Origin of the sequence: Pseudomonas sp. AN-B15 (assembly GCF_019056475.1) — a bacterium.
Lineage (GTDB): Bacteria > Pseudomonadota > Gammaproteobacteria > Pseudomonadales > Pseudomonadaceae > Aquipseudomonas > Aquipseudomonas parakoreensis.
Genome location: NZ_CP049737.1, coordinates 4,304,215 through 4,360,410, shown reverse-complemented (window position 1 = coordinate 4,360,410; position 56,196 = coordinate 4,304,215). Strand labels below are relative to the sequence as shown.

Here is a 56,196-nt window from a genome sequence, read left to right as displayed (position 1 = left end):
CAACTCCAGTGCCGAGCGTAAAGCGGCGATGACCGCATACGGTGCCGAGCTGATTCTGGTCAGCCAGGAAGAAGGCATGGAAGGCGCGCGCGATCTCGCCCAGCGGATGGAAGCCGAAGGCCGTGGCAAGGTGCTCGATCAGTTCGCCAACGGCGACAATCCTGAAGCGCACTACACCACCACTGGCCCGGAAATCTGGCGTCAGACCCATGGCACCATCACCCATTTCGTCAGCTCGATGGGCACCACCGGCACCATCATGGGCGTCTCGCGCTACTTGAAAGAGCAGAGCGACAGCGTGCAGATCATCGGGCTGCAGCCGATGGAAGGCTCGGCCATTCCCGGCATCCGCCGCTGGCCGCAGGAATACCTGCCGAAGATCTATCAGGCCGACCGCGTCGACCGCATTGTCGACATGGCGCAAAGCGAAGCCGAGGACGTCACCCGGCGTCTGGCCCGCGAAGAAGGCATCTTCTGTGGCGTGTCATCGGGCGGTGCGGTGGCAGCGATGCTGCGCCTGTCCAAAGAAGTTGAAAACGCGGTGATCGTCGCGATCATCTGCGACCGTGGCGACCGTTATCTGTCGACCGGCATTTTCGACGCGGCCAACTGATGGCCAGGCATGAGAGAGGCTTGCGCTTCCAGCCCACCGGCGGCAGCAAGGCCGCGCAAATCCCGACCGGCAAAAAGCAGCGCCTGAGCATCGAGCGCCTGGCCAATGACGGTCGCGGCATCGCGTTTTTCGAAGGCAAAACCTGGTTCGTCCTCGGCGCCCTCGCCGGTGAAGAAGTCGAGGCGCGGGTGCTCGGTACCCACGGCAAAGTGGTCGAAGCGCGCACCGAGCGCGTGTTCAAGGCCAGTGAACTGCGTCGCCCGGCTGCCTGTCAGCACGCCGGCCGTTGCGGTGGCTGCAGCGTGCAACACTTGCCCCATGCCGAACAGCTTGCCCTGAAACAGCGCATGCTCGCCGAGCAGCTGTCGAAGGTTGCCGGGGTCGCGCCTGACGAATGGGCGGCGCCGCTGACCGGAGCGGAATTCGGCTATCGCCGCCGCGCGCGGATCGCCGTGCGTTGGGACATGAAAGCCAAGCAGCTCGAAGTCGGTTTTCGCGCCGCCGGCAGTCAGGACATCGTCGGTATCAACGAATGCCCGGTGCTGGTACAGCCCTTGCAGCCGATCATGACCCGTTTGCCGGAGATGCTCCGTCGTTTGAGCAAACCGCAAGCGCTGGGGCACGTCGAGTTGTTCAGTGGTTCTTCGCTGGCGGTGTTGTTGCGACACATGGCGCCGTTGTCTGAAGCCGACCTGACGATCCTCAAGGAATTCTGCCAGTTCCATGACGCGCAACTGTGGCTGCATGGCGACGGCGAGCCGCAACCGGTGGATGCCACGCAGTCGCTGGGTTATCGCCTGGAACAGTGGGATCTGGATCTGGCCTGGCGGCCGGGGGATTTCATCCAGGTCAGCGCCGGGGTCAACGAGGCGATGGTGGCGCAGGCACTGGACTGGCTGAAGCCGACCGGTGACGAGCGCGTGCTTGACCTGTTCTGCGGCCTGGGCAACTTCGCCTTGCCATTGGCCAAAAGCGTGCGCGAAGTGGTGGCGGTGGAGGGCGTGCAGGCCATGGTCGACCGTGCCGCTGCGAATGCCGCTAGCAACAATTTGCATAACACAAAGTTTTTTCAAGCCGATTTATCCCAGCCTTTGACCGATGTCGAATGGATCGGAAACGGCTTTTCTGCGGTACTCTTGGACCCACCGCGTGACGGTGCTTTCGAGGTGGTGCGCAAGCTCGCGACCCTGGGTGCCGAGCGGTTGGTTTATGTGTCGTGCAACCCTGCAACTCTGGCGCGCGATACGGTCGAATTGATCAAGCAGGGCTACCGGTTAAAACGTGCCGGGATTCTCGATATGTTTCCTCAGACGGCGCATGTCGAGGCCATGGCGTTATTTGAAGCGAGCCAGGATGGCTCGTCTGAATCCGTCTGATCTGTCCGCGCAGCGCTCGCTTCAGCCCCGCGAGCGCAAACGGGCATTAGGGATCAGCGATTTGACGCATTGAATCTGCGTCGTAGGGAAGGTAAAGCAGCATGGTACAGGTGAGAGCACACCAGCCGATCAACACCGACGGCAGTATCAATCTCGAGGCTTGGCTCGATCACGCGGTCAGTGTCGACATGGCACTGGATCGCGAAGCCTTGAAAGAAGCCTGCGAGTTCGCTCGCGAGGCCGAACAGCAGTCCAATGCCAAGAAGAACCTGTGGGCCGAGGGCAGCGGCAGTTTCAGTACGGGCCTGGAGATCGCCGAGATTCTCGCCGACCTCAAGCTCGACCAGGATTCGCTGGTCGCGGCGGTGCTGTACCGCGGCGTGCGTGAAGGCCAGATTGAACTCGCGGCCGTCAGCCAGCGTTTCGGTCCGGTGGTGGCCAAGCTGATCGACGGCGTGCAGCGCATGGCGGCGATCAGTGCCAGCCTCAGCCCGCGCCAGTCAATGGTAATGGGCACTCAGGGCCAGGTGGAAAACCTGCGCAAGATGCTGGTGGCGATGGTCGACGACGTCCGCGTCGCGCTGATCAAACTGGCCGAACGTACCTGCGCGATCCGTGCGGTAAAAACCGCCGACGACGAGAAGCGTAACCGTGTCGCCCGGGAAGTCTTCGACATCTATGCGCCGCTCGCGCACCGACTCGGCATCGGCCATATCAAGTGGGAACTGGAGGACTTGTCCTTCCGTTACCTCGAACCCGATCAATACAAACAGATCGCCAAGCTGCTCCACGAGCGGCGGCTGGATCGTGAGCGCTTCATCAGCGATGTGATGACCCAGCTCAAGGATGAATTGCAGGCCACCGGCGTCGACGCCGACATCAGCGGCCGGGCCAAGCACATCTATTCGATCTGGCGCAAAATGCAGCGCAAGGGTCTGGAGTTCAGCCAGATCTACGACGTGCGCGCGGTGCGCGTGCTGGTGCCGGAAATGCGCGACTGCTACACCGCGCTCGGCATCGTCCACACCCTGTGGCGGCACATCCCGAAAGAGTTCGACGACTACATCGCCAACCCGAAAGAGAACGGCTACCGCTCGCTGCACACGGCGGTGATCGGTCCGGAGGGCAAGGTGCTTGAGGTGCAGATTCGCACCCACGCCATGCACGAGGAGGCCGAGCTGGGCGTGTGTGCGCACTGGCGCTACAAGGGCACCGACGTCAAATCCGGCTCCAATCACTACGAAGAGAAAATCTCCTGGCTGCGTCAGGTCCTCGAGTGGCATGAAGAGCTGGGTGATATCGGTGGTCTGGCCGAACAGCTGCGGGTCGATATCGAACCGGATCGGGTCTACATCTTCACCCCGGACGGCCACGCCATCGACTTGCCGAAAGGCGCGACGCCGCTGGACTTCGCCTACCGCGTGCACACCGAGATCGGTCACAACTGCCGTGGCGCGAAGATCAATGGTCGCATCGTGCCACTCAACTACAGCCTGCAGACCGGTGAACAGGTCGAGATCATCACCAGCAAGCACGGTACGCCAAGCCGCGACTGGCTGAACCCGAACCTGGGCTATGTCACCACCTCCCGGGCGCGGGCGAAGATCGTTCACTGGTTCAAGTTGCAGGCCCGTGACCAGAACGTCGCGGCGGGTAAAACCCTGATCGAGCGCGAACTCAATCGCCTCGGTCTGCCGGCGGTGGATTTCGACAAGCTGGCCGAAAAGGCCAACATGAAAACCGCCGAAGACATGTTCGCCGCCCTCGGTGCCGGCGACCTGCGTCTGGCGCAACTGGTCAACCTGGCGCAGCAACTGGTCGAGCCGGAACGCGGTAACGAACAGCTGGAGCTGATTCCGCGCAAGGCGACCGGTTACAAGCCGGGCAAGCGCGGCGACATCCAGATTCAGGGCGTCGGCAACCTGATGACGCAGATGGCCGGCTGCTGCCAGCCGCTGCCGGGCGACGCGATTGTCGGTTACATCACCCAGGGCCGCGGCGTGAGCATCCACCGTCAGGACTGCGCCTCGGTGCTGCAACTGGCCGGGCGCGAGCCGGAGCGGATCATCCAGGTCAGCTGGGGTCCGGTGCCGGTGCTCACCTATCCGGTGGACATCGTCATCCGCGCCTACGACCGTTCCGGTCTGCTGCGTGACGTCTCGCAGGTGCTGCTCAACGAGCGGATCAACGTGCTGGCGGTCAACACCCGTTCGAACAAGGAAGACAACACGGCGCTGATGTCGCTGACCATCGAGATTCCGGGGCTGGATGCGCTGGGGCGTTTGCTGGGGCGGATTTCGCAGTTGCCGAACATCATCGAAACGCGGCGTAACCGTACCCCATAACGCGGTCCCCTGTAGGAGCTGCCGAAGGCTGCGATCTTTTGATCTTGAAAATCAAAATCAAAAGATCGCAGCCTTCGGCAGCTCCTACACGGTTGAGTGAGATTTTGTATGTACAGCCTTGAAGACCTGCTCCACCTGATGAACCGTCTGCGCGACCCGCAGTACGGTTGCCCGTGGGACATCAAGCAAACCTACGCAACCATCGTTCCGCACACCCTCGAAGAAGCCTACGAAGTGGCTGACGCCATCGAGCGCGGTGACTTCGACCATTTGCAGGGCGAGCTGGGCGATCTATTGTTTCAGGTGGTCTATTACAGCCAGCTGGCCCGGGAAGAAGGGCGCTTCGAATTCGCCGGGGTGGTCGACAGCATCACCCGCAAGCTGATCCGCCGTCATCCACACGTCTTCCCCACCGGCGATCTGTATGCGCCGCTGGATGTGCCGCGCCTGAGCGAAGAACAGGTCAAGCAGCGCTGGGAAGAGATCAAGGCCGAAGAACGTGCCGAGAAATCTGCCGCGCCCGAGCAGCTGTCACTGCTCGATGACGTGCCCGCTGCATTACCGGCGCTGTCGCGCTCGGCCAAATTGCAAAAGCGTGCCGGACAGGTCGGGTTCGACTGGCCGGATGCCTTGCCGGTACTGGACAAAGTGCGCGAAGAACTCGATGAAGTGCTCGAGGCCATGTCCGAAAATGATCCCCAGGCGGTGGCCGACGAGATCGGCGATCTGCTGTTTTCCGTGGTCAATCTGGCCCGGCATCTGAAGGTCGATCCGGAAACTGCGCTGCGTGGCGCCAACGCCAAGTTCGAACGACGTTTCCGTTTTATCGAACAGGCATTGCGCGACACCCGTCGTCCCATGGAAGATTGCACCCTCGAAGAGTTGGACGCCCTGTGGGGTGAAGCCAAACGCCAGGAAAAGAATCTGCCCAGCTGCGGCTGAGCCGTTGCCCAAGTGAGTAAGCATTAATGAGCCTTTCCCTTCGCGACCAGTTGCTCAAAGCAGGCCTGGTCAACCAAAAGCAGGCCAAGCAGGTCAGCAAAGACAAGCAGAAGCAACAGCGCCTGGCCCACAAAGGTCAGGCCGAACTGGATGATTCGCAGCAGCGCGCCGCTCAGGAAGCCATGGCCGAGAAGGTCAAGCGCGACCAGGAGCTGAACCGTCAGCAGCAGGAGAAGGCCGAGGCCAAGGCCCGTGCCGCGCAGGTCAAGCAGTTGATCGAAGTCTCGCGTCTGCCCAAGCTGACCACCGAGGACTACTACAACTTCGTTGACGACAAGAAGGTCAAGCGCATCTCGGTCAACACGCTGATGCGCAACAAACTCAGCAGCGGTTCGCTGGCGATCGTGCACCATGCCGGCGGTTACGAAGTGATCCCCCGTGAAGCGGCCCTGAAGATCCAGGAGCGCGACCCGCAGCGTATCGTGCAGCTCAACGTGCAGACCGAAGAGGTCAATGCCGAGGACGATCCGTATGCGGCCTATCAGATCCCTGATGACCTGATGTGGTAAACCGATAAAGCTGTAATAACGACAAACTGTGGCGAGGGAGCTTGCTCCCGCCGGGGCGCGGAGCGGCCCTTGTTTTAAAGCAGGGCCTGCTGCGCAGTCCAGCGGGAGCAAGCTCCCTCGCCACAGGTTCAATATCGCCTAAGCGGATTTCAGATCCCGCTGCTGTTCCTGCAGTTCAAGTTCGGCCTTGTAGTTGTGGGCATCGATCTCGTTGTGGAACATGCCGACCAGCAAGTCTTGTTGATGCACATCCCAGATCCGTACACCGGCGGCTACGCCTTCATGGGACATGTGTGAATCGTCGCGTTCAGTTACTTTTACAGTCATCTGCTAGCTCCAATCTCTGTTATCTGCAGCAAGGCGTGTGCAGGCCTCTTTTATAGAATTTGTTAGCCTGCTAAGTAAACGCTTGATTTGCGCAAGGTGTTGTTGCGGTTTTTGCAACAGTGCTGCAGCCCGCTAAATCCGCGACATTCGGTCGCAGGGCGGGAAGTTGCATGACAGAAGTTTCATCTTGGAGGCTACTGATGTCCTCTGTAGGAGCTGCCGCAGGCTGCGATCTTTTGACTTTGATTTTTAAAAGACAAAATCAAAAGATCGCAGCCTTCGGCAGCTCCTACAGGGCTTATGCATTACTCAGTCATTTCTGCAGGCCAAAAAAAACGCCCCGAACCAGTCGGGGCGTTTTTATGTGCGGCTCAGCAGAAGGAAATTACTTGCCTTCCCAGCGCTTCAGCACGAGGGTGGCGTTGGTGCCACCGAAGCCGAAGCTGTTGCTCATCACGGTGTTGATGGTGGCGTTCTCGCGGGTCTTGGTCAGCACCGGCAGATCGGCCACTTCAGGGTCCAGCTCGTCGATGTTGGCGGAGCCGGCGATGAAGTTGCCTTCCATCATCAGCATGCAGTAGATCGCTTCGTGAACGCCAGCGGCGCCCAGGGAGTGACCGGACAGGCTCTTGGTCGAGCTGATCGCAGGCGCCTTGTCGCCGAACACTTCGCGCACACCTTTCATTTCCGCGACGTCGCCGACCGGAGTCGAAGTGCCGTGGGTGTTCAGGTAGTCGATCGGGGTGTCGACGGTGGACATTGCCATCTGCATGCAGCGGATCGCGCCTTCGCCGCTTGGGGCAACCATGTCGTAGCCGTCGGACGTTGCGCCGTAGCCAACGATTTCGGCGTAGATCTTGGCGCCACGGGCCAGCGCATGTTCCAGCTCTTCAACCACGACCATACCGCCACCGCCAGCGATGACGAAACCGTCACGGTCGGCGTCGTAGGCGCGGGAAGCTTGTTCCGGGGTGTCGTTGCGCTTGCTGGACAGGGCGCCCATCGCGTCGAACAGGAACGACTGGCTCCAGTGCTCTTCTTCACCACCACCGGCGAAGACGATGTCCTGCTTGCCCATCTGGATCTGTTCCATGGCGGTACCGATGCAGTGAGCACTGGTGGCGCAGGCAGACGCGATGGAGTAGTTCAGGCCCTTGATCTTGAACGGCGTGGCCAGGCATGCGGAAACGGTGCTGCTCATGGTCCGCGTTACACGGTATGGGCCAACGCGTTTCACGCCTTTCTCGCGCAGGATGTCCAGCGCTTCCATCTGGTTCAGGGTCGACGCGCCGCCGGAACCGGCGATCAGGCCGGTACGCGGGTTGGACACTTGCTCTTCGGTCAGGCCGGAGTCAGCAATGGCGTCTTTCATGGCCAGGTAGGCGTAAGCCGCTGCGTGGCCGACGAAACGATAGATCTTGCGATCGATCAGTTCTTCAAGGTTGAGGTCGATGGAGCCGGAAACCTGGCTACGCAGACCCATTTCAGCATATTCCGGGTTGAACCGGATGCCAGGGCGGCTTGCACGCAGGTTAGCGGAGACGGTCTCTTTGTCATTGCCCAGGCACGAAACAATGCCCAGACCAGTGATAACGACGCGGCGCATGCGAATAACCCTTAGAAGTTGTCAGTGGAGGTGAACACGCCGACGCGAAGGCCTTCGGCGGTATAGATTTCGCGACCGTCGACAGTCACCGAACCGTCGGCGATGGCCAGGTTCAGCTTGCCCTTGAGGACGCGTTTGATATGAATGTTGTAGGTGACTTTCTTGGCGGTCGGCAGGACCTGGCCGAAGAATTTCACTTCGCCCGAACCCAGCGCACGGCCACGGCCCGGCAGGCCTTGCCAGCCCAGGAAGAAGCCGACCAGTTGCCACATGGCGTCCAGACCGAGGCAGCCCGGCATCACCGGATCGCCTTCGAAGTGGCACGCGAAGAACCACAGGTCAGGGTTGATATCCAGCTCGGCGACCAATTCACCTTTGCCGTACTTGCCGCCTTCTTCGCTGATCAGGGTGATGCGATCCACCATCAGCATGTTCGGGGCGGGCAGTTGCGCGTTACCTGGGCCGAACAGCTCACCGCGACTGCAGCGCAGCAGGTCTTCCCGAGTAAAGGCGTTTTGTTTGGTCATGCGAGCTCCTCAATAATCCCATGCGGCAGGTGGGGCAAATCTTCCCGGCCGATCGACGCGTTCATGCCTCGTACCGGCAGCCTACTCATAGACTATTGCGTTGTGGTGAAAGTCACAGCACCAAGGACATGAATGTACACTTGTGCACTGAAATTTTTATTCAAGCCTCTTTTGAGGCTCGTTCGGGTGCCTAAGACTGCCGCACTTTCGCTTTTCACGCCAGTCGCAGATGGTCGAAAAACCGTCACTACTGCACCCAGCGCTGCAGAATCTGTTGTAGGTCATTGCGTTTGAACGGCTTCGCCAGGTAATCGTTCATGCCCGCCGACAGGCAGGTTTCGCGGTCGCCCTGCAGCGCGTTGGCGGTCAGAGCGATGATCGGCACCTCGCCGCGACCGGGCAGTTGGCGGATCTGCCGGGTTGCCTCATAGCCGTCGATGATCGGTAGCCGGCAGTCCATCAGAATCACTTCGAACTCATTGCCCTCAGCGCTGCGTACCGCCTGCGCGCCATCGGTGGCGACGCTGACGGTGAAGCCAAGGCTGCGCAGCATCGCCTCGATCACGGTCTGGTTGACCGGATTGTCCTCCACCAGTAACACATGGCGCCCCTCGCCATGCCCGTTGCCATTGGCCGCGCGCGGTGCCGCCAGCGGCGGCAATGTCTGCTTATATAAGGCCAGCGGGATTTCCAGGGTGAACACCGAGCCCAGGCCTTCTTCACTTTGCGCGCGCAACGTCCCGCCCATGCGTTCGGCCAGGGTGCGTGCGATCGGCAGGCCGAGGCCGGTGCCGCCATAGCGCCGGGAAATCGAACTGTCAGCCTGCTGGAAGGCGTTGAACATCAACTCCAGACTTTCCGAGGAGATGCCGATGCCGCTGTCACGCACCGAACAGGTGAACCACAGCAGTTCGTGATCCAGCGACTGCCATTGCGCTTCGATACTGACCCGGCCACGCTCGGTGAACTTCAAGGCATTGCCCACCAGGTTAACCAGAATCTGCCGGATCCGCGTCGGATCACCTTGTACCTGCAAGTCGCGCATGTCCTCGGGGATCCGCAGGTTCAGGGCCAGGCCGCGCTGCACCGCGCTGTGCTGGAACGACTGGGCGCAAGCGCCGATCAGGTCGGCCAGGTTGAATGGAATGTGCTCAAGCTCCAGCTCCGAACGTTCGATCCGCGAGAAGTCGAGGATGTCGTTGATGACTTTCAGCAGATGTTCGGTCGACTCCGAAGCGAGCGCCGCGTACTCGATCTGCTCCTCGGTCATGTCCGTGGTTTCCAGCAACTGCAACATGCCCAGCACACCATTCATGGGCGTACGCAGTTCGTGGCTCATCATCGCCAGGAAATCGGATTTGGCGTTGTTGGCCTTTTCCGCTTCCTCGCGGGTCTGGATCAGTTGCGCCATCGCCTGATGCTGTTCGCGACTGGCCTGTTCCAGTGCCTGGGCGAGGTTGTTGATGTGCTGCGACAGGGCGCCCAGTTCCGTGTCATCGACAATCGGCAGCGGAGTCTTGTAGTCGCCTTGCTGAATCGCCTTGACCGCGTTGCCGATATCGCGGATCGGCGCCGACAGGCTGCCGGCCAGACGCCGCGCCAGCACAAACGTGAAGAGCAGGGCGAACAACGCCAGAATCCCGGCCTTGAACAGAATTTCCTGCTGACGCTGACTGAAGGCATCGTTGGACAGGCCGACGATCACCCGACCCAGATAGTCCTCGCTGGTCACGTTATTGCTGGCTTTGGCGTCGTGGAAAAAATCACTGTTGAGGGCGATCCGTTGCAGGCGCACCGGGGCCTGGAACACCTCGACCTGATGCGGGCGGTTGTGCGCGTCGGCGGCCTGTTCTACGTAGGCCAGGATCCGGTTGGCGCTGTCCTGTACTTCCAGAAAACGCACGTTTGGTGTCGCCAGGGTCGCTTTGAGCAGGCTTTCCAGCACTTCGTTGTTGCCGGAAATCACCCCGTACTCGGTGGCGGGCGCCAGTTGGTTGGCGATCAGTTGCCCGGTGTGATTGAGCTCCTGCCGCAAATCCTGAATCCGCACGAAGGTAAAGAAACTGATCAGCAGCAGCGTAAGCAGCAGGGCCGGGCCGAGGCTGATCAATTGCGTGCGGGTGTTGATGTCCCAGCGGCGACGCAGATTCATGGGTGGCTTTCTCCTTCAGCCAACTGGCGGGCGACAGACGCTTCATCGATTGGCTCGATACCCAGGGAACGAGCGACCTGCGCATTACTTGAGACCTTGAAGCGATCGGGGTAGAGCGCGCGCGGCCATGTTGCCGGGGGACGGTCCAGCAACCCGTCAAGGATCGCCAGCCAGTCGGGCTGATCGCTGTAAGTGCTGGCGAGGCTGCCGGCACGCACGAACGCAACGTTCGGCCCGATCAGTGCCACTTGCCGGGAGTAACTGCTGAGCAACAGGTTTTTCACGGTTTTCGGGTTGTACAGGTCGGGGTCGTCGAGGCCCAGCAGCACCTCGCTGTTTCTCAGCACGCTTTGCAACGGGCGACTGTCCTGGGTGTTGTCCCAGCGCTGGCTGACGATTTGCAGATTCAGCGGCGCTGCGGCCTGATGCAGCTCCTTGAGCAGGAATTCGCTGTGCTGGTCGAACAGCACGCCGACCCGCCGCACCTGCGGCAGAATCCGCCGGATCAGTTGCAGCTGCCGCCCCAGCGGCGGATCGCTCCACAGCAGACTCAAGTGCGGCGGTTGTGCGCCACCCAGGCGTTGCCGCGCTTGCAAACGGCTGATGCGCAACACCAGCGTCGGCGGCCCCTGGGACTCCTGCAGGCGCCAGTCGAGGCTGGGCAGATCGAGCAGAATCATCCGCAAATTGCCCGGCAACTTGCCCGGCGCCGGCAGGCTGGCCAGCGGCTGAAACCGTACGTTGTCAGTGGGGCGCAGCTCGCTCAGGGCCTGGACGAAGGCTTGCACCCCGGGGCTTTCTTCGGCGCCGGTCAACAGGATATCGGCGGCTTGCACCGCCACGCCGTGCAGCCACGCGGTCAAGAACAGACAGGCACCCGCCAGCCAGTGGCCAAGGGTGGGCGTCTTGTTTGCCGTGGCGTAGCGCACCCTAGAACTCCAGCTCGGCGCTGAAATACAGCACCCGGCGCTCGTCGTACTGGTTGTCGACGAAAGTGGTCGGTTCGTTGTCGAGCCGCTGCTGCAGCACGCCGGCCAGTTGCAGTTGGGCTTTGCCCAGCGGGATGCGCTTGGCGATGCGCGTGTCGACCCGCTCGAAACGATAGCCGTTAAGCGCGTTGTCGCCGTAATAGAAGAGGGCGCTGTTCCAGCCATGGCCCCAATCGCGCAGCCAGCCGGCAGAGCCGCTGTTGCGTGAGGTGAATTGCTGATCCAGCGGATTGCTCGCTTCGGCATCGACGTAGGCATAAGTGAAGCGCAGGCGGTCGATCAGGCTCAGGCGCCAGTCGAGCTGGGTTTCAGTGCCGCGAAAGCGCGAGCTGTTGGCGTTGCTGGCGATGTACTGGTTGTTACGCAGCGGCTCGCTGATCATTCCGGTGATTTCGTCGTAGAACAGCTTCACGTCCACGGCCAGCCCCCACTCGGCGAAATAGCCGTTGTAGCCCAACTCGCGCGAACGCATGTGTTCCTGATCGAGATTGCCCGGGCCACGGGTCTTGACGAAGTAGCGCGCCGAAGACTGGCCATAGGCGGACGGCCGCAGGTTGCTCACCTGATAGCTCCAGTTGACGTTGTTCTCGAACATGTCCGGCGAGCGGATCGCCTCCGAGTACACCGCGCGCAGGCCATGGCGTGGGTTGATCAGGTAGTTGACGGCGAACCGGGGCGTCAGCGAACTGCCGATCAGTTGGGTGTTTTCAAACATGGCGCCGCCCTGCAACAGCCAGTGTTCACTGGCACGCCACTCCAATTGGCCGAACGCACGCCAAGTGGTGTCGTCCAGCGTGCCGTTGAAGTAGGTCTCGGAGTCGGCCCGGTCGTAACGATAGTTCATGCCGCTGACCAGCCGCAGCGTGTCGGACAGGCTGAGAGTGTCCTGCAATTCCAGATCGTAGCGCGACTCGCGGGCGCTTTGGTCGATGTCGCCACACAAGGTCTGGCTGGCACCGTTGCGCCATTGATCCAGCACTTGATTGGCCAGAGCCATTTCCTGTGGCGTTCAGGCTTCCGGACCGGGGCCGGTGAAGCGGGTGATGTTGCGCGCCAGGCGTTCGGTGTAGTTCGGGTTGAGCTGCCACAGCTGTGTCAGTTGCGGGCTGAACGACACTTCGGCATCACAGGCGCGCCATACTTGCTGGCGATCCCAGTGCTGCGCCGAGCCTTGTATATAAAGGCTGTGTTGCGGATTGATGTCGAGACTCCAGCGCACCGAGCCGGCGTAATCCTTGGCGACCACGTCGGAATTGTTCCCGGCAGCGGTAATCCCCGAGAACACCGGGCGGTAGGTATAAGGGCGCTGGTTGGTACCGTCCTTGGCATTGACCTGCCAGTCGAGGCTCTGGTTGTCGCTCAGGGTCTGGCTGACGGCGAGGCTGAAGCGGTTCAAACGGCGGCTGTCGCGGTAATCGGCGCCGGTGCGGTCGCTGTCGAAGCCATCGTCTTCCTGGCCGGACAGCGACAGGCGCAAGTCGCCGCCGTTCCAGCCCGTACCCTGGCTGGCATAGAAATCGTTAATGCCGCGCTGGCCGCGGGTGTACTTCAGGCGTGTGCCGTGGCTGTCTGCCGGGTTGCGGGTGATGATGTTGACCACCGCCATCAGCGCGTTGGCGCCGTAGCTGACCGTGTTCGGCCCACGGAAAACCTCGATCCGCTCGATGTCTTCCATGGCCACCGGAATATCACTCCAGTCCACCGTGGCCAGGCCCGCGCGGTACACCGAGCGGCCATCGATCAGCACCTGCATGCGTCGCGCTTCGCTGGCATTGGTCCCGTGATAGTTGACCGCCGCCTGATTGCCGCTGATGTTGCCGACCATCATTCCCGGCACCAGCCGCAGCAACTCACTGATGTCGCGGGCGCCACTGGCGTTGATCAGTTCACTGTCGAGTACGGTCATGCTCCCCGGCACTTCCGCCGGTGTCTGTTTCAGGCGTGTGGCCGTCAGCACCTGCGGCAGCGTTTCGCTGTCGACAAACAGGTCGTCCGCCTGCAACATCGGGCTGAACAGCAGCGCCAGCAACAGGGATGAACGTGAAGGGGGAGAGCCAAAAGACACGACACAGCCTTGATCACAAAGAATTGGCGCGCATGTTAACCGAGGACAGTGACTTTTCCAGTCACGATGCTGGCATTTTCCTAGGTTTTATTGGTCTTCTTCCTACAAGTGCCGGTAATTGACGCAGGGGCTGGCCGCGCTCCGGTCGCCCCGTATAATGCCGGCATCGCCACTGGTATGGATTAACGGATTGCATATGACTGAACAGCGCCCGATTGCGGTCCTGGGAGGCGGAAGTTTTGGTACCGCCGTGGCCAATCTTTTGGCCGAGAACGGCCATCAAGTCCTGCAGTGGATGCGCGACCCCGAGCAGGCCGAGGCCATTCGGGTCAATCGCGAGAATCCGCGTTACCTCAAAGGCATCAAGATCCTGCCGGGGGTGACGGCGGTCACCGACCTGCAGGCCACCCTCGACGCCTGCGAGTTGTGCTTCGTCGCGCTGCCGTCGAGCGCCCTGCGCACGGTGCTGGCTGCTCATGCCGAGCGCCTGAGCGGCAAGATGCTGGTCAGCCTGACCAAGGGCATCGAAGCCCACACCTTCAAACTGATGAGCCAGATCCTCGAAGAGATCGCCCCACAGGCGCGCATCGGCGTGCTGTCCGGGCCGAACCTGGCGCGGGAGATCGCCGAGCACGCGCTGACCGCCACGGTGGTCGCCAGCGAAGACGAAGAACTCTGCAAAGCGGTACAGGCTGCGTTGCATGGTCGCACCTTCCGCGTTTACGCCAGTGCTGACCGTTTCGGTGTCGAACTGGGCGGCGCGTTGAAAAACGTCTACGCGATCATTGCCGGCATGGCGGTAGCGCTGGAGATGGGCGAGAACACCAAGAGCATGCTGATCACTCGCGCCCTGGCCGAGATGACCCGGTTCGCGGTGAACCAGGGCGCCAATCCGATGACTTTCCTCGGTCTGGCCGGGGTCGGTGACTTGATCGTGACCTGCTCGTCACCCAAGAGCCGCAACTATCAGGTCGGGTTTGCCCTCGGTCAGGGCTTGAGCCTTGATGAAGCCGTGTCGCGCCTGGGCGAAGTCGCTGAGGGGGTCAACACCCTGAAGGTGCTCAAGGCCAAGTCCCAGGAGGTTGGCGTGTACATGCCGCTGGTCGCCGGGCTGCATGCGATCCTGTTTGAAGGACGCACGCTGGAGCAGGTGATCGGTCTACTGATGCGGGCCGAGCCGAAAACCGACGTCGACTTTATTTCCACCAGCGGTTTCAACTGATTCAACAGGAAGCGAGCCATGAACGATCCGAAAACCGAAGCCAAGTACGAATCCATCCTCCTGCGGGTGCTGTGGATGATCGTCTACGTGCTGGTCTGGCAAGTGGCGCAGTTCATCCTCGGCGCGGTGGTGCTGGTGCAACTGATCTATCGTTTGATTTACGGCGCGCCGAGCGCCAGCCTGATGAATTTCGGCGACAGCCTGAGCCAGTTCCTTGCGCAGATCGGCCGCTTCGGCAGCTTTCACAGCGACCAGAAACCCTGGCCGTTCGCCGACTGGCCGACCCCGCGTGCCCCGGAAGGCGAGACGCCGCACGCCGTGCCGCCAGCCCCGCATCCGGCCCGCGATGAGGAACCCAAGCTATGAAACTCTGGGTATTGCGTCACGGTGAGGCCGTGCCTTATGGCTCGTGCCCCGACTCCGAACGGGAACTGACCGCGCACGGTCGCCAAGAGGCCTTGAGCAGCGCAGCCCGATTGATCGGTCAGCCGCTGACGGCGATTTACGCCAGCCCTTATCTGCGCGCACAACAGACTGCGCAGATCGTTCGCGAGGCTCTGGGTTTCGAGCCGGAGATCCGCACCGTCGATTGGCTGACGCCGGAAACCGATCCGGACAAGGTCACCGATCAACTGGTGTCGGTGAGCAATGTGCTGCTGGTCAGCCATAACCCGCTGGTGGGCAATCTGCTCAGCTATCTGCAGCACGGCGCCGGTTATCCGCCGGAGAAGGTCAGCACCGCTGGCCTGGCCGAATTGGAAAGTCCTGAGTTGTTGATTGGCTCGATGACCCTCAACAGCCTCAAACACCCTTAACAGCAAAAGATCGCAGCCTGCGGCAGCTCCTACATTGATCCGTGTAGGCGCTGCCGCAGGCTGCGATCTTTTGATCTTGTTTCTTTTGGTAAAAAATCCAACCAAGCACTTGCTTGGTTGACTACGCTTGCTCCAGACCCAAAAAACAGGAGCGAGTCGCATGTCTGCCGCCTTCCGTTTGCCGCTGGACGTGTTCTACGAGCGTGAGGCCCGGCACCCGCGCCAGCGTTTTCTGGTGCAGCCCATCGGTGGCGGGCAGGTCGAGACGCTCACCTGGGCCGATGTCGGCCATCAGGCCCGTTGCGCCGCGCACTGGCTGCGCGCACGGGAACTGCCGCAAGGCAGCCACATTGCACTGATCTCGAAAAACTGCGCGCACTGGATCATTGCCGATCTGGCGATCTGGATGGCCGGACACGTCTCGGTGCCGCTGTATCCCAACCTCACGGCGGACTCGGTGAATCAGGTCCTGACACATTCGGAAAGCGTGCTGGCGTTCATCGGCAAGCTCGATGACTGGCCGGGCATGTCGGTCGGTGTGCCGGCGGATTTGCCAACCATCAGTCTGCCGCTGCATCCGCCCGGCGAGTTTGATTTCAGTTGGGATGACCTGCTAAAGAGCTCGCCGATCCAGGACGATCCGCGCCCGGCGGCCGAACAACTGGCGACCATCATCTACACCTCCGGCACCACCGGGTTGCCCAAAGGCGTGATGCACAGTTTTGCCAATCTGGGGTTTGCCACGACTCGCGGCACGCAACTGTTCGGGCTCAACGAGCAAGACCGCCTGCTGTCGTACCTGCCGCTGTGCCATGTCGCCGAACGAATGTTCGTTGAACTGGCGGCGATTTATACCGGGCAAACCGTGTTCTTTGCCGAAAGCCTCGACACCTTCATCACCGATCTGCAGCGGGCGCGGCCCACGGCGATGTTCGGGGTGCCGCGCATCTGGACCAAATTCCAGATGGGCGTGTACGGCAAGATCCCGGCCAAGCGCCTGGATTTCCTGCTTGGCCTGCCATTCATTGGCAAGCGGGTCGGGCACAAGGTGTTGGCCGGGTTAGGCCTTGATGCCTTGCGCGTTGCCCTGTCCGGTGCGGCACCGGTGCCGCAGACCCTGCTCGGCTGGTATCAGAAACTCGGCCTCGATGTGCTGGAGGTGTATGGCATGACCGAGAGTTGCGGCTATTCGCACATCTGCCTGCCGGGTCAGTACAAGCAAGGCTGGATCGGCAAGCCGTGCCCGGAGGTCGAGGTGCGGATCGACGAGTCCGGTGAGGTGCAGGTGCGCAGTCAGGCGAACATGCTCGGCTATTTCAAGGAACCGCAGAAAACCGCCGAGATCCTCACAGAGGACGGCTTCCTGCGTACTGGTGACAAGGGCGAACAGGATGCCGAGGGGCGCTTGCGCCTGACCGGCCGACTCAAGGAAATCTTCAAGACCAGCAAGGGCAAATACGTGGCCCCGGCGCCGATTGAAAACCGGCTGGCGGTGCATTCGCGGATCGAACAGGTCTGTGTCGTCGGTGATGGCCTGAGTGCCCCGCTGGGCTTGTGCGTGCTGTCGAACGTCAATCAGGAGGAGGCGCGGGCGAGTCTGCATTCGAGCCTGGAGAAGCTGCTCGAAGAGGTCAACGCCGTGCTCGACAAGCACGAACGCCTGCGCCGGCTGGTGGTGGTCAAGGACAGCTGGGCGGTGGAAAACGGCTTTCTCACGCCGACCTTGAAGATCAAGCGCAACGTCATCGAAGACACCTATGGCGCGCGGTTTGAAGAATGGAGCGCGCGCAGCGAGGCGGTGCTGTGGCAGGATTGAGTGACGATCAAAACAACAAAGGAAGCCTGCGATGACCTTGTGGCGCACCACTCCGAACATCGAGCAGTTGAACGCAATCCAGAAAAACACCATCGGCGAAGTGCTGGATATCCGCTTTGAGTCCTTCGACGAAGCGTCGTTGACGGCGAGCATGGTCATCGATCACCGCACCCATCAACCTTATGGTCTGCTGCACGGCGGCGCTTCGGTGGTGCTGGCGGAAACCGTCGGTTCCATGGCCAGTTACCTGTGCATCGATGCCAGCAAATTCTATTGCGTGGGGCTGGAGATCAATGCCAACCATCTGCGCGGTTTGCGCAGCGGGCGGGTGACCGCAGTGGCCTCGCCAATTCACATCGGTCGCACCACGCATGTCTGGGACATTCGCCTGACCAGCGATGAAGGTAAGGCCAGTTGCGTTTCGCGTTTGACCATGGCGGTGGTGCCGTTGGGCGAGCAGCCACCGGTGCGTTGAAGTCCGATGCGCCACTGCCATGACCGGACTGTCATCATTCCTGGCAGTTACGGTCATTGCTCAGCGCCGCGCTCTTGCGGACAATCAGCGGCATGTTTCTGCTCATGGATAAACCTGCATGTCGCAACCGATCTTTTTCGCCCACGCCAACGGGTTTCCCTCGGGCACCTATGGCAAGTTGTTCGCGGCGCTGGCGCCCGAGTACCGGGTTGCGCATCTGGAGCAGCATGCCCATGACCCGCGTTTCCCGGCGGACGACAACTGGTACAACCTGGTCGACGAACTGATCCACCATTTGCAGCAGCAGGATCAACCGGTGTGGGGCGTCGGCCATTCCTTTGGCGGCGTGTTGCACCTGCACGCCGCATTGCGCTGCCCAGAGCTGTATCGCGGCGTGGTCATGCTCGACTCGCCGGTGCTGACCCGCACTGACCAATGGGTGATCCGCGCGGCCAAGCGCTTCGGCTTCATCGACAGACTGACCCCGGCCGGACGTACGCTGGGGCGACGCGAGGAGTTCGCCGACCTCGACACGGCGCGCAGCTACTTTGCCGGCAAAACCCTGTTTCGCGGTTTCGATCCGGAATGCTTCGATGCCTACCTGCAACACGGGTTGCAGACGGTCGGCGACAAGTTGCGTCTGCGCTTCGACCCGGCCACCGAAATCAGCATCTATCGCGGCGTGCCGCACACCAGCCCGGGCCGTACGCGCCAATTGCAGGTGCCGCTGGCCGTGGTGCGTGGTCACAAGAGTCGCGTGGTCATGCGTCATCACACGCGGTTCGTCGGGCGCCTGCCCCAGGGCGAAGCCCTGAGCATGCCCGGCGGACACATGTTCCCGCTCGAACGTCCGCAGGACACCGCGCGCCTGCTCAAAGAGCTGTTTACGCGTTGGGAGCGCCGCGAACAGAAGGACTGCGCATGAGCCCGACCTTCGAAGAAGTGCGCCTGAGCCTGCCGCATATCGAACTGGCGGCGCACTTGTTCGGCCCCGAGGACGGTCTGCCGGTGATCGCCCTGCATGGCTGGCTCGACAACGCCAACAGCTTCGCGCGCCTGGCGCCGAGGCTCAAAGGCCTGCGCATCATTGCCCTGGACATGGCCGGGCATGGGCATTCCGGGCATCGCCCGAACGGCGCCGGTTATGCGCTGTGGGACTACGCCCATGATGTGCTGCAGGTCGCCGAGCAATTGGGCTGGAAACGCTTCGGCCTGCTCGGGCATTCGATGGGCGCCATCGTTTCGCTGGTGCTGGCCGGTTCGTTGCCGGAGCGCATCAGCCATCTGGCGCTGATCGATGGAGTGATTCCGCCTACAGACAAAGGTGAAAACGCTGCCGAGCGCATGGGCATGGCCCTGCAGGCGCAGCTGGACCTGCGTGACAAGCGCAAACCGGTCTACAACACCCTCGATCGTGCCATCGAAGCGCGGATGAAAGGGCTGGTGGCGGTCAGTCGCGAAGCCGCCGAACTGCTGGCGCAACGCGGTTTGATGCCGGTGCCCGGCGGTTATACCTGGCGCACTGATAATCGGCTGACTCTGCCATCGCCGTTGCGCCTGACTCAGGAACAGGCGATGGCGTTCGTCCAGCGCATCGCCTGTCCGGCGCAACTGGTGGTCGCCGCCGACGGCATGCTGGCCAGACATCCGGAGTTGCTGGAGCGTCTACCCTTTAGCCAGGAACAGCTGGCGGGCGGGCATCATTTGCACCTGAACGATGAGTCCGGTGCCGACCTTGTCGCAGACTGTTTCAATCGCTTCTTCGCCATTCCTTGACTTGCACCGGGCAACTGTCGAGGCTGGGCGGGTTGAAATGGGAGACAAACACGATGGATTTCTATACCGCTGCGACCCCGACCCGCCAAGCCATGCCGATCCGATGAGCCTGACTATGCGGTCACTCAGTCTGTTGGCGCTGTGCTGTTTCAGTCCCGTTCTCTTCGCTGCCGATGTGCCAGGCAGCCAGGATCTGCAGATCGTGCCGCGCCTGGCCGATGCGCAGATTGTCGACTATCGCCCTCCGGTGGAGCTCGAGCGGATCTATCCGCTGGGCTCGATTCGCAAGATCAGCGGCCAGTTGCGCTTCGACGGCCAGGTCACCGCGCGCGGCCAGACCACTTCGGTCACCTATGAATTGCCCCCGGAGCACTCCGCCACCGAAGCCTTCACTGCTGCTCGCGAAGCCCTGCAAAAGCAGGACGCCGAGTTGCTGTTCTGGTGCCAGGCCCGCGACTGTGGCGAAAGCAGCCTGTGGGCCAATGAAGTGTTCGGCAATGCCAAGCTGTACGGTGCCGACGAGCAACAGGCCTATCTGCTGTTGCGTCTGGCCGCACCGAAGGACAACACCCTGGTAGCGCTCTACAGCATCACCCGTGGCAATCGCAAAGCCTACCTGCATGTCGAACAGTTCGAAGCGGGCGCGCCGTTGGGCGAGTTGCTTCCGACGTCGGCGACGCTGTTGCGACAGCTCAAAAGCACCGGCGAACTGGACTTTCCCAAGCTGACCGGGGACCCGGATGACACCTGGCTACGACTGATTTCCCGCGGCTTGAACCTCGACACCACCCAGCGCGTGACGATTTCCGGGCCGAAGGCCGAGGCCTGGCGTCAGGCATTGATCGGTCAGGGCGTGCGCGCGGCGCGGATGGAGGCGGGGAGCGCCGATGGCGCTGGCCTGCGCGTTGATCTGTTGCGATAAGCTGCATCGTACGTGCACGCGGGGCGTGTTCGCCTACGCTTTGACCGACTGACTTCTTCGAGACTTTACATGCTCAATAATGATCGGCTGTTGGTGCAGATTCTCCTGCTGGTGCTGTTTGGTGCCAGCCTGTGGGTGATGGCGCCGTTCTGGTCGGCGCTGTTCTGGGGGGCGGTGCTGGCGTTCGCCAGTTGGCCGCTGATGCGTCTGTTGACCCGTTGGCTCAATGGCCGCGAATCACTTGCTGCGGCTATTTTGACCCTTGGCTGGATGCTGCTGGTGGCGGCGCCACTGGTGTGGCTGGGGTTCAATCTGGCCGATCACGTGCGCGATGCCACGGCGTTCATCAAGGATGTACAGGTCGACGGCCTGCCGGAAGCACCGGCCTGGCTCGGCAGCGTGCCGCTGGTCGGCGAGCGGCTGGTCGGGGTCTGGAACAGCATCGATCAGCAGGGCGCCGCGCTGATGGTGTCGATCAAGCCGTATCTGGGGCAGGTCGGCAACTGGTTGCTGGCGCGCAGTGCGCAGATCGGCGGCGGGATCCTCGAGCTGACCCTGAGCATTGTCTTCGTGTTCTTTTTCTATCGCGACGGGCCGCGACTGGCGGCGTTTGTGCACGGTCTGCTGGAGCGGCTGATTGGCGAGCGTGCCGGGTATTACATCGAGCTGGTGGCCGGCACTGTGCAGCGGGTGGTCAACGGGGTGATCGGTACGGCGGCGGCGCAGGCGATTCTGGCGTTGATCGGGTTCCTGATTGCCGGCGTTCCGGGGGCGCTGGTGTTGGGGATCGTGACGTTCCTGTTGAGCCTGATTCCGATGGGGCCGCCGTTGGTGTGGATTCCGGCGACGGCCTGGCTGGCGTGGAAGGGCGAGTACGGGATGGCGGTGTTTCTCGGGATCTGGGGCACGTTCATCATCAGTGGCGTGGATAACGTGTTGAAGCCTTATCTGATCAGCCGGGGCGGGAATCTGCCGTTGGTGATTGTGCTGCTTGGGGTATTTGGCGGGTTGATTGCGTTTGGGTTTATCGGGCTGTTTATCGGGCCTACGTTGTTGGCGGTGGCTTATAGTTTGTTGACGGATTGGAGCAAGAGTCAGGCTCGGGTTTAGATTTGGCTGGGGTGGTTTGACTTGGCGGCCTTTGGGCCGACCATGCTCCTGGGGTTTTGGGTGTTTATCCGTTGCTTCGGGTGTTGCGGCTGGCGGTTTCGCCCTTACGGCGAGTCACTTTTGCAGACGCCCAAAAGTAACCAAAACGCTGGGCCCCGGCGTTCGGCCCTCGCTTAGGCTCGGGTTCCTTCGCTCCGGGATTCATCCGGGGGCATCGCCTCCGGTTTGCTTCGCTGCACCTCCTCTCGATGTGTTCGACTGCGTCGAACGGTCGCTGCGCTCCCACCCCCGGATAAACCCCTCCACTCAGCCTGCCGAAGGGGCCGGCACGGCAAGATCAAGAGCTGCAGCCGAGCTAACGCTCATCCTGTTGAGTGGTGAAAAGCATGCGGTCTGCCTGGACTGCTTTGCTTTTTTGTGGGAGCGAGCTTGCTCGCGAAGGCGGCCTATGGGCCGACCAATTTCCAACAGACCACACCCAATCCACCTGTGGGAGCTGGCTTGCCAGCGATGGCGGCCTGCGAGCCGACCAATCTCCAACAGACCGCACCCCAATCCACCTGTGGGAGCCGGCTTGCCAGCGAAGGCGGCCTGACAGCCGACCAATCTCCAACAGACCGCACCCATTCCCACTGTGGGAGCTGGCTTGCCAGCGATGGCGGCCTGACAGCCAACCAATCTCCAACTGAACACACCCAATCCACCTGTGGGAGCTGGCTTGCCAGCGAAGGCGGCCTGACAGCCGACCAATCTCCAACTGAACACACCCATTCCCACTGTGGGAGCGAGCCTGCTCGCGAAGGCAGCCTGACAGCCGACCAATCTCCAACAGACCGCACCCATTCCCACTGTGGGAGCTGGCTTGCCAGCGATGGCGGCCTGACAGCCAACCAATCTCCAACTGAACACACCCAATCCACCTGTGGGAGCTGGCTTGCCAGCGAAGGCGGCCTGACAGCCGACCAATCTCCAACTGAACACACCCATTCCCACTGTGGGAGCGAGCCTGCTCGCGAAGACGGCCTGGCAGCCGACCAATTTCCAACTGATCACACCCAATCCCACTGTGGGAGCGAGCCTGCTCGCGAAGACGGCCTGACAGCCGACCAATCTCCAACTGACCACACCCAACCCCACGGTCGGAGCCAGCCTGCTGGCGATGAGGCTCTCTCAGGCAACCACTCTCTTCTCGCTGTACTCAAATGACCGTTCCCACACCACTGCATGGAAACGATCACACATCACTACATCAACTCAAGTCGCCACATTCAGGTACTTGCCCACCGGCGCAGCATTGTCCAGTGAATACTGCTTGCTCAAGTTGGCAATCATCCGGTTCAGCGCTTCGCTGGTGGTCTGGGTGCTGGCGGTCCTTTCTTCAGGCGGATGTTCGCGACCGGCTTGCAATGCTGCTTTCAGTTCGTCGCTGCTCACGTCGCCGCTGCTGTCGCTGTCCAGCGCTTTGAGCAGTGTGGCGCTGGTGTCGGTGCTGGTCGTTGAGGTGTTGTCGCGGGTCTGTAGCGCGCTGCTCAGTTCGGTGGCGCTGATGCTGCCGTCACCATCGGCATCCAGTTGGCTGAACAATTCATCACTGGGGGGTTGCTGCGTTAGCGGTGGTGGCGGGGTGAGGCTGGCGGTGAGTTCGTCCTGACTGACGGTGCCATCCTTGTTCTTGTCCAGAACGGAGAAGATCTGATTGCTGTCGGCGCTGCTGCCGGCGCTGGTGAGGCCGTTTTTCAGTTCGTCCGTGCTGATAGCGCCATCACCATCGGCATCGAGGGCGCTGATCAGGGCGTCGGCGAGGTCGGTGTTTGGTGCTTGATCCTGAGGCGGCGATGGGGGCGCCATGGCGGTCATTTCTTCGGCGCTGAGGCTGCCGCTGGCGTCGCTGTCCAGCTCGCCAAATTGCTTGCTCAGGTTGACCAGCAAACCGTCGTCGGATTTTTGCGACAGGGCGCTTTTCAGTTCGTCCTGGTCCACCGCGCCGTCGCTATTGCTGTCGAGTCTGGCGAACAGTTGCTTTTGCAGTTGCTGGCTGCGGGCGTTCTGGGTGGCGGTGCTGCTGGTGCTGGTATAGCTCGTGTAGTTGCTGACGCTACCGATCATGGGCTCACTCCTTGGACTGTAAAGCCGGTCGGTGTACCGGCTTGTACAGACTCAAGGAGCAAGTTGTCCTGGGTATTTTGGCTTTGTACCGGGTGGTACACAGTGGGGAGGACACCAGAAACCCTCAGGGGGACAGGTGTTCTTCTCAGGCGCGCGGCAGGCGGATGATTGCGGTCAGGCCGCCGCCGGGTGTTTCTTGCAGATTCAACTGCCCACCCAAACGCTGCGCCGCTTCACGGGCAATGGTCATGCCAAGGCCGACGCCGCCGGAGTTGCGGTTGCGGGAGCCTTCCAGGCGATAGAACGGTTCGAACACCGCTTCGCGTTGGTCTTCGGCTATGCCCGGGCCGTGGTCGATCACGCGGATCAGCAGTTGTTCGCGTTGATCCTGCAGTTCGATGCGCGCCTGCCCGGCGTAGCGCAGGGCATTGTCCATCAAGTTATTGATGCACGAGCGCAGCGCCATCGGTTGCACCTGCAGCGGCGCGCAATGGCCGCTGACCTGCACGTCTGCGCCTTGATCCTGAGCGTTCTCGCACAACGATTCGACCAGCGCCTGCACGTCCATCAACTGCAGGGCTTCGCTGGTGCGTTGTTCGTGCAGGTAGGTGAGGGTGGCGTCGAGCATGCCGATCATGTCGTTGAGGTCCTGGCGCATCTGACCTTGCAGCTTTTCGTCGTCGATCTGTTCCAGGCGCAGTTTCAGTCGCGACAGCGGGGTGCGCAGGTCGTGGGAGACGGCGCCGAGCATGCGTGCTCGTTGTTGCACCTGTTCGCGGATGCGTTGTTGCATCAGGTTGAAGGTGTGCGCCGCTTGCCGTGCCTCACGCGGGCCGGACTCGTCCAGCGGTGGGCTGTCGAGGTTTTCACTGAGGCGTTCGGCGGCGTCGCTCAGGCGCTGGATCGGTCGGCTGAGCAGTTTGGCGCCGTACCACGCAGCAATCATCAGCGAGATGAACTGGAACGTCAGCGGCACCAGCGGTCCGCCGAACCACGGACGTGGCGGGCGATGGGCGAAACGCGGATCCGGCGGCGGATGTTGGCCGTCGACCCCCTCGGCAAATTCCGGCGGGGGCGGCGGTGGGGGCGGGCCGTAGTGGTGAAACCAGGCAAAAGCCAACAGATGCGCGAGGACGATCGCCACGAACAGCATGCCAAACAGGCGGCCGAACAGCGTGTCGAAGCGCCCTCGCATCAGCCGATGTCCCGCGCGTCGAACAGGTAACCTTCACCGCGCACGGTTTTGATCAACTGCGGGGCTTTCGGGTCGTCGCCGAGTTTTTGTCGCAGGCGCGACACCAGCAAATCGATGCTGCGGTCGAACGCTTCGATCGAACGGCCCCGGGCGGCGTCCAGCAGTTGTTCGCGGCTGAGTACCCGACGCGGGCGTTCAATGAACACCCAAAGCAAGCGGAATTCGGCATTGGACAGCGGCACCACCAGTCCATCGTCGGCAATCAGCTGACGCAGCACGCTGTTGAGGCGCCAGTTGTCGAAGCGAATGTTGGCCCGCTGTTCGGTGCGGTCATCGCGCACCCGGCGCAGGATGGTCTGGATCCGCGCCACCAGTTCCCGTGGCTCGAACGGTTTGGCCATGTAGTCGTCGGCGCCCAGTTCCAGGCCGATGATGCGGTCGGTGGGCTCGCAGCGGGCGGTGAGCATGAGGATCGGGATGTCCGATTCGGCACGCAGCCAGCGGCACAGCGACAGGCCGTCTTCGCCGGGCAGCATCAGGTCGAGTACCACCACGTCGAAATGTTCGGCCTGCATCGCCTGGCGCATGGCTGCGCCGTCGGTGACGCCGCTGGCGTGGATGTTGAAGCGCGCGAGGTAGTCGATCATCAGCTCGCGGATCGGCACATCGTCATCGACGATCAGCGCGCGGATGCTCCAGCGCTTGTCGTCTTTCTGCTCATCAGTCACGGTCGTTTGGGTGTTGTGCATGGGGCTGTTCATCTGCCAGTAGGCCGCCAACCACAAAGATGGGCTGCGAGGTGGTGGTTTCAGCATAGGCGTCCTGCCGTGAGGCGGGAAGTGCTGATGTAAGGACGTGTTGCGGCTGGCGAGGCTAGCGCGGGCGCATGTTGGCGGCGTGTCGGTTGTGTATCGGGTTCGACACAATAGCAGCGAGCGCTATGCTGATCACGGTTGCGGCGACGATTTACCGATCATCGGGTGCCGCGCCGTCGCCGCTTCCGCTACAATGCGCGCCGATTTCGACTTGCCTGAGAGCCCATCCATGTCCGCCTGCCAGACTCCTATCATCGTCGCCCTGGATTTCCCCACCCGTGACGCCGCACTGAAGCTGGCCGACCAGTTGGACCCGAAGCTGTGCCGGGTCAAAGTGGGCAAGGAACTGTTCACCAGTTGCGCCGCGGAAATCGTCGGCACCCTGCGTGACAAAGGCTTTGAAGTGTTCCTCGACCTGAAATTCCACGATATTCCCAATACCACCGCGATGGCTGTGAAAGCCGCTGCCGAGATGGGCGTGTGGATGGTCAACGTGCATTGCTCCGGTGGCCTGCGCATGATGGCGGCCTGCCGTGAAGAGCTCTCCAAGCGCAGCGGCCCGCAACCGCTGCTGATCGGCGTGACCGTGCTGACCAGCATGGAGCGCGAGGATCTGGCCGGTATCGGTCTGGACATCGAGCCGCAGGAGCAAGTGCTGCGTCTGGCCGCGCTGGCCGAGAAGGCCGGAATGGACGGTCTGGTGTGCTCGGCGCTGGAAGCCACCGCGCTGAAGTCGGCGCATCCTTCGCTGCAACTGGTGACCCCGGGGATTCGCCCGGCGGGCAGTGCGCAGGACGATCAGCGCCGTATCCTGACCCCGCGTCAGGCACTGGATGCCGGTTCCGATTACCTGGTGATCGGCCGTCCGATCAGTCAGGCGGCGGATCCAGCCAAGGCCCTGGCCTCGGTCGTGGCAGAACTGGCCTGATCAGTTTCCGCAGGTATTAGCATTACCTGTAGGAGCTGCCGAAGGCTGCGGTCTTTTGATTTTGCTTGTTAAAGGCAAGATCAAAAGATCGCAGCCTTCGGCAGCTCCTACAGGGGCTGCGATCTTTTGTTTTAGATTTTCAGCACCAACTTGCCGAAATTCTCCCCGCTGAACAATTTCATCAGTGTCTCTGGAAAGGTCTGCAGACCTTCGACGATGTCTTCCTTGCTTTTGAGTTGTCCCTTGGCCATCCAGCCGGCCATTTCCTGCGCGGCACTGGCGTATTGCGCGGCGTAGTCCATCACCACAAAGCCCTCCATGCGTGCGCGGTTGACCAGCAATGACAGGTAGTTTGCCGGGCCTTTGACCGCTTCCTTGTTGTTGTACTGGCTGATGGCGCCGCAAATCACCACCCGGGCTTTTGGCGCCAGACGACTGAGCACGGCGTCGAGGATCTCGCCGCCGACGTTATCGAAATACACGTCCACGCCTTTCGGGCACTCGCGCTTGAGCCCGGCCAGCACGTCTTCGTGCTTGTAATCGATGGCGCCGTCGAAGCCCAGTTCATCGATCAGGTACTTGCACTTGTCGGCCCCGCCGGCGATGCCGACGACCCGGCAGCCTTTGATCTTGGCGATCTGCCCGGCAATGCTGCCCACCGCGCCAGCAGCCCCGGACAGCACCACGGTGTCGCCGGCCTTCGGTGCGCCGACGTCGAGCAGCGCGAAGTAGGCGGTCATGCCGGTCATGCCCAGTGCAGACAAATACACCGGCAGCGGCGCCAGTTTCGGATCGACCTTGTAGAAACCTCTGGGCTCGCCGAGGAAATAATCCTGCACGCCGAGGGCGCCGTTGACGTAGTCGCCGACGGCAAAGCCCGGGTTGTTCGAAGCGATGACTTTGCCGACGCCCAGAGCGCGCATCACTTCACCGATTTCCACCGGCGGGATGTAGGACTTGCCCTCGTTCATCCAGCCACGCATGGCCGGGTCGAGGGACAGGTATTCGTTCTTGACCAGAATCTGCCCTGCCGCAGGTTCGCCGACCGGGACTTCCTGATAAGTGAAGGTCTCGCGGGTGGCAGCACCCACCGGGCGTTTGGCGAGCAGGAACTGGCGATTGGTCTGGCTGGTCATGGCAGGCACTCGAACTGAATGAAGTCTTGTTGATAGACCCTCAAGGCCAATGCTGCAAGGTGGGCTGATGCGGCGAATGCACGATGATCCAGTGCAGTGATAGTCGCCCGGCGGGTTTTATCACTGCGACGCATGAAGGCATAAACAGCCTTCTGATAGTGCTGATGCGGGGCGGGCCGTGATGGCTATGCTGCGAGTCTGCAAACCCTCCTGCATCTCTCCTCCGAGGACATAACAATGAGCATGACGTTTTCCGGTCAGGTTGCCGTAGTCACTGGCGCGGCCAATGGCATTGGCCGCGCGACCGCCCAGGCGTTCGCCGCCGAAGGCCTGAAAGTGGTGGTGGCCGATCTGGATGCGGCAGGGGGCGAGGGTACGGTGGCGCTGATTCGTACAGCCGGTGGTGAAGCGACCTTCGTGCGCTGCAACGTTACCGTTGAAAGCGAAGTGAAGAATCTGATGGACGAGGTGATCAATACCTACGGTCGCCTCGACTACGCCTTCAACAATGCCGGGATCGAAATCGAGCAAGGCAAGTTGGCAGATGGCTCGATGGACGAGTTCGACGCGATCATGGGCGTCAACGTCAAGGGCGTCTGGCTGTGCATGAAGTACCAGTTGCCGTTGCTGCTGGCCCAGGGCGGCGGGGCGATCGTCAACACTGCTTCAGTGGCAGGGCTTGGCGCGGCACCGAAGATGAGCATCTATGCGGCGTCCAAACACGCGGTGATTGGCCTGACCAAATCGGCGGCGATCGAATACGCGAAGAAGAAAATCCGCGTCAACGCTGTGTGCCCGGCGGTGATCGACACTGACATGTTCCGCCGGGCCTACGAGGCCGATCCGAAAAAGGGCGAGTTTGCCAATGCGATGCACCCGGTGGGGCGTATTGGCAAGGTCGAGGAAATCGCCAGTGCCGTGCTGTATCTGTGCAGCGATGGCGCGGCGTTCACCACCGGTCACTCTCTGGCCGTGGATGGCGGCGTCACTGCCTTTTGAAGCCCAATGGCAAGACCCGAGAAACCCGCCTGAGCGCGGGTTTTCTTATTCTTGGGCTGCCGTTTCTTTAAACCGCTAAACAATGTGTATCAAACGGTTAGAACGTCTGCTTTTGACGGCGTTGTCGCACAGCCTGAACGACGCGGCTGTGATTTACTGCCGCCAGCAAAACGGACAGGAGTTTGCGTGCTCATGGAATTGAGAATTGACCGACAGGCAATGGTGCCGGTCGTACAGCAGATTGTTGATGGAATGACCGAGTGGATCTCGCGAACGGGTGTGGCGCCGAGCACGCGACTGCCCTCCGTCAGACAGATAGCACGCTCCAATCTGCTCAGCCAGTCGTGTGTGACCGAGGCCTGCGAGCGGCTGGTGGCGCAAGGTATCCTGGCCCCGCGTCAGGGCGCGGGATTCATGGTCGCCGCGCACAGTCGCGCTTTGCTCGGGCTTGAATACGGGCGGGCCGAGAGCGGCTTGAAACTCGGCGAGGGCGGTTTGCCGCAAAGCTGGCGCGAGTCCGATGACCTGAGCTATGCAATCCGTCAGGTGGCGCGAACCGACATGGCGAGTCTGTTCAATTACAGCACCCCGCTGGGGTTTGCGGCGCTGCGTGCGCAGATCGTCAGACGTCTCAGGCTGATCGACATCCAGGCCCTGGCGGAACAGGTACTGACGACCTCCGGTGCCAGCCAGGCGCTGGATCTGCTCGTGCGCACGCTGGTTAAGGCCGGGGACTGCGTTGTTGTCGAAACCCCGGGCTATGCGCCGCTGTTCGAGCTGTTGCGCCTGCGTGGCGCGCAGCTGCTGGAAGTCCGGCGTACGCCAAGCGGGCCTGACCCTCAGGCGCTGGAGGCACTGTTGCGCCAGTGCCGGCCCGTCGCGATGTTCGTCAACAGCCATCACCACAATCCCACCGGTTCCTGCCTGAGTCCGTGTGTGGCACAGCAGATCCTGCGATTGTGCAACGCGCACGATGTGCAACTGATCGAAGACGATGTCTACGCCGATCTGCACAATGGCAACGGTGTACGCCTGGCCGCACTTGATGAACGGGTGATTTACGTCGGCAGTTTTTCCAAGACGCTGAGCAGCTCGCTGCGCGTCGGTTTTTTATACGCCGGGCCAGAACTGATCGCGCGTCTGGCCCGGGTCAAGATGATCAGCAGCATGGGAGCCTCGAGTTTCAATGAAGCGGTGCTGGCGAGCCTCCTGGCCAGTGGCGCCTATCGAAAAATGGTCCAGCGCCAGCGTCAACGCCTGAATACCGACCGCGTCGCCGCATTGCAGGCATTGGAGGACGCAGGCTGGGAGGTTTTCGGCAAGCCGTGTGGCGGCCTGTTCATCTGGGCCCGCTCCCCGCTGAGTGATCCGGAGCGCTTGCACAGGCATGCGCAGTGCAGTGGTGTCAGTCTCAGCCCTGCGGGGGCTTTCAGTCCGAGCGGCGAGATCAGTCAGTGGCAGCGAATCAATGTGGCCTATGCCTGTGATCCACGGGCCCGGCAGTTTTTTCGCAGTACCGGCGTGAATCGACCTCAAGCGTTCTGAAAACGACGCGTGCGTAGCTTTTTGCCATTATTCCGACGCCAGAGACTTGTGCTGCTCCATGACCGTTGCGAATCTTCGGCAACAGACTTTGGCAGGGGACTACGCGCAATGATTTCGGCCGTGCAAGGACGTTTTGCCAACCTCGGTATGGCAAAGAAACTGGGTCTCGGGTTCGTACTGGTGCTGCTGTTGACTGCGCTGGTGGCTGCCATTGGAGTCTGGTCCCTGCAGACCATCAGCCAGCGCTTCGACGGCTTGAAGCAAATGTCGTCGCTCAACAGTGCCTTGCTCAAGGTGCGGTTGCTGGAGCAGGACTATGCGCTGCACAGCAACCCGAAAACGGTTGATGCCGTGCACGAGGGCGTCGACGGTCTGTTGGCCCAGGCCGCGCAACTCAAGGCGCAGACGCCGGCGAACGGGGCGGTGATGAGCGATGTCGAGCAAGCCTTGGGCGACTATCGCAAGGCGTTTGACGAGTTCGTTTCACTGACCCAGGCCAAGGATCTGGCGCTGGAAATGGCCAGTTGGTCGGTGTCCAGCGTGGCCAATAACCTGGACGTGCTGCAAGCCGGGCTGGCCGATGATGGCGCGTACACGTTAAAGGACAGCGAAGGCAAGGATGGTGCGCAGTTCATCGAACAGGCCAGTCAGGTCAGTCAGGTGTCGCGGTTGATGCTGCAAGCGATGAACGAGGCACGGGTTCGTCTCGATCAGAGCCGCAAGGGCGATGCCGACAGTGCCGACAAGGGCAGCATCGAACAGGCGGCCCAGGCCCAGGCTCAGGCCGAGCAGTTGAAGACTACGGTCAAGGATGAGGGCTATTTGACGGTGCTCAACGAAGTGTCCGGGCACATCGCCGGTTTCAACGACAAACTGGCCGAGTACACCGGTCTGCTGGCCCAGGAAAAAACCGTCTATGAACAGTTGCACCAGCGCGCGGCGCAAGTGATGTCGCGTGTCGACCAGGCCTATGTGGCCGAAGACGGCGCGATGCAGGTGGAATTGAAGAAAAACTCGGTGCTGATCCTCGGTTCTTCGGCGTTGGCCTTATTGGTGGGGCTGATTGCCGCGTGGGTCATTACCCGGTTGATCGTCGCGCCGCTGCGCGCTGTGATGCGCGTCGCCCAGCAGATTGCGGCCGGAGATTTGAGCGCGAAAGTCGAGGTTACCCGGCGTGATGAAATCGGCCAGTTGATGCTGGCGATGCAGCAGATGGGGGCCGGGTTGAGCACGATTGTCAGCGGATTGCAGGCGGGCATCGAGCAGTTGGCCAGTTCCGCGCAATCGCTGTCGGCGGTCACCGAGCAGACCAACCTCGAGGTCAACAGCCAGAAGGAAGAGACCGAGCAGGTGGCCACGGCCATGAACCAGATGACCGCCACCGTGCATGACGTGGCGCGCAATGCCGAGGAAGCCGCGCTGGCCGCGCAAACCGCGGATGGCAAGGTCGAGACCGGGCAGCAGGTGGTGCGCCAGAGCATGGCGCGGATCGAGCAACTGGCGGATTCGGCAACGTCGGCCAGTTCGAGCATCGAAAGCCTCAGTGCGCAGATCCAGAATATCGGTACGGTGCTGGATGTGATCAAAAGCGTTGCCGAGCAGACCAACCTGCTGGCGCTCAACGCGGCGATCGAAGCAGCGCGGGCCGGGGAGCAGGGCAGGGGCTTTGCGGTGGTGGCCGATGAGGTTCGTGCGTTGGCGCGACGTACGCAGCAGTCGACGGAGGAGATCGAGCGGCTGGTCAGTACGTTGCGTTCGGCGGCGCATGCTTCCGTGCAGCAAATTCAGAGCAGTGGCGAGTTGGTGAAGCTTGCCGTCAGTGATGCGCTGCAGACCGAGAGTGCGCTGGGGAGTATTGCGGCGGCGGTTTCGTTGATTCAGCAGATGAATCAGCAGATTGCGGCGGCGGCCGAGGAGCAGAGTTCGGTGGCCGAGGAGATTAATCGCAGTGTGACGAGTATTCGTGCGAGTGCGGATCAGTCTTCGATGGCGATGCGGGGGAATGCGGTTTCGAGTGTTGAGCTGGCGCGGTTGGGGGGGGAGCTCAAGGGGATGGTGGGGCATTTTCGGCTTTGACTTGGCGGCCTCTGGGCCGACCAGGTTCTTGGGGTTTTGGGTGTATATCCGTTTTTTTGGGTGTTGCGGCTGACGGTTTCGCTCTTACAGCGACTCCCTTTGGCAAACGCCCCAAAGGAAGCAAAGGTCTTTGGCCCCAACGTACGGCCCTCGCCGTGGCTCGGGTTCCTTCGCTCCGGGATTCATCCGGGGGCATCGCCTCCGGTTTGCTTCGCTGCACCTCCTCTCGATGTGTTCGACTGCGTCGAACGGTCGCTGCGCTCCCACCCCCGGATAAACCCCTCCACTCAGCCTGCCGACGGGGCCGGTACGGCAAGATCAAGAGCTGCAGCCGAGCTTGCGCTCATCCTGTGTAGGAGCTGCCGAAGGCTGCGATCTTTTGATCTTGATCTTGATCTTGATCTTGATCGTGATCTTGACCTTGATCTTGATCTTGATCTTGATCTTGTGGGAGCTGGCTTGCCAGCGATGGCGGCCTGACAGCCGACCAATCTCTAACTGAATGTCCTCAATCGCAGCCAGTCCACCACCCACAAAAAAGCCACCTCTCGGTGGCTTCTCTTAACTCTCGACACTCAGTCGTAGATCACTTTCTTCTTCCAGTCCGCGTCGGCTTCAACTTCCTTGAGGCCTTCGGTCAACTGGTTCACTTCGCCTTCGACCGGTGCAATTTTGTCCATGACCTGAGCGTTGGCGCGGGCCAGCAGTTTTTCCAGGTATTGCAGTTGTTCCGAGTACATCTGCGGGTCTTGCTGTTTGCGCAGGTATTGCACGCCGCGTTCGAAGGCGAGGCGGGCCTGGCCTGGCTGGTTTTGTTGCAGGGATTGTTGGCCGAGGTTGTTGAAGAACTCGATGTGCAGCAGGACCAGGATGTGGCGGACTTCCTTGATCCAGTGTTTGGCTTCGTTCGGCGGCAGGAAGCCGTCGTGGGCGGCGCGGGTGATCTGGCCGTGAAGGGCTTCGAGCAGGAAGCGGACGTCCTTGGCTTTGGCTTCGGTCAGGATCGGTGCCGGCGGGTTGTTGACCGGAATCGATTCGCCCTGGGCTACCAGTGCGCTGAGTTCAGTGATCCGTGCCTTGATCGTGGCGCTGGTTTTTTCCAGGTTCAGCAGACGCTGGCAGACGTTCATTTCCAGACGCGTCAGCAGCAGCTTGAGTGCCGGCGTCATGAACTGACCGGGGAAGGTTTCAGTCAGTTCGCCGCAGCGGCGCAGGCGGTCGTTGAGTTCGACTTTGGTACGGGCCTTCTCCAGTTTGTTGTTTTCCACCACATGGTTCATGTAGCCAATGGCGATCAGAATTGCGATCCCGGCTACGACTAGCAGGGTGATCATGAGTGGTGTCACCGGTAAGACCTCTTTATAGGGTTCGCATGCGAGTGTAGTGGCTGGGCACTTGGGCGCCCAGCGCCGCTCGACGAGTTGATTCAGCAGCTTCTGTGTATATCGGCTGCACACTGCTTATATGAATGCTGGCGCAAGGTGCGCAGATTGCCATCATCGTGTTGCGGACTATAACGCCTTGGCGAGTGGCGGAATATAGGCGTCAATCGTCGGGCGACGGAAAAGCCCGAATGCTCTCGTAAAGCAGGTCGAAGTCATTGATTTAAATAAATTTATATTCGGGGGTTGACGACCTCTCAAACCATCCATAGAATGCGCGCCACTTGCAGCGTAAAGCACACAGCGAAACGCGGCAGGGAGTGAATGTTGTAGTGTGTCCCCTTCGTCTAGTGGCCTAGGACACCGCCCTTTCACGGCGGTAACAGGGGTTCGAGTCCCCTAGGGGACGCCAATGCGGGAATAGCTCAGTTGGTAGAGCACGACCTTGCCAAGGTCGGGGTCGCGAGTTCGAGTCTCGTTTCCCGCTCCAATTTTAAACAGCACTGCTTTCGGGCAGGGCTGAGTGAAACCAGAACCTGATCTTCGGAGACGGCTCTGGACACCGAAACACACACCATGTGTTCCGGGTAGCGTGTCCCCTTCGTCTAGTGGCCTAGGACACCGCCCTTTCACGGCGGTAACAGGGGTTCGAGTCCCCTAGGGGACGCCATTTGCGGGAATAGCTCAGTTGGTAGAGCACGACCTTGCCAAGGTCGGGGTCGCGAGTTCGAGTCTCGTTTCCCGCTCCAAATTCTAAAAGCGCCGCTCAGTGAGCGGCGTTTTTATTAGTGAAAGTTGTAGCCTGTCCCCTTCGTCTAGTGGCCTAGGACACCGCCCTTTCACGGCGGTAACAGGGGTTCGAGTCCCCTAGGGGACGCCATTGCGGGAATAGCTCAGTTGGTAGAGCACGACCTTGCCAAGGTCGGGGTCGCGAGTTCGAGTCTCGTTTCCCGCTCCAATTTCACAAAAACGCCGATCAGTGATGATCGGCGTTTTTGTTTGTGCAGCATTTTGCACGCAACAAAAAAGGACCTTCGGGTCCTTTTCTGTTTTCACGTCAGGCCCGCTGAATCACGGGCCTGTGTCTTGTCAGAGCTTCGGCAGCTGGCCGACACGACCCATCATCTCAGTGACGATCTGCAGGTCCAGCAGGAACTGGTCAACCGTCTTGAACTCACCGTCGGTATGGCCGGTGTATTTGACTTCAGGACGGGCCAGGCCGAATTGCACGCCGTTCGGCAAGTCATGCACCGAGGTCGCCCCGGCCGAGGTGCCGAACTCATGCTTCATGCCCAGGTTCTCAGTGGCCACCGCCAACAGTGCTTTGACCCATTCGCCTTCCGGGTTGCGATACATCGGTTCGTCGATCGAGTAGGTGAAGTCCGCGGCGACGTGGGTTTTCTTGCTCCAGGCGGCGAGTTTGTCAGCGATTTCCTTCTGCAGCACTTCTGGCGATTTACCCTTCGGTACGCGCAGGTTGACAGCCAGTTTGAAGGCCTTGTCGTCCACACCGACGTAGGTCAGCGAAGCAGTCAGCGGGCCCATGAACGAATCGGAGAAGCCGACGCCAAGTTTTTTCCCCAGATAATCCAGGCCCCAGTTGTTGGACGCATAGCGGGCAGCGTCGGTGATCTGGTTGTGCTTGAGCGCCACCTTGCCGTCGAGACCGTTGATGAAGTCGAGCATCCGCGCGACCGGGTTGACGCCGGACTCGGGTTCGGAGGAGTGCGCGGACACACCGGTGACGCTCAGCTTGACGTCTTTGCCGTCAACTTTTGCCGCCACTTTGAAGTCGCCACCGTGTTTTTTCGCGTACTCGTTGCCGGCCTTCTGCAGGCTCGCCGCCAATTGCTCCGGCTTGTCGGTGACGAGAGTAGCGACCGAAACCGACGGAATCTGGTTGGTCGCCAGGCCGCCGGTCATCGAAGTGATTTCGGCGCCACTGCCTTCAGCCTTGCGCAGCGGGAAATTGGCCATGACCGTGCCGTAGCCTTTCTCGGCGATGACCACCGGGTAACCGCCATCCAGCGCCATGTTGTAGTTCGGTGTCGGGTTGTGCTCGAAGTAGTAGGGGATCGCGTCACCCGTGGTTTCTTCAGTGGTGTCCACCAGCAGTTTGAAGTTGCGTGCCAGTGGCAGCTTTTCTTCCTTGATCACTTTCATGGCGTACATGGCGACGACGATGCCGTTCTTGTCGTCTTCGGTGCCACGGCCATACATGCGGTCGCCGATCAACGTCACTTTGAATGGATCGAGTTTGGTGCCGTCCTTCAGCACCCAGTTTTCCGGGGTGACCGGGACCACGTCGGCATGGGCGTGAATGCCCACGACGTCATCGCCGCTGCCGTCGAGGGAAATTTCATAGACACGGTTGTCGACGTTGCGGAATTTCAGGTTGAACGATTCGGCGAGGTTCTTGATCTTTTCGGCGATTTTGATGAACTCGGGATTGTCGTGCTGAGCCACGCCTTCTTTGCGGAAGGTCGGGATTTCCACCAGTTCGCGCAGCGTTTCCAGGGCGGCTTTGCCGTACTTGGCGCGGGTGTAGATGCCCAGCAGGCGATTGATCTCGTTCTGCTGCTCGGCGGTCAGGGTCTTGTTGTCGAGAAAACCATTGATCGCCGGGGCGAGGTTGTCGGTCTTGCCCGGATTGCTGCTCGCGACCGCACCGAGAAACTGACGAAAATCGCTGACCGTCGTATTGCTGAACGCCTTGAGGATCGCAGCACTTTGCTCGGGGCTGATGTTGGCTTGGGCCGGCAGGGTGAACGACGAAAGACTGGCCAGAACCAGGCTTGTGGCAGCCAGACGCTTGAGGGAAAAATTCATTGCAGTGGGCATTCCTTTGCAGGCATTTACAGGGGAAGTGTTTGAAAGTTGAAACAAATCTTTTCCAAGCTAACACCACGAAGGTGTTAAAGGGGAGTCCCTGAAGTGGGATCCGTCGCACAGAAATGCAAAAGCGGCGCACAAACGAAAAAGGCCCGATCGGTGTTGAACGGATCGGGCCTTTTGTTTTGGCGCAGCGTTTACATCGACAGCACCAGCCTGCCGGCGAACAGAATCAGGATCACGCCCATGCTGCGTTCGAACCAATGGCCCATGCGCATGAACAGGGACCGCACCCGGCTGCTGGAAAAAAACAGTGCGACGATCACGAACCATAGCGCGTTGACGAAGCACATCCACACCCCGTACAGCGCCTGGATGTTCAGCGGCGTAGTGGCGCTGATGATCGTGGTGAAGATCGCCAGGAAAAACAGCGTGGCCTTGGGGTTGGTCGCATTGGTCAGAAAGCCGGTGCTGAACGCCTTGAACAGTGACTGCGCGACCAGCGGCTCGTCGGTATTGTTTTCACCCTCGAGCGTGGACTTCGGTTTACTGCGAATCAGGCTGATGCCGAGGTAAAAGATGTACGCGCCACCGATCACCTTGGCCACGGTCAGCAACCACGGCGTGGTGTGCATGAGCGCGCCAACACCGAGCAAAGTATAGAGAACGTGCACCGAAATACCGGCGCCGATGCCCAGTGCGGTGCAGATGCCCACCAGTCGGCCGAAGCGGACGCTCTGGCGGATGGTCACGGCGAAGTCCGGGCCGGGAGCGACCACGGCCAGAAAGTGAATGGTGGCCAGTGCCAGAAACTCGCCCAGGTAGTTCGATAACATCTCAGCTCCAGAAGGTCAGGGGTGAAGCATTGCCGCGATAGCCGACAAAGAATGAAAGGCTCAGTCGCGGATCCGCTACGCCCGGCGTCACCGAGTGCATGCAGCGCGAATTGAACATGATGAAATCGCCCGGCTCCGGCCGCACTTCCAGGGTCGGTGGGCCGAGCAGCGCCGGGTCGATGCCATAGCTGTCGCCGCGCATCTCGTCGAACCGGTCCGGGCTGATAGCGTCGTCCCACATCTGCAGCGCACCGCCCTCGGTCGGCATGTTCAGGTACACGTTGCAGGCGAACTGCGCCTCCAGGCTGCGGGCCTGAAAGCTGTCCGGGGCGTCCTTGGCGAAAATGTCGTGATGAGCGAGGAAACACACACCGGGTTTGACCACCCGTGACAGGCCGACATACATCTTGCGGCCATAGAGGTTTTCCAGATGAGCGCCGGCCGGCCAGGACTCGTCGAGCATGCAGCGCAGGGTATCGACCGGCGAGGAGTAGGGGGCGCAACGTTCGCGCAGTTCAGCGATGTTGCGGGTGGCGCGTTCGAAGTAGTCCTCGATCAGCAGCGGCTGGTTTTCCGCCTCGTAAAACGCCATGCCGATGCGGCCGATGCTCGGCGCGTTGATGTAGCCTTCAAAGCCCGGAGCCAGAATCTTGTCGCCAAGCTGAACCGCCAGCGGCTCCGGCAGAAAGCCTTTGACGCGGATGGCGAGGACTTCTTCGTTGGCCAGTTTTTTTATGCACGTCTCATCGAGACGCTCGACGTCTAGCATCATTGTTTTAGGTCCATCTATCGATAGTCAACGGAACCGGCGAGTGCGGTTCCCCCGGCGCCGGACGCTGCGCGAGGCAGCGTCCGAGATGCTTAATCCACGCTGTAGTGGACGGATAACGTGCCTTTCTTCTGCGAAAGGGAAGCGATCGTGACTGTGCCCAAATCCTTCAGGCTGCGTACATGGGTGCCACCACAGCCGTAGGCCGGCAGCTCGCCAAAACCGATTTCCCGCGCGCCTTCGCGCAGCGAGGTCAGGCGGGGCAGGTCGTGTTCGATCCACTCACGAATACCGTACTGAACGGTTGGTGCGTCGACTTCCTGAGCCGCATCGCCCGGTTTGAACTGCACCCGGCCTTCGTCTGGCCAGTGGTGCGCCTTGACCGGCGTCCAGCCCATGGCTTGCACGAAATGCCCGATCAGGTGCCCGGCTGAATGCATGCGGGTGTTGTAGCGGCGACGTTGTTCATCGACATGGATGCAGGTCATGCCGAGTTTCACCGGACGGTCGACGTAATGCACGATCCGATCCGGCTCCTGGATCACGCGCAGCACCTGGCTTTCGCCGATCATGCCGGTATCGCAAGGCTGCCCACCGCCTTGCGGATGAAACAGCGTGGCGCGCAACACCACGGCAAATTCGTTCTCGTGGGGCGTGCAGTCGAGGACTTCCACATTAGCCTTGAGGTCATCACTATGGAAAAAGAGGCGAAGCGTCATATTCCATGCCCTTATTAAAGTGTCTTTTTTTATTATATGAATCGTGCAATAACGTGATAATCCGTTCAAACATCAAAGGACTTGTGCGCTGTGAGCATCAATCTTCCGCTGCCACTGCTCGGTGAAATGGCGATCTTCGTCAAGGTCGTGGAGACCGGCAGTTTCTCCGAAGCCGCCCGCCAGCTGGGTTCCTCGCCGTCGGCGATCAGTCGCAGCATTTCCCGACTGGAAAAGGCTCTGGCCACGCGTTTGCTGCAGCGCACGACGCGTAAATTGCGTCTGAGTGATGGTGGTGAAGAAGTGTTCAAGCGCTGTCAGGAGATGGTCAGCGCCGCTAAATCGGTGATGGAGATCAGTGGGCAGTTCACCCACGAGGCGGAAGGGCTGGTGCGGGTCAGCGTGCCGAAAGCGGTCGGACGCTTCGTGATTCATCCGCACATGCCCGAGTTTCTGCGGCGTTATCCGAAAGTCGATGTCGAGTTGCTGCTGGAAGACCGCCAGGTTGATTTGATTGACGATCATGTCGACCTGGCGATTCGTATTACGGACCGTCCGCCGGCCGGGCTGGTCGGGCGACAGTTGCTGACCATCGACCATTTGCTCTGCGCCACCCCGCAATACCTGGCCGACCACGGCACACCGACGCATCCGCATGATCTGCTCAATCACAGTTGTATCTATCTGGGAGAAACCCCGAGCGATGCCCGCTGGAAATTCAAGAAGGGCAGTAAAGCGGTGACGGTCGGTGTGCGTGGCCGCTATGCCGCCAACCACACCGGCGTGCGGCTCGGAGCCGTGTTGCAGCACATTGGTATCGGCAGCTTGCCGTACTTCACCGCGCGTTATGCGCTGGAGCAGAAACTGATTGTGCAGGTGCTGCCGGAGTGGACATTCCTCGCGTCCTATCACGGTGGGCTGTGGCTGCTGCATTCACCGACGCGTTATCTGCCGCCGAAGCTGCGGGTGTTCATCGATTATCTGGTGGAGTGTCTGGAGAAAGAGCCGACGTTGAGCAAGCCGGGGAAGGCGGGTGCGCCGAATAATCTGGCGATGGCGTATGAATTGCCGGAGAGTGAGGGCCTGCTTTAAAAGCAAAAGATCACAGCCTGCGGCAGCTCCTGCAGAGATCACATGTATTCCCTGTAGGAGCTGCCGCAGGCTGCGATCTTTTGATCTTCAAACCCTTAAATCAGTGCTTGCTGTCCTGGGCAGACATCGCCAGCAACTGTTTTTCCTGGTTCCAGTCGAACGATTCGTCGTTCTGTTCGGCTTCGTAGCGACGTTCTTCCAGTGCCTGATACAGGTCGATTTCTTCATCGGACAGGTAGTGCAGGCAGTCGCCAGCGAAGAACCACAGCAGATCCCGCGGGATCAGGTGGGCAATTTGCGGATAGCGGGTAATCACTTGGGTCAGGATGTCCTGGCCCAGGTACTGGCTTTCGATCGGATCGATCGGCAGGGATGCCAGCAGTTCGTCAAAGCGCTCCAGGAACAAGGCATGGCTTTCTTCGGGAACCTGATCGGCCTCACCTACGGCGACCAGGATACTGCGCAGGTGGTCGAGCAAAACAAGATGATCGGCAACGACGTTGGACACGAGATAAGTCCTCAAGAGCAAAACGGGCGCGGGAGTATAAAGCTCTCGCGCCCGTTTTTCACAAATAAACAGCTACACGGTCGTCAGCATCAACGGACTTTGCCTTCTGCCTGTTTCAGTTCTTCCTTGTCGAAATCATCGACGTCGATCACCTTGCGCCGTGCCGCTTCAGCATCGCGCAGGGTTTGCGCCTCCGCCGCTTGCAACACCCCGGCCTCCAGTGCGGCGTCGATAGCGTGTTCGCCCGCCGCCGGTTTGACCTGGCCGCTTTTCAGCGCAGTGTGCAGTTTCTTGTGCAGGGGTTGCGCGGCACCCAGCAGATCGCTGGCGTGTTGCAGGGCACCCACGGCATCGTCGGCGGACTGCGGGCGATAGCAACCGGCGAGCAGTTCTTCGAGAGTCGGATCGCCTTTGGCGCGACCAATAACAGCTGCCACTTCGGCACCGAGCTTGTCCGATGGGCCTTTGTGGCGACGGCCGAACGGGAACACGATCACCCGCAGCAGGCAGCCAAACACTTTGTTCGGGAAGTTGCTCAGCAGCTCATCCAGTGCCCGTTCCGACTGACCGAGGCTTTCTTCCATCGCCCAACGGAACAGCGGCTCCATATGCGCCGGCGAATCCAGGTCGTGATAACGCTTGAGCGCGGCGGAGGCCAGGTACAGGTTGCTCAATACATCGCCGAGACGCGCCGACAGGCGTTCGCGACGCTTCAGTTCGCCACCCAGCAACATCATGCTGAAGTCGGCGAGCATGGCGAAAGCCGCTGCCTGCCGATTGAGTGCGCGGAAATAACCTTGGCTGATCCTGTCCCCTGGCGCATGTTCGAAGTGGCCAAAGCCCAGGTTCAGCACCAGGGTGCTGGCGGCGTTGCCGACGGCAAAACCGATGTGCTTGAGCAGCAGGCCATCGAATTCTTTCAATGCCTGTTCCTTGTCTTCACGGCCGGCGAGGGCCATTTCCTTGAGCACGAAGGGATGGCAGCGAATGGCGCCCTGACCGAAGATCATCAGGTTGCGCGAAAGGATGTTGGCGCCTTCCACGGTGATGAAGATCGGCGCGCCGTTCCAGCTGCGCCCGAGGTAGTTGTTCGGACCCATGATGATCGCCTTGCCGCCGTGCACGTCCATGGCGTGGGTGATGCACTCGCGGCCGCGTTCGGTCAGGTGGTACTTGAGAATCGCCGACAGCACCGACGGTTTCTCGCCCAGATCCACTGCGTTGGCAGTCAGCATCCGCGCGGCGTCCATCATCCAGGCGTTGCCACCGATCCGCGCCATGGCTTCCTGAATGCCTTCGAAGGCCGACAGCGGGACGTTGAACTGCTCACGAATCTGCGCGTACTGACCGGTCACCAGGCTGGTGAACTTGGCCGCGCCAGTGCCGACGGCTGGCAGCGAGATCGAACGCCCGACCGACAGGCAGTTCATCAGCATCATCCAGCCCTTGCCGAGCATTTCCTGGCCGCCGATGAGATAGTCCAGCGGGATGAATACGTCTTTGCCCGAGTTCGGGCCGTTCATGAATGCGGCACCCAGTGGCAGGTGTCGACGGCCGATTTCCACGCCCGGGGTATCGGTGGGAATCAGCGCCAGGCTGATGCCGAGATCTTCCTTGTCACCCAGCAGATGCTCCGGGTCATAGGCTTTGAAGGCCAGACCGAGCAGGGTCGCCACCGGACCGAGGGTGATGTAGCGTTTTTCCCAGTTCAGGCGCAGGCCGATGACTTCCTGGCCGTCCCATTGACCTTTGCAGATGATCCCGGTGTCCGGCATCGCTCCAGCATCGGAGCCGGCCAGCGGACCGGTGAGGGCGAAGCACGGAATGTCGTCGCCACGGGCCAGTCGCGGCAGGTAGTGATTGCGTTGTTCGTCGGTGCCGTAATGCAGCAGCAGTTCGGCCGGGCCGAGGGAGTTGGGCACCATTACGGTGGAGGCGAGGTCGCCGCTGCGGGTGGCGAGCTTCATCGCCACTTGCGAGTGAGCGTAGGCGGAAAAGCCCTTGCCACCGAATTCCTTGGGAATGATCAGGGCGAAGAAGCCGTGTTCCTTGATGTGGCTCCAGGCTTCTGGCGGCAGGTCCATCGACTGGCCGATCTGCCAGTCAGTGACCATCGCGCAGAGCTCTTCGGTGGGGCCGTCGATAAAGGCCTGTTCCTCTTCGCTCAGTTGCGCTTTCGGGTAGGACAGCAGCTTGTCCCAGTCCGGACGGCCGCTGAACAGCTCGCCGTCCCACCAGACGGTACCGGCATCGATCGCGTCGCGTTCGGTCTGCGACATCGGCGGCAGGGTTTTCTGGAACCAGTTGAACAGCGGCGCGGTGAAGTGTTTGCGGCGCAGGTCGGGCAGCAGCAACGGCGCAGCAACCACCGCGAGCACGACCCACAGCACCAGCAGCAACCAGCCCGGCGCATGGCTGAAAATACCCATCGCCAGCAGGTAAATGGCGACGATGCCCAACGCGGGCAGCGGGGCGATGCGGCGGTGAGCGAGGTACGCCACACCGACGATCAGAACCAGTATCCACAACAACAGCATATGTAATCCTCCGTGAACCAGGGCCAACCGACCCACCAGAGCTTAGACGGCATCTGTAAAACGGGTGGTCAGAACATGGTGATTGAACTCGTGGGAAACCCCGGATGGTTTTCGTAGGTTCGGTGGGCAACACCCGTGGGAAATCGTTCGCCATTCCCGCGTCTTCGCGTGCATGTTTGGCCGAAACGTCGTTATCTCTGTGCTTGAGCTGTCGCTAGACTCGGGGCTCCCCCAGGAGAACATCGTAATGCGCGAGTATCTGAGTCCCGGCCGCTTCATCGATAGTGACCACCCGGCGGTGGTGGAGTTCGCCGAACAGCACCGCGGTGCCAGCCGTGACCCGCTCGAGCAGGCGCTCGGTCTCTATTACGCCGTACGTGAAGCGGTGCGCTACAACCCCTACACGTTCAGCCTCGACCCGCAGACCCTGTGTGGCAGCCATGCGCTGGCGACCGGAGAAAGTTATTGCGTGCCCAAGGCCACCTTGCTGGCCGGGTGTGCGCGGCATTGCGGCATTCCCGCACGCATCGGTCTGGCCGACGTCAGGAATCACCTGTCGACCCCGCGTTTGCTGGAGCTGTTGCGCAGCGATGTGTTCGCCATGCACGGCTACACCGAGCTGTTCCTCAACGACCGTTGGGTCAAGGCCACACCGGCCTTCAACCAGCAACTGTGCGAACTGTTCAACGTCGCACCGTTGGACTTTGACGGGATCCATGACAGCGTTTTCCACCCGTACAACCGAGACGGCGCGTTGCTGATGGAGTATCTGGTCGATCACGGGCAGTTCGCCGATGTGCCGGAACAGTTCTTCTTCGAACATCTGGAAAAGTGCTACCCGCACCTGTTCGGCGAACATCAGGCGAAGGTGCTGGGCGATATGCAGAGTGATTTGAGCCGTACATGATCCGGCGTATGCTGCCTGCCCACGCATTGAAAAAGAGGCGGTCATGCTGAAGATCTGGGGACGGAAAAACTCATCGAATGTCAGGAAGCCACTGTGGGCCGCCGAAGAGCTTGGCCTGGCCTATGAGGCGATTGACGCGGGTGGCGCTTTCGGGGTGGTCGACACACCTGAGTATCGTGCGATGAACCCGAACGGCCGGGTCCCGGTGATCGAGGATGACGGCTTCGTGCTGTGGGAATCGAATGCGATCGTGCGTTACCTGCTGGCCAAACATGCGCCGAACAGCCAATGGTTTCCGGCAGACCTGCAAGCCCGGGCCATCGCCGACAAATGGATGGACTGGACCACCTCGAGTTTTGCCGGGCCGTTCCGCACGGTGTTCTGGGGTGTGGTGCGTACGCCAGCGGACCAGCAGGACTGGCCAGCGATCAACGCCGCAATCAAGGAGTGCACGGCCCTGCTGGCCATGGCCGATCAGGCCCTCGCCAGCCAGCCATACCTGTCCGGCCGAGAAATCGGCATGGGCGATATTCCCCTCGGCAGTTTCATTTATGCCTGGTTCGAGATGCCCATCGAACGCGCCGCGCAGCCGCATCTGGAGGCCTGGTACGCACGGTTGAAGCAGCGTCCGGCCTATCAGAAAGCGGTTATGACCGCGTTGACTTGATAATAACTATCGACACTCTTGACTGTACTTGTGTGGCGGCGGCAAGCACCATTGCGTTCACGCGCCGTGGTTGTTTTGTTCGCCTCCCGGCCCAATCTTTCCTTTTCTTCCCTTCTTGGTGCGTAAATCCGATATGAGTTCCGCTCTGTCCATCCGGCAGCTAACCAAAACCTACGGCAACGGGTTCCAGGCCTTGAGTGGTATCGATCTGGACGTCGCCGAAGGTGACTTTTTCGCCTTGCTCGGCCCTAATGGCGCGGGCAAATCCACGACCATCGGCATTCTCTCGACCCTGGTCAACAAGACCAGCGGCACGGTGAATATCTTCGGTCATGACCTGGACAAGAACCCCGCCGCGCTCAAGCGCTCGATCGGCGTGGTGCCCCAGGAATTCAACTTCAACCAGTTCGAAAAGACTTTCGACATCGTCGTGACCCAGGCCGGTTACTACGGCATTCCGGCGAAAGTCGCCAAGGAGCGCGCCGAGCAGTACCTGACCCAGCTTGGCCTGTGGGACAAGCGCGATGTGCCGTCGCGCTCGCTGTCCGGCGGCATGAAGCGGCGTCTGATGATTGCCCGCGCCCTGGTGCATGAGCCGCGCCTGCTGATCCTCGATGAGCCGACCGCAGGCGTCGACATTGAACTGCGTCGTTCGATGTGGACATTCCTCACCGAGCTGAACCAGAAAGGCATCACCATCATCCTCACCACGCACTATCTGGAGGAGGCTGAGCAGTTGTGCCGCAACATCGGCATCATCGACCACGGCACCATCGTCGAGAACACCAGCATGAAACAGCTGCTGGGCCAATTGCACGTCGAGACCTTCCTGCTGGATCTGAAAAACGACTTGCACGCTGCGCCACAATTGATCGGCTATCCCGCGCGGTTGCTCGACGGCCATACCCTGGAGGTCCAGGTCGACAAATCCATGGGCATCACCGCGCTGTTCACTCAGTTGGCGCAACAGAACATCGAAGTGCTGAGCCTGCGTAACAAAACCAATCGCCTCGAGGAGCTGTTCGTGTCCCTGGTGGAGAAAAATCTGTCGAAGGTGGCGGTATGAGTTCCGAATTGCGCCCCAACCTCGTCGCCCTCAATACCATCGTTTACCGTGAAGTCCGGCGTTTTACCCGGATCTGGCCGCAGACCCTGCTGCCGCCGGCGATCACCATGGTTCTGTATTTCGTGATCTTCGGTAACCTGATCGGCAAGCAGATCGGCGGCATGGGTGGCTTCAGTTACATGGAGTACATCGTGCCGGGGCTGATCATGATGTCGGTGATTACCAACTCCTACGGCAACGTGGTCTCGAGCTTCTTCGGCAGCAAGTTCCAGCGTTCCATCGAGGAACTGATGGTCTCGCCGGTGTCGCCGCACACCATTCTGATCGGCTACACCATCGGCGGCGTGCTGCGTGGTCTGATGGTCGGGGTGATCGTGACCATTCTGTCGCTGTTCTTCACCCATCTGCAGGTGCATCACCTCGGCGTGACCTTGTTGGTGGTGATTCTGACCGCGACGATCTTCTCGCTGCTGGGCTTCATCAACGCGGTGTTTGCGCGCAACTTCGATGATATTTCGATCATCCCGACGTTTGTGCTGACGCCGCTGACCTACCTCGGTGGCGTGTTCTACTCGATCACCTTGCTGCCGCCGTTCTGGCAGACCGTGTCGCTGGCCAACCCGGTGCTGCACATGGTCAACGCTTTCCGCTACGGCATTCTCGGGGTGTCGGATATCCGCATCGGTATCGCGATCACCTTCATGCTGGTGGCGACTGTGGTGTTGTACCTCGGTTGTGCGCGGTTGCTGGTGAGTGGGCGCGGAATGCGGACCTGATCCGATACCACGTCGCTGCCATCGCGGGCAAGCCCGCTCCCACAGGATTTGTGTCGTTCAAAAAATTTCGGGCAAACCAGATTCTGTGGGAGCGGGCTTGCCCGCGATGGGGCCCATTCAGACGCTACAAAAAACGGCCTCCCTTGCGGAGGCCGTTTTGCATTCAATGCACGCGGTTCTTTTTGCGTCGCGCCCATTGCCGCGCCACCCACCAGCGCCAGTACAGCATCACCGTGAAGTAGGCGAGGATGCCCAGAAGCAGTCCGCATACCACCGACCCCAGCAAAAACGGCTGCCACATGGTCGAGAGCTCGCCGCTGATCCATTCCCAGGTCAAGGAGTCGGGCAGGGTGCGGGCGGGCACATTCATCAACCAGGCTCCGGCCTGATAAGTACAGAAAAACACCGCCGGCATGGTGATCGGGTTGGTCAGCCACACGAGGCTGACGGCAATCGGCATGTTGCCGCGCACGGTGATCGCCAGTGCGGCCGCCACCAGCATCTGCGCCGGAATCGGCAGGAACGCGGCGAACAGGCCGACGGCCATCGCCCGGGCCACCGAGTGACGATTGAGGTGCCAGAGGTTCGGGTCATGCAACAACTTGCCGAGAAAGCGTAAGGATTTGTGTTCCCTGATGCTCGTCGGGTCGGGCATGTAACGTTTGAATAAGCGCCGGGGCATAAGGCTTCTCGGTCGGTTAAGGCGGCAAGTATGTCTGGATTCTACGAAGCGCCCATTCAGACTTTGTGACAATTGTTGACGACGCCCCGCCTTCGCAGCAGCTATGCCTAACGCAGGAACCCTCAAGGACAGGCTTATGCGCACAGGGATGATGGCGCTGGCAGTCGGTCTGCTGGTACCCGTTTTTTTGCCGGTTTTACCGCCGGTCGGGTTGATGATGTTGTTGCCATTGGTGGGACTGATGTTGCTGCCGTTTCGCAGCTATCCGCTGGCGTTTCTGCTGTTCGGTTTCACCTGGGCGTGCGTCAGTGCACTGTGGGCGTTGAATGATCGCCTGCCGGCAGCGCTTGACGGCGAAACCCGTTGGGTCGAGGGGCGGGTGGTCGGCTTGCCGCAAACCAGCGAGGGTGTCGTGCGCTTCGAGCTCGCCGATGCCCGCTCGCGACACGAGAAATTGCCGTCGTTGATGCGTCTGGCGTGGCACGCCGGGCCGCCGCTCAACAGCGGCGAGCGTTGGCGGCTGGCGGTGAAGCTCAAGCGCCCGAGTGGCCTGCTCAATCCCGATGCGTTCGATTACGAAGCGTGGCTACTGGCGCAACGCATCGGCGCGACCGGCACGATCAAAGACGGTCAGCGCCTGGCCGAGGCCAGTTGGGCGTGGCGCGACAGCATTCGCCAGCGCTTGCTTGAAGTGGACACGCAGGGCCGGGGCGGTGCATTGGCGGCGCTGGTGCTCGGTGACGGCTCCGGGCTCAGTCGCGAGGATTGGCAGATCCTGCAGGACACCGGCACCGTGCATCTGCTGGTGATTTCCGGTCAACACATCGGGATGTTGGCGGCGGTCGTGTATCTGCTGATCGCCGGGCTGGCGCGCTATGGCTGGTGGCCGCTGCGCTGGCCCTGGCTGCCATGGGCCTGTGGGCTGGCGTTTGCCGCAGCGCTCGGCTACGGCTTGCTCGCCGGGTTTGATGTGCCGGTGCAACGGGCCTGCGTGATGGTCGGGCTGGTGTTGTTGTGGCGCCTGCGCTTTCGCCATCTCGGCGCGTGGTGGCCGCTGTTGCTGGCCTTCAATGCGCTGCTGTTATTCGATCCGTTGGCCAGTTTGCGTCCCGGTTTTTGGCTGTCGTTCGCCGCCGTGGGGATTTTGATTTTCACCTTCGGCGGGCGCCTCGGCGCGTGGAATTGGTGGCAGACCTGGACCCGGGCGCAATGGCTGATTGCGCTGGGCCTGTGCCCGCTGTTGCTGGCGCTGAACCTGCCGATCAGCCTCAGCGGCCCTCTGGCGAATCTGCTGGCGGTGCCGTGGGTCAGTCTGCTGGTGCTGCCACCAGCGCTGCTGGGCACGCTATTGTTGCCGGTGCCTTACGTCGGTGCAGGCTTGTTGTGGCTGGCCGGTGGTTTGATCGACTGGCTGTTTCGCGGCTTGTCGGTGATCGCCGGGATCTGGCCGGCATGGATCTCACCGTCGCTGCCGTGGTGGACCTTGTTGATTGGCAGTCTCGGGGCCGTATTGTTGCTGTTGCCGCGCGGTGTGCCCTTGCGACCATTGGGCTGGCCGTTGCTGTTGATTTTGCTGGCGCCGCCTCGCGAGCGGGTGGCCGAGGGACTGGCTGATATCTGGCAACTTGATGTCGGTCAGGGCCTGGCGATCCTGATCCGCACGCGTCATCACACATTGCTCTACGACACCGGTCCACGTTTCGGCGATTTCGATCTGGGGCAGCGAGTGGTGCTGCCGGCGCTGCACAAACTGGGGGTTGAGCGCATCGACCTGATGCTGCTCAGTCATGCCGATGCCGACCATGCCGGTGGTGCGCTGGCGGTATCACGCGGCTTGAAAGTGACACGGGTGATCAGCGGCGATCCTCCGGGGCTGCCCGCCATCCTGCGGGCCGAAGCCTGTGAAAGCGGACGTCAATGGCAGTGGGACGGGGTCCGGTTTCAGCTGTGGCAGTGGTCGGCGGCCCATGACAGCAATCAGCGCTCCTGCGTGTTGCAGATCGAGGCCAATGGCGAGCGTCTGTTGCTGACCGGCGATATCGACACGGCTGCCGAACGGGCTCTGCTGGAGAGTCCGTTGGCGCTACCAACGCACTGGCTGCAAGCGCCGCATCATGGCAGTCGCAGTTCGTCTTCAATGGCGCTGCTTCGGGCACTGAGGCCGCATTCGGTGCTGATCTCCCGGGGGCAGGGCAATTCGTTCGGGCATCCGCACCCGCTGGTGCTGGCGCGTTATCGTCAGCAAGGGTTGCGCATCTACGACAGCGCGCAGCACGGCGCCATCCATCTGCGCCTGGGCGGCTTTCAGGCGCCGTGGCTGATGCGTCAACAGCGGCGTTTCTGGCGTTGAAACACCATTGATCGCGGGATCGGCGAATGCGGCATCAGGTCGTCGGGGCGGCGGGTCTTAATCGCGAACCGGTATGGTAAAGTGGCGCACTTTTTCGAGGGGACTGTCACTGTGTGGGAATTGGTCAAATCCGGCGGCTGGATGATGTTGCCGATCATTCTGAGTTCCATCGCGGCCATGGCGATTGTCGCCGAGCGCCTGTGGACCCTGCGCGCCAGCCGCGTCACCCCCGAGCATCTGCTGGGCCAGGTCTGGGTCTGGATCAAGGACAAGCAGCTCAATAAAGAAAAGCTCAAGGAATTGCGCGCCAACTCGCCGCTGGGTGAAATCCTCGCCGCGGGCCTGGCCAACTCCAAGCATGGTCGCGAGATCATGAAGGAATGCATCGAAGAAGCCGCCGCGCGGGTGATTCACGAGCTCGAACGCTACGTCAACGCGCTGGGCACCATTGCTGCCATGGCACCGTTGCTGGGCCTGCTGGGCACAGTACTGGGCATGATCGATATTTTCAGCGCTTTCACCGGTTCCGGCATGGCCACCAACGCTTCTGTGTTGGCCGGTGGTATTTCCAAGGCACTGATCACCACCGCAGCGGGCCTGATGGTCGGTATTCCATCGGTGTTCTTCCACCGTTTCCTGCAGCGCCGCATCGATGAACTGGTGGTGGGCATGGAGCAGGAAGCGATCAAACTGGTCGAAGTGGTGCAGGGCGACCGTGACGTCGATCTGGCCGGGGACAAAGCGTGAAGTTCCGTCGCAAACCCCGGGAAACCATCGACATCAACCTCGCGTCGCTGATCGACGTGGTGTTCATCCTGTTGCTGTTTTTCGTCGTGACCACCACCTTCACCCGTGAGACCCAATTACGCGTTGATCTGCCGGAATCGGTCAGCGGCTCGCCCGCCGAGGATCAGCAGCTCAAGCAACTGGACGTCGCGATCAGCGCCGAAGGTGTGTTCTCGGTGAACAACAAGATTCTGCCGAAGAACGACCTGGCGACGTTGATGGAAGCCATGCAGAAAGAAGCCAACGGTGACACCAACATGCCGTTGTCGATCAGTGCCGACGGCAAGACCCAGCACCAATCGGTGATCACCGCCATGGACGCGGCCGGCAAGCTCGGTTTCAGCCATCTGCGCATGACCACGGTCGAGGCGGCGCCCAAATCCTGATGAGCCTGTCCGATCGTTTGCTCGCCGCGTGGTATCAGGGGCACCCGGCCCTGACGCTGCTGCGGCCGCTGGAAATGCTCTACCGCCGCGTGGTGGTCAACAAGCGCCAGCGCTTTCTCGACGGTGAAGGCCCGATCTATCAGCCGCCGGTGCCGTTGATCGTGGTCGGCAACATCACCGTCGGCGGCACCGGCAAGACGCCGATGATCCTGTGGCTGATCGAGCATTGCCGCCGTGCCGGCCTGCGCGTCGGCGTGGTCAGTCGTGGTTACGGCGCCAAACCGCCGCAACTGCCGTGGCGGGTCACCGCCGAGCAGAGCGCCGATATCGCCGGCGATGAGCCGCTGTTGATCGTGCAGCGCACCGGCGTACCGCTGATGATCGACCCTGATCGCAGTGCCGCGGTCAAAGCCTTGCTCGCCAGTGAACCGCTGGACCTGATCCTCTCCGACGATGGCATGCAACATTACCGTCTGGCGCGGGATCTGGAGCTGGTGCTGATCGACGCCGCTCGTGGTTTGGGCAACAAGCGCTGCCTGCCGGCCGGTCCGTTGCGCGAGCCGATCGAGCGCCTGCAAAGCGTCGATGGCGTACTGTTCAACGGTGCCACGGCGGATCGTGAAGAGGGTTTCGCCTTTCACCTGCAGCCGACGTCGCTGGTCAATCTGCGCAGCGGCGAGCGCCAGCCGCTGGCGCATTTTGCGCCCGGTCAATCGGTGCACGCGGTGGCCGGGATCGGCAATCCGCAACGTTTCTTCAATACCCTCGAAGCGCTAGACTGGCGGGCAATCCCCCATGCGTTTGCCGACCACGCCGAATACAGCGTGCAGGTCTTGAATTTCACACCGTCATTGCCGTTGGTGATGACCGAGAAGGATGCGGTGAAGTGCCGTGCCTTCGCGGCTGACGACTGGTGGTATCTGGCGGTCGATGCCGTGCCGTCACCGGCCTTCGTGGCCTGGTTCGACACCCAGTTGATGCGCCTGTTGCCCGATCGTCTTTTGCCTTAACTCTTTATCCAGGGAATGTTCATGGACACCAAATTGCTCGATATCCTCGCGTGCCCGATCTGCAAAGGCCCGCTCAAGCTCAGCGCCGACAAGACCGAACTGATCAGCAAGGGCGCCGGTCTGGCCTATCCGATCCGCGACGGCATCCCGGTGATGCTCGAAAGCGAAGCGCGCACCCTGACCACTGACGAGCGTCTGGATAAATGACCACTGCTTTCACCGTTGTCATCCCGTCGCGCTACGCCTCGACCCGCCTGCCGGGCAAACCGCTGCTGGATATCGCCGGCAAGCCGATGATCCAGCATGTCTGGGAACAGGCGAGCAAAAGCAGCGCCAGCCGCGTGGTGGTTGCGACTGACGATGCGCGCATCGTCGAGGCCTGCAAGGCGTTCGGCGCGGAAGTGGTGCTGACCCGTGAAGATCACAATTCCGGCACCGATCGTCTGGCTGAAGTCGCCGCCAAACTGGGCCTTGCGCCGGACGCGATCGTGGTCAACGTGCAAGGCGATGAACCGTTGATCCCGCCAAGCGTGATCGACCAGGTCGCCGCCAACCTCGCGGCCCACACCGAAGCGCGCATGGCCACGCTGGCCGAGCCGATCGAAGACGTCGAAACCCTGTTCAACCCCAACGTGGTCAAGGTCGTCAGCGACATTAACGGTCTCGCGCTGACCTTCAGTCGCGCCACCTTGCCGTGGGCCCGCGATGCTTTCGCCAAGAGCCGCGACGTGTTGCCCGAAGGCGTGCCGTACCGTCGCCACATCGGCATTTATGCCTACCGCGCCGGCTTCCTTCAGGACTTTGTGAGCTGGGGCCCGTGCTGGCTGGAAAACACCGAATCGCTGGAACAGCTGCGTGCTCTGTGGCATGGCGTACGGATTCATGTGGCCGATGCGTTGATCGCGCCGCCAACCGGGGTCGACACCGTTGAAGACCTCGAGCGCGTTCGTCGCCTGCTGGAGGCCTGATGCGCGTTCTGTTCGTGTGCCTGGGCAACATCTGCCGGTCGCCCACCGCTGAAGGCGTGTTACGCCACAAACTGCGCGCAGCGGGGCTGGAAAATCAGGTCGAAGTGGCCTCCGCCGGCACCGGTGACTGGCACGTCGGCAATCCGCCGGACAAACGCAGCCAGGCCGCAGCCAAAGTGCGGGGTTATGACCTGTCAGCGCAACGCGCGCAGCAGGTCAGCCGTGCCGATTTCGCCAGTTACGACCTGATTCTGGCCATGGACCACAGCAACCTGCGCAACCTCAAGGCCCTGCAGCCGTCCACTGGCAAGGCTGAACTCGATCTGTTTTTGCGGCGTTACGCCGGTGTGGTCGATGAAGTGCCGGATCCGTACTACGACGGCGATCAGGGCTTCGAGCAGGTACTGGACCTGATCGAAGCGGCGTGTGACCAACTGTTGATCGAAGTGAAGGGCCGGTTATGAGTTTGCAGCTTCAATCACAGGTTTCGCTGAAACCGTTCAACAGTTTTGGCGTCGATGTTCGCGCGCAGTTGTTTGCCGAGGCCCACAGCGACGCCGACGTCCGCGAAGCGCTGGCCTATGCGTCTGCCCATGACGTGCCGTTGCTGGTGATCGGCGGCGGCAGCAACCTGCTGCTGACCGCAGACATTCCGGCGCTGGTGCTGCGCATGGCGACCCGAGGCATTCGGCTGATCAGTGACGACGGCAACCGTGTAGTGATCGAAGCCGAAGCCGGCGAGCCGTGGCATCCGTTCGTGCAGCACACGCTGGCGCAGGGTTTTTCCGGTCTGGAAAACCTCAGCCTGATCCCCGGCACTGTTGGCGCGGCGCCGATGCAGAACATCGGCGCCTACGGCGTTGAGATCAAGGATGTGTTCGCCGGGCTGACCGCGCTGGACCGCCAGACCGGCGAACTGCGCGACTTCAGCCTGGAGGAGTGCAACTTCGCCTACCGCGACAGTCTGTTCAAGCAGCAGCCGGGACGTTGGCTGATCCTGCGGGTGCGCTTCAAGCTTGATCGTGTCGCGCATCTGCATTTGGAATACGGCCCGGTGCGCCAGCGCCTGACCGAGCAGGGCATCGAGCAACCGACGCCCAGCGACGTCAGCCGCGCAATCTGCAGTATCCGCAGCGAAAAACTGCCGGATCCAGCGGTGCTCGGCAATGCCGGCAGTTTCTTCAAGAATCCACTGGTATCGGCTGCACTGGTCGAGCAGATCAAGGCGCAACACCCGGATCTGGTGGCCTATGCACAGCCGGACGGGCAGGTGAAACTGGCGGCCGGTTGGCTGATTGAGCGCGCCGGTTGGAAAGGTTTTCGCGAGGCTGATGCCGGCGTGCATAAATTGCAGGCGCTGGTGCTGGTCAACTACGGCACCGCCACCGGCCTGCAATTGCTGGAGCTGGCGCAACGCATCCAGAAAGATATTGCCGAACGTTTCAATGTCGAACTGGAAATGGAGCCGAACCGTTATTGAGGCTACGCTTCAAGTCGGTATCCAAAGCCCTGCACTGAGCGAAAGTGCAGGGCTTTTTTGTTAACGGTGGGTTAACTTAGCCAGCTAACGATAACCGTCATTTGCTCCACCCAAGGCCCGGTGCAGACGTTCGCGTCGGCACAAGAGAGCCATGGTTAATACAGATCAGTAAGCAGTGTTCTCTGTGGCGAGCGAGCTTGCTCCCGCTGGACTGCGTAGCAGACCCTGCCTGAAAACCGGGCCGCTACGCGCCCCAGCGGGAGCAAGCTCCCTCGCCACAGGTTCAGTGTTCGGCTTCACTGATGTGTATTGGCCCATTAGCCTGAGTCGATCTGCGTGAACCACCGCCAGTTCTGCTCGACCCCATAACCACTAATATGCGGGCGTGCCCATGATTACCCTGAAACTAAACGGTCAAGACCATTCCCTCGATGTCACGGAAGACATGCCGCTGTTGTGGGCTATTCGTGATGTCGCCGGTTACAACGGCACCAAATTCGGCTGCGGCATGGGCCTGTGTGGCGCCTGCACCATTCACATCGACGGCTTGCCGGCGCGCAGTTGTATCACGCCGATCGGCTCGGTGATCGGGCAGAACGTCAGTACCATCGATAACCTGCACGCCGATCCGGTCGGGAAAGTCGTTCAGCAAGCCTGGCTCGACAGCGCTGTGGCGCAATGTGGTTTCTGTCAGGGCGGGCAGATCATGTCTGCCACGGCGTTGCTTAAAACCAATCCGGATCCGAGCGACGAGCAGATCGAAGAAGCGATGGTCGGCAACATTTGCCGGTGCGGCACGTATAACCGGATCAAGACCGCGATCCGTCAGGCCTCGACTCACTTGAAGGAGGCCAAGGCATGAGCCGCTTGCCGAATGATTTCGCCCTGAGCAATCTCAGCCGCCGCGGTTTTCTCAAAGGCGTCGGCGCCACGGGCGCATTGGTGCTGGCCGCGAGCTGGGGCTGGCAGGATGCATTGGCTGAAGACGCGCCGAAGAAGTTTGGCGCTGATGGCATGCCCAACGGCTGGATTGACGATCCCAAGGTTTACGTGAGCATTGCCGCAGATGGCACGGTCACCGTGGTCTGCAATCGTTCGGAAATGGGCCAGGGCGTGCGCACCAGCCTGACCATGGTGGTCGCCGATGAACTGGACGCCGATTGGGCCAGGGTCAAAGTGCAGCAGGCGCCGGGCGATGAAGTGCGGTTCGGCAATCAGGACACTGACGGTTCACGCAGCATGCGGCACTGGTATGAACCGATGCGCCGTTGCGGCGCGGCGGCCCGGACCATGCTGGAACAGGCAGCTGCCGCGCAGTGGCAGGTACCCGTAGGCGAGTGCCATGCGCAGTTGCACAAAGTGCTGCACATACCGTCCGGCCGCGAGCTGGGTTACGGCGAACTTGCCGCGGCAGCCAGTGCGCTGGCGGTGCCAGCCCGTGACAGCTTGCGCTTCAAGCAGCCGTCGGAGTTTCGCTACATCGGCAAGGAAGGCACCAAAGCCATTGACGGTGCCGACATCGTCAACGGGCGCGCGGTGTATGGCGCCGACGTGCATTTCGACGGCATGCTCTACGCGACCATCGCCCGTCCGGCGGTGTATGGCGGCAAGGTCAAGTCGCTGGATGACAGCGCCGCGCTGAAGGTTCCGGGTGTGCTGAAGGTCATGCAGATCGAGAGCCGTCCACTGCCTTCGGAATTCCAGCCGCTGGGCGGCGTCGCGGTGATTGCCAGCAATACCTGGGCGGCGATCAAGGGCCGCGAGGCGCTGAAGATCGAATGGGACGACGGCCCCAACGCCAGTTACGACTCGATCGCTTACCGCAAAGCGCTGGAAGCGGCGTCGCGCAAACCCGGCAAAGTGGTGCGCAATACCGGTGATATCGACAAGGCACTGAGCGGCGCTGCCAGTAGCCTCGAAGCCTCCTACTATTTGCCGCATCTGGCCCAGGCACCGATGGAGCCGATGGTCGCCATCGCTCGCTACGACAAAGGTGTGT

The 56,196-nt window shown here is 61.1% G+C and carries 51 protein-coding genes, 6 tRNA genes and 1 pseudogene (2 of these 58 cut by a window edge); 39 read left to right on the top strand and 19 right to left on the bottom strand.

From position 1 onward, the window contains the following. The 5 genes from cysM to GTQ41_RS19675 all read left to right on the top strand — a co-directional run. Positions 1–613, top strand: partial view of a cysteine synthase CysM gene (cysM, locus tag GTQ41_RS19695; RefSeq protein WP_047295773.1) — the 3' portion only. The gene continues 290 nt to the left of window position 1, outside the view; only the last 613 of its 903 coding nucleotides appear in the window; its start codon lies off the left edge, out of view; it ends in the stop codon at positions 611–613. Then, positions 613–1,989, top strand: coding sequence for a 23S rRNA (uracil(1939)-C(5))-methyltransferase RlmD (rlmD, locus tag GTQ41_RS19690; RefSeq protein WP_047295771.1), 1,377 nt, complete (start codon positions 613–615; stop codon positions 1,987–1,989). Before cysM ends, rlmD begins: the two co-directional genes overlap by 1 nt. 101 nt (positions 1,990–2,090) lie before the next feature. Next, complete coding sequence (relA, locus tag GTQ41_RS19685; protein WP_041067509.1) at positions 2,091–4,334, top strand: GTP diphosphokinase; 2,244 nt, start codon at positions 2,091–2,093, stop codon at positions 4,332–4,334. A 108-nt stretch (positions 4,335–4,442) separates the two neighbouring features. After that, on the top strand, positions 4,443–5,276 hold the full coding sequence (mazG, locus tag GTQ41_RS19680; protein ID WP_047295769.1) for a nucleoside triphosphate pyrophosphohydrolase: 834 nt from the start codon (positions 4,443–4,445) through the stop codon (positions 5,274–5,276). Between the two features lie 26 nt (positions 5,277–5,302). Continuing rightward, entirely contained in the window at positions 5,303–5,845 is a 543-nt protein-coding gene (locus GTQ41_RS19675) for a DUF2058 domain-containing protein (RefSeq protein ID WP_007968960.1), read from the top strand. A 138-nt stretch (positions 5,846–5,983) separates the two neighbouring features. Here GTQ41_RS19675 and GTQ41_RS19670 read toward each other — a convergent pair whose 3' ends face one another. The 6 genes and pseudogenes from GTQ41_RS19670 to GTQ41_RS19645 form a co-directional block, all read right to left on the bottom strand. Then, positions 5,984–6,172: a hypothetical protein gene (locus GTQ41_RS19670; protein ID WP_003227153.1), complete on the bottom strand. Its 189-nt coding sequence runs from the start codon at positions 6,170–6,172 to the stop codon at positions 5,984–5,986. Positions 6,173–6,557: 385 nt separating this feature from the next. Beyond that, positions 6,558–7,778, bottom strand: coding sequence for a beta-ketoacyl-ACP synthase I (gene fabB / locus GTQ41_RS19665; RefSeq protein ID WP_003227152.1), 1,221 nt, complete (start codon positions 7,776–7,778; stop codon positions 6,558–6,560). Positions 7,779–7,789: 11 nt separating this feature from the next. Beyond that, the gene (fabA, locus tag GTQ41_RS19660; RefSeq protein WP_003227150.1) at positions 7,790–8,305 is read right to left on the bottom strand and encodes a 3-hydroxyacyl-[acyl-carrier-protein] dehydratase FabA; all 516 of its coding nucleotides are present in this window, start codon (positions 8,303–8,305) and stop codon (positions 7,790–7,792) included. A gap of 247 nt (positions 8,306–8,552) precedes the next feature. After that, a complete protein-coding gene (locus tag GTQ41_RS19655) occupies positions 8,553–10,457 on the bottom strand; it encodes a response regulator (RefSeq protein ID WP_217325344.1) in 1,905 nt (634 codons plus the stop codon). Next, a complete protein-coding gene (locus GTQ41_RS19650) occupies positions 10,454–11,386 on the bottom strand; it encodes an ABC transporter substrate-binding protein (RefSeq protein ID WP_047295764.1) in 933 nt (310 codons plus the stop codon). The genes GTQ41_RS19655 and GTQ41_RS19650 overlap by 4 nt, the downstream gene beginning before the upstream one ends. Before the next feature lies 1 nt (position 11,387). Then, a pseudogene (locus GTQ41_RS19645) lies at positions 11,388–13,511 on the bottom strand (TonB-dependent receptor plug domain-containing protein). Positions 13,512–13,707: 196 nt separating this feature from the next. Here GTQ41_RS19645 and GTQ41_RS19640 point away from each other — a divergent pair. The 9 genes from GTQ41_RS19640 to GTQ41_RS19600 all read left to right on the top strand — a co-directional run bounded on the left by GTQ41_RS19640 (position 13,708) and on the right by GTQ41_RS19600 (position 21,647). Continuing rightward, complete coding sequence (locus GTQ41_RS19640) at positions 13,708–14,733, top strand: NAD(P)H-dependent glycerol-3-phosphate dehydrogenase (RefSeq protein ID WP_047295760.1); 1,026 nt, start codon at positions 13,708–13,710, stop codon at positions 14,731–14,733. An 18-nt stretch (positions 14,734–14,751) separates the two neighbouring features. Continuing rightward, entirely contained in the window at positions 14,752–15,099 is a 348-nt protein-coding gene (locus GTQ41_RS19635; RefSeq protein WP_047295758.1) for a DUF4389 domain-containing protein, read from the top strand. Then, positions 15,096–15,548 (top strand): phosphohistidine phosphatase SixA, encoded by a 453-nt coding sequence (gene sixA, locus GTQ41_RS19630; protein ID WP_047295756.1) that lies wholly within the window; start codon positions 15,096–15,098, stop codon positions 15,546–15,548. The genes GTQ41_RS19635 and sixA overlap by 4 nt, the downstream gene beginning before the upstream one ends. 160 nt (positions 15,549–15,708) lie before the next feature. After that, complete coding sequence (locus tag GTQ41_RS19625) at positions 15,709–17,364, top strand: AMP-binding protein (protein WP_047295754.1); 1,656 nt, start codon at positions 15,709–15,711, stop codon at positions 17,362–17,364. 31 nt (positions 17,365–17,395) lie between these two features. Beyond that, complete coding sequence (locus tag GTQ41_RS19620; RefSeq protein ID WP_047295752.1) at positions 17,396–17,839, top strand: hotdog fold thioesterase; 444 nt, start codon at positions 17,396–17,398, stop codon at positions 17,837–17,839. 118 nt (positions 17,840–17,957) lie between these two features. After that, positions 17,958–18,764, top strand: a complete 807-nt coding sequence (locus GTQ41_RS19615; RefSeq protein WP_047295750.1) for an alpha/beta fold hydrolase — start codon at positions 17,958–17,960, stop codon at positions 18,762–18,764. Next, a complete protein-coding gene (locus tag GTQ41_RS19610; RefSeq protein ID WP_047295748.1) occupies positions 18,761–19,615 on the top strand; it encodes an alpha/beta hydrolase in 855 nt (284 codons plus the stop codon). The genes GTQ41_RS19615 and GTQ41_RS19610 overlap by 4 nt, the downstream gene beginning before the upstream one ends. Before the next feature lie 115 nt (positions 19,616–19,730). After that, complete coding sequence (locus GTQ41_RS19605; protein ID WP_047295746.1) at positions 19,731–20,537, top strand: DUF4892 domain-containing protein; 807 nt, start codon at positions 19,731–19,733, stop codon at positions 20,535–20,537. 69 nt (positions 20,538–20,606) lie between these two features. Continuing rightward, the gene (locus GTQ41_RS19600) at positions 20,607–21,647 is read left to right on the top strand and encodes an AI-2E family transporter (RefSeq protein WP_047295744.1); all 1,041 of its coding nucleotides are present in this window, start codon (positions 20,607–20,609) and stop codon (positions 21,645–21,647) included. 1,254 nt (positions 21,648–22,901) lie between these two features. Here GTQ41_RS19600 and xopAW read toward each other — a convergent pair. From xopAW to GTQ41_RS19585, 3 genes are all read right to left on the bottom strand, one after another. After that, complete coding sequence (gene xopAW, locus GTQ41_RS19595; RefSeq protein ID WP_047295727.1) at positions 22,902–23,753, bottom strand: EF-hand domain-containing protein; 852 nt, start codon at positions 23,751–23,753, stop codon at positions 22,902–22,904. A 145-nt stretch (positions 23,754–23,898) separates the two neighbouring features. Then, positions 23,899–24,948 carry a HAMP domain-containing sensor histidine kinase gene (locus tag GTQ41_RS19590; RefSeq protein WP_047295725.1) on the bottom strand — a complete coding sequence of 350 codons (1,050 nt, stop codon included), beginning with the start codon at positions 24,946–24,948 and terminating at the stop codon, positions 23,899–23,901. Further along, positions 24,948–25,697, bottom strand: coding sequence for a response regulator (locus tag GTQ41_RS19585; protein ID WP_041073744.1), 750 nt, complete (start codon positions 25,695–25,697; stop codon positions 24,948–24,950). Before GTQ41_RS19585 ends, GTQ41_RS19590 begins: the two co-directional genes overlap by 1 nt. A 295-nt stretch (positions 25,698–25,992) precedes the next feature. Between GTQ41_RS19585 and pyrF the strand changes: the two genes are divergently transcribed. Continuing rightward, on the top strand, positions 25,993–26,691 hold the full coding sequence (pyrF, locus tag GTQ41_RS19580) for an orotidine-5'-phosphate decarboxylase (protein ID WP_047295723.1): 699 nt from the start codon (positions 25,993–25,995) through the stop codon (positions 26,689–26,691). A 131-nt stretch (positions 26,692–26,822) separates the two neighbouring features. On the opposite strand, the gene GTQ41_RS19575 is transcribed toward pyrF, so the two are convergent. Beyond that, entirely contained in the window at positions 26,823–27,827 is a 1,005-nt protein-coding gene (locus GTQ41_RS19575) for an NADP-dependent oxidoreductase (RefSeq protein ID WP_047295721.1), read from the bottom strand. A gap of 237 nt (positions 27,828–28,064) precedes the next feature. On the opposite strand from GTQ41_RS19575, the gene GTQ41_RS19570 reads away from it, so the two are divergent. From GTQ41_RS19570 to GTQ41_RS19560, 3 genes are all read left to right on the top strand, one after another. After that, positions 28,065–28,826: an SDR family oxidoreductase gene (locus tag GTQ41_RS19570; protein ID WP_041073750.1), complete on the top strand. Its 762-nt coding sequence runs from the start codon at positions 28,065–28,067 to the stop codon at positions 28,824–28,826. Between the two features lie 192 nt (positions 28,827–29,018). Next, a complete protein-coding gene (locus GTQ41_RS19565) occupies positions 29,019–30,371 on the top strand; it encodes a PLP-dependent aminotransferase family protein (RefSeq protein WP_047295719.1) in 1,353 nt (450 codons plus the stop codon). Positions 30,372–30,479: 108 nt separating this feature from the next. Continuing rightward, a complete protein-coding gene (locus GTQ41_RS19560; RefSeq protein ID WP_047295717.1) occupies positions 30,480–32,447 on the top strand; it encodes a methyl-accepting chemotaxis protein in 1,968 nt (655 codons plus the stop codon). 318 nt (positions 32,448–32,765) lie between these two features. Here the strand turns inward: GTQ41_RS19560 and GTQ41_RS19555 are convergent, their stop codons facing one another. Next, complete coding sequence (locus tag GTQ41_RS19555; protein ID WP_047295714.1) at positions 32,766–32,981, bottom strand: hypothetical protein; 216 nt, start codon at positions 32,979–32,981, stop codon at positions 32,766–32,768. Positions 32,982–33,022: 41 nt separating this feature from the next. Beyond that, complete coding sequence (locus GTQ41_RS19550) at positions 33,023–33,781, bottom strand: hypothetical protein (protein ID WP_183082861.1); 759 nt, start codon at positions 33,779–33,781, stop codon at positions 33,023–33,025. 384 nt (positions 33,782–34,165) lie between these two features. Here GTQ41_RS19550 and GTQ41_RS19545 point away from each other — a divergent pair. From GTQ41_RS19545 to GTQ41_RS19520, 6 genes are all read left to right on the top strand, one after another. Next, positions 34,166–34,241, top strand: a tRNA-Glu gene (locus GTQ41_RS19545). 2 nt (positions 34,242–34,243) lie between these two features. Further along, positions 34,244–34,319, top strand: a tRNA-Gly gene (locus GTQ41_RS19540). Between the two features lie 104 nt (positions 34,320–34,423). Beyond that, positions 34,424–34,499, top strand: a tRNA-Glu gene (locus GTQ41_RS19535). 3 nt (positions 34,500–34,502) lie between these two features. Then, positions 34,503–34,578 (top strand) — tRNA-Gly (locus tag GTQ41_RS19530). A 55-nt stretch (positions 34,579–34,633) separates the two neighbouring features. Continuing rightward, positions 34,634–34,709 (top strand) — tRNA-Glu (locus tag GTQ41_RS19525). Positions 34,710–34,711: 2 nt separating this feature from the next. Beyond that, a tRNA-Gly gene (locus GTQ41_RS19520) sits at positions 34,712–34,787 on the top strand. Between the two features lie 131 nt (positions 34,788–34,918). On the opposite strand, the gene GTQ41_RS19515 is transcribed toward GTQ41_RS19520, so the two are convergent. From GTQ41_RS19515 to GTQ41_RS19500, 4 genes are all read right to left on the bottom strand, one after another. Next, the gene (locus GTQ41_RS19515) at positions 34,919–36,658 is read right to left on the bottom strand and encodes a dipeptidase (protein ID WP_047295710.1); all 1,740 of its coding nucleotides are present in this window, start codon (positions 36,656–36,658) and stop codon (positions 34,919–34,921) included. A 200-nt stretch (positions 36,659–36,858) separates the two neighbouring features. After that, positions 36,859–37,497: a LysE family translocator gene (locus GTQ41_RS19510; RefSeq protein WP_047295709.1), complete on the bottom strand. Its 639-nt coding sequence runs from the start codon at positions 37,495–37,497 to the stop codon at positions 36,859–36,861. Position 37,498: 1 nt separating this feature from the next. Beyond that, complete coding sequence (locus GTQ41_RS19505) at positions 37,499–38,269, bottom strand: 2OG-Fe(II) oxygenase (protein WP_047295707.1); 771 nt, start codon at positions 38,267–38,269, stop codon at positions 37,499–37,501. A gap of 89 nt (positions 38,270–38,358) precedes the next feature. After that, positions 38,359–38,985: a serine-tRNA(Ala) deacylase AlaX gene (locus GTQ41_RS19500; protein ID WP_047295705.1), complete on the bottom strand. Its 627-nt coding sequence runs from the start codon at positions 38,983–38,985 to the stop codon at positions 38,359–38,361. Between the two features lie 90 nt (positions 38,986–39,075). Between GTQ41_RS19500 and GTQ41_RS19495 the strand changes: the two genes are divergently transcribed. Further along, the gene (locus GTQ41_RS19495) at positions 39,076–40,074 is read left to right on the top strand and encodes a LysR family transcriptional regulator (protein WP_041069083.1); all 999 of its coding nucleotides are present in this window, start codon (positions 39,076–39,078) and stop codon (positions 40,072–40,074) included. Positions 40,075–40,174: 100 nt separating this feature from the next. Here GTQ41_RS19495 and GTQ41_RS19490 read toward each other — a convergent pair whose 3' ends face one another. Together GTQ41_RS19490 and GTQ41_RS19485 are read right to left on the bottom strand one after the other, a co-directional pair. Further along, on the bottom strand, positions 40,175–40,582 hold the full coding sequence (locus GTQ41_RS19490) for a PA2817 family protein (protein WP_047295704.1): 408 nt from the start codon (positions 40,580–40,582) through the stop codon (positions 40,175–40,177). A gap of 89 nt (positions 40,583–40,671) precedes the next feature. Continuing rightward, the gene (locus tag GTQ41_RS19485) at positions 40,672–43,119 is read right to left on the bottom strand and encodes an acyl-CoA dehydrogenase (RefSeq protein WP_047295702.1); all 2,448 of its coding nucleotides are present in this window, start codon (positions 43,117–43,119) and stop codon (positions 40,672–40,674) included. 247 nt (positions 43,120–43,366) lie between these two features. On the opposite strand from GTQ41_RS19485, the gene GTQ41_RS19480 reads away from it, so the two are divergent. The 4 genes from GTQ41_RS19480 to GTQ41_RS19465 all read left to right on the top strand — a co-directional run bounded on the left by GTQ41_RS19480 (position 43,367) and on the right by GTQ41_RS19465 (position 46,535). Further along, positions 43,367–44,026, top strand: coding sequence for a transglutaminase family protein (locus GTQ41_RS19480; RefSeq protein ID WP_047295700.1), 660 nt, complete (start codon positions 43,367–43,369; stop codon positions 44,024–44,026). Between the two features lie 43 nt (positions 44,027–44,069). Then, complete coding sequence (locus tag GTQ41_RS19475) at positions 44,070–44,693, top strand: glutathione S-transferase family protein (protein ID WP_047295698.1); 624 nt, start codon at positions 44,070–44,072, stop codon at positions 44,691–44,693. A gap of 133 nt (positions 44,694–44,826) precedes the next feature. Then, on the top strand, positions 44,827–45,759 hold the full coding sequence (locus tag GTQ41_RS19470) for an ABC transporter ATP-binding protein (protein WP_041069096.1): 933 nt from the start codon (positions 44,827–44,829) through the stop codon (positions 45,757–45,759). After that, entirely contained in the window at positions 45,756–46,535 is a 780-nt protein-coding gene (locus GTQ41_RS19465) for an ABC transporter permease (RefSeq protein WP_041069097.1), read from the top strand. Before GTQ41_RS19470 ends, GTQ41_RS19465 begins: the two co-directional genes overlap by 4 nt. A gap of 163 nt (positions 46,536–46,698) precedes the next feature. Here the strand turns inward: GTQ41_RS19465 and GTQ41_RS19460 are convergent, their stop codons facing one another. Then, positions 46,699–47,217: a DUF2062 domain-containing protein gene (locus GTQ41_RS19460; protein WP_047295696.1), complete on the bottom strand. Its 519-nt coding sequence runs from the start codon at positions 47,215–47,217 to the stop codon at positions 46,699–46,701. A 136-nt stretch (positions 47,218–47,353) separates the two neighbouring features. On the opposite strand from GTQ41_RS19460, the gene GTQ41_RS19455 reads away from it, so the two are divergent. The 10 genes from GTQ41_RS19455 to GTQ41_RS19410 all read left to right on the top strand — a co-directional run. After that, complete coding sequence (locus GTQ41_RS19455; protein ID WP_047295694.1) at positions 47,354–49,567, top strand: DNA internalization-related competence protein ComEC/Rec2; 2,214 nt, start codon at positions 47,354–47,356, stop codon at positions 49,565–49,567. Between the two features lie 111 nt (positions 49,568–49,678). Next, the gene (locus tag GTQ41_RS19450; protein ID WP_047295693.1) at positions 49,679–50,314 is read left to right on the top strand and encodes a MotA/TolQ/ExbB proton channel family protein; all 636 of its coding nucleotides are present in this window, start codon (positions 49,679–49,681) and stop codon (positions 50,312–50,314) included. Next, positions 50,311–50,739 (top strand): biopolymer transporter ExbD, encoded by a 429-nt coding sequence (locus tag GTQ41_RS19445; RefSeq protein ID WP_027612340.1) that lies wholly within the window; start codon positions 50,311–50,313, stop codon positions 50,737–50,739. The genes GTQ41_RS19450 and GTQ41_RS19445 overlap by 4 nt, the downstream gene beginning before the upstream one ends. Next, positions 50,739–51,749, top strand: a complete 1,011-nt coding sequence (lpxK, locus tag GTQ41_RS19440; RefSeq protein ID WP_047295691.1) for a tetraacyldisaccharide 4'-kinase — start codon at positions 50,739–50,741, stop codon at positions 51,747–51,749. Before GTQ41_RS19445 ends, lpxK begins: the two co-directional genes overlap by 1 nt. Before the next feature lie 21 nt (positions 51,750–51,770). Next, on the top strand, positions 51,771–51,956 hold the full coding sequence (locus GTQ41_RS19435) for a Trm112 family protein (RefSeq protein WP_003174668.1): 186 nt from the start codon (positions 51,771–51,773) through the stop codon (positions 51,954–51,956). Beyond that, positions 51,953–52,717, top strand: coding sequence for a 3-deoxy-manno-octulosonate cytidylyltransferase (gene kdsB / locus GTQ41_RS19430; protein WP_047295688.1), 765 nt, complete (start codon positions 51,953–51,955; stop codon positions 52,715–52,717). Before GTQ41_RS19435 ends, kdsB begins: the two co-directional genes overlap by 4 nt. Continuing rightward, positions 52,717–53,181: a low molecular weight protein-tyrosine-phosphatase gene (locus GTQ41_RS19425; protein WP_047295686.1), complete on the top strand. Its 465-nt coding sequence runs from the start codon at positions 52,717–52,719 to the stop codon at positions 53,179–53,181. The genes kdsB and GTQ41_RS19425 overlap by 1 nt, the downstream gene beginning before the upstream one ends. Beyond that, complete coding sequence (gene murB / locus GTQ41_RS19420; protein ID WP_047295684.1) at positions 53,178–54,197, top strand: UDP-N-acetylmuramate dehydrogenase; 1,020 nt, start codon at positions 53,178–53,180, stop codon at positions 54,195–54,197. Before GTQ41_RS19425 ends, murB begins: the two co-directional genes overlap by 4 nt. A 391-nt stretch (positions 54,198–54,588) precedes the next feature. Beyond that, positions 54,589–55,059 (top strand): (2Fe-2S)-binding protein, encoded by a 471-nt coding sequence (locus tag GTQ41_RS19415; protein WP_047295682.1) that lies wholly within the window; start codon positions 54,589–54,591, stop codon positions 55,057–55,059. After that, positions 55,056–56,196 carry the 5' portion of a xanthine dehydrogenase family protein molybdopterin-binding subunit gene (locus GTQ41_RS19410; RefSeq protein ID WP_217325343.1) on the top strand. The gene runs 1,181 nt beyond the window's last position, so only the first 1,141 of its 2,322 coding nucleotides appear in the window; its start codon is at positions 55,056–55,058; the stop codon falls past the right edge of the window. Before GTQ41_RS19415 ends, GTQ41_RS19410 begins: the two co-directional genes overlap by 4 nt.

What these genes read in the sequence shown, in the direction of transcription:
- rlmD (WP_047295771.1), top strand. Translation starts at nt 613, where the DNA reads ATGGCCAGGCATGAGAGAGGCTTGCGCTTCCAGCCCACCGGCGGCAGC.
- relA (WP_041067509.1), top strand. Translation starts at nt 2,091, where the DNA reads ATGGTACAGGTGAGAGCACACCAGCCGATCAACACCGACGGCAGTATC.
- mazG (WP_047295769.1), top strand. Translation starts at nt 4,443, where the DNA reads ATGTACAGCCTTGAAGACCTGCTCCACCTGATGAACCGTCTGCGCGAC.
- GTQ41_RS19675 (WP_007968960.1), top strand. Translation starts at nt 5,303, where the DNA reads ATGAGCCTTTCCCTTCGCGACCAGTTGCTCAAAGCAGGCCTGGTCAAC.
- GTQ41_RS19670 (WP_003227153.1), bottom strand. Translation starts at nt 6,172, where the DNA reads ATGACTGTAAAAGTAACTGAACGCGACGATTCACACATGTCCCATGAA.
- fabB (WP_003227152.1), bottom strand. Translation starts at nt 7,778, where the DNA reads ATGCGCCGCGTCGTTATCACTGGTCTGGGCATTGTTTCGTGCCTGGGC.
- fabA (WP_003227150.1), bottom strand. Translation starts at nt 8,305, where the DNA reads ATGACCAAACAAAACGCCTTTACTCGGGAAGACCTGCTGCGCTGCAGT.
- GTQ41_RS19655 (WP_217325344.1), bottom strand. Translation starts at nt 10,457, where the DNA reads ATGAATCTGCGTCGCCGCTGGGACATCAACACCCGCACGCAATTGATC.
- GTQ41_RS19640 (WP_047295760.1), top strand. Translation starts at nt 13,708, where the DNA reads ATGACTGAACAGCGCCCGATTGCGGTCCTGGGAGGCGGAAGTTTTGGT.
- GTQ41_RS19635 (WP_047295758.1), top strand. Translation starts at nt 14,752, where the DNA reads ATGAACGATCCGAAAACCGAAGCCAAGTACGAATCCATCCTCCTGCGG.
- sixA (WP_047295756.1), top strand. Translation starts at nt 15,096, where the DNA reads ATGAAACTCTGGGTATTGCGTCACGGTGAGGCCGTGCCTTATGGCTCG.
- GTQ41_RS19625 (WP_047295754.1), top strand. Translation starts at nt 15,709, where the DNA reads ATGTCTGCCGCCTTCCGTTTGCCGCTGGACGTGTTCTACGAGCGTGAG.
- GTQ41_RS19620 (WP_047295752.1), top strand. Translation starts at nt 17,396, where the DNA reads ATGACCTTGTGGCGCACCACTCCGAACATCGAGCAGTTGAACGCAATC.
- GTQ41_RS19615 (WP_047295750.1), top strand. Translation starts at nt 17,958, where the DNA reads ATGTCGCAACCGATCTTTTTCGCCCACGCCAACGGGTTTCCCTCGGGC.
- GTQ41_RS19610 (WP_047295748.1), top strand. Translation starts at nt 18,761, where the DNA reads ATGAGCCCGACCTTCGAAGAAGTGCGCCTGAGCCTGCCGCATATCGAA.
- GTQ41_RS19605 (WP_047295746.1), top strand. Translation starts at nt 19,731, where the DNA reads ATGCGGTCACTCAGTCTGTTGGCGCTGTGCTGTTTCAGTCCCGTTCTC.
- GTQ41_RS19600 (WP_047295744.1), top strand. Translation starts at nt 20,607, where the DNA reads ATGCTCAATAATGATCGGCTGTTGGTGCAGATTCTCCTGCTGGTGCTG.
- xopAW (WP_047295727.1), bottom strand. Translation starts at nt 23,753, where the DNA reads ATGATCGGTAGCGTCAGCAACTACACGAGCTATACCAGCACCAGCAGC.
- GTQ41_RS19590 (WP_047295725.1), bottom strand. Translation starts at nt 24,948, where the DNA reads ATGCGAGGGCGCTTCGACACGCTGTTCGGCCGCCTGTTTGGCATGCTG.
- GTQ41_RS19585 (WP_041073744.1), bottom strand. Translation starts at nt 25,697, where the DNA reads ATGCACAACACCCAAACGACCGTGACTGATGAGCAGAAAGACGACAAG.
- pyrF (WP_047295723.1), top strand. Translation starts at nt 25,993, where the DNA reads ATGTCCGCCTGCCAGACTCCTATCATCGTCGCCCTGGATTTCCCCACC.
- GTQ41_RS19575 (WP_047295721.1), bottom strand. Translation starts at nt 27,827, where the DNA reads ATGACCAGCCAGACCAATCGCCAGTTCCTGCTCGCCAAACGCCCGGTG.
- GTQ41_RS19570 (WP_041073750.1), top strand. Translation starts at nt 28,065, where the DNA reads ATGAGCATGACGTTTTCCGGTCAGGTTGCCGTAGTCACTGGCGCGGCC.
- GTQ41_RS19565 (WP_047295719.1), top strand. Translation starts at nt 29,019, where the DNA reads ATGGAATTGAGAATTGACCGACAGGCAATGGTGCCGGTCGTACAGCAG.
- GTQ41_RS19560 (WP_047295717.1), top strand. Translation starts at nt 30,480, where the DNA reads ATGATTTCGGCCGTGCAAGGACGTTTTGCCAACCTCGGTATGGCAAAG.
- GTQ41_RS19550 (WP_183082861.1), bottom strand. Translation starts at nt 33,781, where the DNA reads ATGATCACCCTGCTAGTCGTAGCCGGGATCGCAATTCTGATCGCCATT.
- GTQ41_RS19515 (WP_047295710.1), bottom strand. Translation starts at nt 36,658, where the DNA reads ATGAATTTTTCCCTCAAGCGTCTGGCTGCCACAAGCCTGGTTCTGGCC.
- GTQ41_RS19510 (WP_047295709.1), bottom strand. Translation starts at nt 37,497, where the DNA reads ATGTTATCGAACTACCTGGGCGAGTTTCTGGCACTGGCCACCATTCAC.
- GTQ41_RS19505 (WP_047295707.1), bottom strand. Translation starts at nt 38,269, where the DNA reads ATGATGCTAGACGTCGAGCGTCTCGATGAGACGTGCATAAAAAAACTG.
- GTQ41_RS19500 (WP_047295705.1), bottom strand. Translation starts at nt 38,985, where the DNA reads ATGACGCTTCGCCTCTTTTTCCATAGTGATGACCTCAAGGCTAATGTG.
- GTQ41_RS19485 (WP_047295702.1), bottom strand. Translation starts at nt 43,119, where the DNA reads ATGCTGTTGTTGTGGATACTGGTTCTGATCGTCGGTGTGGCGTACCTC.
- GTQ41_RS19480 (WP_047295700.1), top strand. Translation starts at nt 43,367, where the DNA reads ATGCGCGAGTATCTGAGTCCCGGCCGCTTCATCGATAGTGACCACCCG.
- GTQ41_RS19475 (WP_047295698.1), top strand. Translation starts at nt 44,070, where the DNA reads ATGCTGAAGATCTGGGGACGGAAAAACTCATCGAATGTCAGGAAGCCA.
- GTQ41_RS19470 (WP_041069096.1), top strand. Translation starts at nt 44,827, where the DNA reads ATGAGTTCCGCTCTGTCCATCCGGCAGCTAACCAAAACCTACGGCAAC.
- GTQ41_RS19465 (WP_041069097.1), top strand. Translation starts at nt 45,756, where the DNA reads ATGAGTTCCGAATTGCGCCCCAACCTCGTCGCCCTCAATACCATCGTT.
- GTQ41_RS19460 (WP_047295696.1), bottom strand. Translation starts at nt 47,217, where the DNA reads ATGCCCCGGCGCTTATTCAAACGTTACATGCCCGACCCGACGAGCATC.
- GTQ41_RS19455 (WP_047295694.1), top strand. Translation starts at nt 47,354, where the DNA reads ATGCGCACAGGGATGATGGCGCTGGCAGTCGGTCTGCTGGTACCCGTT.
- lpxK (WP_047295691.1), top strand. Translation starts at nt 50,739, where the DNA reads ATGAGCCTGTCCGATCGTTTGCTCGCCGCGTGGTATCAGGGGCACCCG.
- GTQ41_RS19435 (WP_003174668.1), top strand. Translation starts at nt 51,771, where the DNA reads ATGGACACCAAATTGCTCGATATCCTCGCGTGCCCGATCTGCAAAGGC.
- kdsB (WP_047295688.1), top strand. Translation starts at nt 51,953, where the DNA reads ATGACCACTGCTTTCACCGTTGTCATCCCGTCGCGCTACGCCTCGACC.
- GTQ41_RS19425 (WP_047295686.1), top strand. Translation starts at nt 52,717, where the DNA reads ATGCGCGTTCTGTTCGTGTGCCTGGGCAACATCTGCCGGTCGCCCACC.
- murB (WP_047295684.1), top strand. Translation starts at nt 53,178, where the DNA reads ATGAGTTTGCAGCTTCAATCACAGGTTTCGCTGAAACCGTTCAACAGT.
- GTQ41_RS19415 (WP_047295682.1), top strand. Translation starts at nt 54,589, where the DNA reads ATGATTACCCTGAAACTAAACGGTCAAGACCATTCCCTCGATGTCACG.